The sequence below is a fragment of the Pseudomonas sp. UBA1879 genome (assembly GCF_002338065.1).
Taxonomy (GTDB): Bacteria; Pseudomonadota; Gammaproteobacteria; order Pseudomonadales; family Pseudomonadaceae; genus Aquipseudomonas.
The window spans coordinates 1-56137 of the sequence record NZ_DDHJ01000004.1; the positions used below are offsets into that span (position 1 = coordinate 1).

General features: G+C 58.4%; 54 protein-coding genes, 3 pseudogenes and 1 riboswitch (1 of these 58 cut by a window edge). Of the genes and pseudogenes, 28 read left to right on the top strand and 29 right to left on the bottom strand.

The features are described 5' to 3' along the window. Positions 1-86: 86 nt before the first annotated feature. Together B3N48_RS26790 and B3N48_RS26795 are read right to left on the bottom strand one after the other, a co-directional pair. Positions 87-929, bottom strand: coding sequence for a methyl-accepting chemotaxis protein (locus tag B3N48_RS26790; RefSeq protein ID WP_414704201.1), 843 nt, complete (start codon positions 927-929; stop codon positions 87-89). Positions 930-944: 15 nt separating this feature from the next. Then, a pseudogene (locus B3N48_RS26795) lies at positions 945-2228 on the bottom strand (HAMP domain-containing protein); the annotation flags it as partial. Positions 2229-2532: 304 nt separating this feature from the next. On the opposite strand from B3N48_RS26795, the gene B3N48_RS03220 reads away from it, so the two are divergent. Continuing rightward, positions 2533-3351, top strand: coding sequence for a M48 family metallopeptidase (locus B3N48_RS03220; protein WP_296179320.1), 819 nt, complete (start codon positions 2533-2535; stop codon positions 3349-3351). Between the two features lie 194 nt (positions 3352-3545). Here B3N48_RS03220 and B3N48_RS03225 read toward each other — a convergent pair whose 3' ends face one another. From B3N48_RS03225 to B3N48_RS03235, 3 genes are all read right to left on the bottom strand, one after another. Further along, positions 3546-4130, bottom strand: a complete 585-nt coding sequence (locus B3N48_RS03225; RefSeq protein WP_296179321.1) for a TMEM165/GDT1 family protein — start codon at positions 4128-4130, stop codon at positions 3546-3548. Positions 4131-4150: 20 nt separating this feature from the next. Beyond that, a riboswitch (yybP-ykoY riboswitch) is annotated at positions 4151-4341 on the bottom strand. Between the two features lie 38 nt (positions 4342-4379). Beyond that, the gene (locus B3N48_RS03230) at positions 4380-5378 is read right to left on the bottom strand and encodes a class I SAM-dependent methyltransferase (RefSeq protein WP_296179322.1); all 999 of its coding nucleotides are present in this window, start codon (positions 5376-5378) and stop codon (positions 4380-4382) included. Positions 5379-5555: 177 nt separating this feature from the next. Continuing rightward, positions 5556-6521: a 2-hydroxyacid dehydrogenase gene (locus B3N48_RS03235; protein WP_296179323.1), complete on the bottom strand. Its 966-nt coding sequence runs from the start codon at positions 6519-6521 to the stop codon at positions 5556-5558. A 91-nt stretch (positions 6522-6612) separates the two neighbouring features. Between B3N48_RS03235 and B3N48_RS03240 the strand changes: the two genes are divergently transcribed. The 7 genes from B3N48_RS03240 (at position 6613) to B3N48_RS03270 (ending at position 17752) form a co-directional block, all read left to right on the top strand. Further along, the gene (locus B3N48_RS03240; protein ID WP_296179326.1) at positions 6613-7242 is read left to right on the top strand and encodes a LysE family translocator; all 630 of its coding nucleotides are present in this window, start codon (positions 6613-6615) and stop codon (positions 7240-7242) included. 345 nt (positions 7243-7587) lie between these two features. Continuing rightward, complete coding sequence (locus tag B3N48_RS03245) at positions 7588-9264, top strand: fatty acid--CoA ligase (RefSeq protein ID WP_296179329.1); 1677 nt, start codon at positions 7588-7590, stop codon at positions 9262-9264. Between the two features lie 366 nt (positions 9265-9630). Next, a complete protein-coding gene (locus B3N48_RS03250; RefSeq protein ID WP_296179333.1) occupies positions 9631-11553 on the top strand; it encodes a DUF1302 domain-containing protein in 1923 nt (640 codons plus the stop codon). A 15-nt stretch (positions 11554-11568) separates the two neighbouring features. Then, positions 11569-12933, top strand: coding sequence for a DUF1329 domain-containing protein (locus B3N48_RS03255; protein WP_296181556.1), 1365 nt, complete (start codon positions 11569-11571; stop codon positions 12931-12933). Positions 12934-13292: 359 nt separating this feature from the next. After that, complete coding sequence (locus B3N48_RS03260; RefSeq protein ID WP_296179336.1) at positions 13293-16061, top strand: LuxR C-terminal-related transcriptional regulator; 2769 nt, start codon at positions 13293-13295, stop codon at positions 16059-16061. A 99-nt stretch (positions 16062-16160) separates the two neighbouring features. Further along, complete coding sequence (locus tag B3N48_RS03265; protein WP_296179337.1) at positions 16161-17483, top strand: type II toxin-antitoxin system HipA family toxin; 1323 nt, start codon at positions 16161-16163, stop codon at positions 17481-17483. Then, complete coding sequence (locus tag B3N48_RS03270) at positions 17480-17752, top strand: helix-turn-helix domain-containing protein (RefSeq protein ID WP_296179340.1); 273 nt, start codon at positions 17480-17482, stop codon at positions 17750-17752. Before B3N48_RS03265 ends, B3N48_RS03270 begins: the two co-directional genes overlap by 4 nt. 26 nt (positions 17753-17778) lie before the next feature. Here the strand turns inward: B3N48_RS03270 and B3N48_RS03275 are convergent, their stop codons facing one another. Next, complete coding sequence (locus B3N48_RS03275) at positions 17779-18978, bottom strand: HD-GYP domain-containing protein (RefSeq protein ID WP_296179343.1); 1200 nt, start codon at positions 18976-18978, stop codon at positions 17779-17781. Between the two features lie 364 nt (positions 18979-19342). Beyond that, complete coding sequence (locus B3N48_RS03280; protein ID WP_296179346.1) at positions 19343-20107, bottom strand: AraC family transcriptional regulator; 765 nt, start codon at positions 20105-20107, stop codon at positions 19343-19345. A gap of 111 nt (positions 20108-20218) precedes the next feature. Here B3N48_RS03280 and B3N48_RS03285 point away from each other — a divergent pair, with 111 nt between their 5' ends. Further along, positions 20219-21031: a sulfite exporter TauE/SafE family protein gene (locus B3N48_RS03285; RefSeq protein ID WP_296179348.1), complete on the top strand. Its 813-nt coding sequence runs from the start codon at positions 20219-20221 to the stop codon at positions 21029-21031. Positions 21032-21051: 20 nt separating this feature from the next. Here B3N48_RS03285 and B3N48_RS26720 read toward each other — a convergent pair whose 3' ends face one another. From B3N48_RS26720 to B3N48_RS03295, 3 genes are read right to left on the bottom strand one after another with little or no spacing between them, the layout of a single operon-like run. Continuing rightward, complete coding sequence (locus B3N48_RS26720; protein ID WP_414704190.1) at positions 21052-21393, bottom strand: hypothetical protein; 342 nt, start codon at positions 21391-21393, stop codon at positions 21052-21054. A 53-nt stretch (positions 21394-21446) separates the two neighbouring features. Beyond that, positions 21447-21797 carry a hypothetical protein gene (locus B3N48_RS26725; protein ID WP_349677018.1) on the bottom strand — a complete coding sequence of 117 codons (351 nt, stop codon included), beginning with the start codon at positions 21795-21797 and terminating at the stop codon, positions 21447-21449. After that, a complete protein-coding gene (locus tag B3N48_RS03295; protein ID WP_296179349.1) occupies positions 21784-22047 on the bottom strand; it encodes a hypothetical protein in 264 nt (87 codons plus the stop codon). Before B3N48_RS03295 ends, B3N48_RS26725 begins: the two co-directional genes overlap by 14 nt. Before the next feature lie 150 nt (positions 22048-22197). Between B3N48_RS03295 and B3N48_RS03300 the strand changes: the two genes are divergently transcribed. Together B3N48_RS03300 and B3N48_RS03305 are read left to right on the top strand one after the other, a co-directional pair. Continuing rightward, positions 22198-22842, top strand: a complete 645-nt coding sequence (locus B3N48_RS03300; protein ID WP_296179352.1) for an MBL fold metallo-hydrolase — start codon at positions 22198-22200, stop codon at positions 22840-22842. Positions 22843-22949: 107 nt separating this feature from the next. Then, positions 22950-23651, top strand: coding sequence for an OmpA family protein (locus B3N48_RS03305; RefSeq protein WP_296179356.1), 702 nt, complete (start codon positions 22950-22952; stop codon positions 23649-23651). A gap of 177 nt (positions 23652-23828) precedes the next feature. On the opposite strand, the gene B3N48_RS03310 is transcribed toward B3N48_RS03305, so the two are convergent. The 3 genes and pseudogenes from B3N48_RS03310 to B3N48_RS03320 form a co-directional block, all read right to left on the bottom strand. Beyond that, complete coding sequence (locus tag B3N48_RS03310; RefSeq protein ID WP_296179361.1) at positions 23829-24743, bottom strand: acyltransferase; 915 nt, start codon at positions 24741-24743, stop codon at positions 23829-23831. A gap of 85 nt (positions 24744-24828) precedes the next feature. Beyond that, positions 24829-26919 (bottom strand): phosphate acetyltransferase, encoded by a 2091-nt coding sequence (pta, locus tag B3N48_RS03315; protein ID WP_296179363.1) that lies wholly within the window; start codon positions 26917-26919, stop codon positions 24829-24831. Between the two features lie 92 nt (positions 26920-27011). Continuing rightward, a pseudogene (locus B3N48_RS03320) lies at positions 27012-27375 on the bottom strand (DUF3565 domain-containing protein). On the opposite strand from B3N48_RS03320, the gene B3N48_RS03325 reads away from it, so the two are divergent. The 3 genes from B3N48_RS03325 (at position 27344) to B3N48_RS03335 (ending at position 29797) form a co-directional block, all read left to right on the top strand. Then, positions 27344-27829: an FKBP-type peptidyl-prolyl cis-trans isomerase gene (locus B3N48_RS03325; RefSeq protein WP_296179366.1), complete on the top strand. Its 486-nt coding sequence runs from the start codon at positions 27344-27346 to the stop codon at positions 27827-27829. The pseudogene B3N48_RS03320 and the gene B3N48_RS03325 overlap by 32 nt on opposite strands. A gap of 132 nt (positions 27830-27961) precedes the next feature. Continuing rightward, positions 27962-28444 (top strand): glutathione peroxidase, encoded by a 483-nt coding sequence (locus B3N48_RS03330; RefSeq protein ID WP_296179369.1) that lies wholly within the window; start codon positions 27962-27964, stop codon positions 28442-28444. A gap of 243 nt (positions 28445-28687) precedes the next feature. After that, positions 28688-29797 (top strand): NADH:flavin oxidoreductase, encoded by a 1110-nt coding sequence (locus B3N48_RS03335; RefSeq protein WP_296179372.1) that lies wholly within the window; start codon positions 28688-28690, stop codon positions 29795-29797. Positions 29798-29940: 143 nt separating this feature from the next. Here B3N48_RS03335 and B3N48_RS03340 read toward each other — a convergent pair whose 3' ends face one another. Both B3N48_RS03340 and B3N48_RS03345 read right to left on the bottom strand, forming a co-directional pair. After that, a complete protein-coding gene (locus B3N48_RS03340) occupies positions 29941-31107 on the bottom strand; it encodes a glycosyltransferase family 4 protein (RefSeq protein WP_296179375.1) in 1167 nt (388 codons plus the stop codon). Between the two features lie 64 nt (positions 31108-31171). Then, entirely contained in the window at positions 31172-31471 is a 300-nt protein-coding gene (locus B3N48_RS03345; RefSeq protein WP_296179378.1) for a hypothetical protein, read from the bottom strand. Between the two features lie 174 nt (positions 31472-31645). On the opposite strand from B3N48_RS03345, the gene B3N48_RS03350 reads away from it, so the two are divergent. Next, positions 31646-32260 carry a hypothetical protein gene (locus tag B3N48_RS03350; protein WP_296179380.1) on the top strand — a complete coding sequence of 205 codons (615 nt, stop codon included), beginning with the start codon at positions 31646-31648 and terminating at the stop codon, positions 32258-32260. Between the two features lie 39 nt (positions 32261-32299). On the opposite strand, the gene cysZ is transcribed toward B3N48_RS03350, so the two are convergent. Further along, entirely contained in the window at positions 32300-33055 is a 756-nt protein-coding gene (cysZ, locus tag B3N48_RS03355) for a sulfate transporter CysZ (protein WP_296179383.1), read from the bottom strand. Between the two features lie 260 nt (positions 33056-33315). Between cysZ and B3N48_RS03360 the strand changes: the two genes are divergently transcribed. Together B3N48_RS03360 and trxB are read left to right on the top strand one after the other, a co-directional pair. Beyond that, positions 33316-33915, top strand: coding sequence for a peroxiredoxin (locus B3N48_RS03360; protein ID WP_296179385.1), 600 nt, complete (start codon positions 33316-33318; stop codon positions 33913-33915). A 156-nt stretch (positions 33916-34071) separates the two neighbouring features. Further along, positions 34072-35034, top strand: a complete 963-nt coding sequence (trxB, locus tag B3N48_RS03365) for a thioredoxin-disulfide reductase (protein WP_296179387.1) — start codon at positions 34072-34074, stop codon at positions 35032-35034. Between the two features lie 163 nt (positions 35035-35197). On the opposite strand, the gene B3N48_RS03370 is transcribed toward trxB, so the two are convergent. The 6 genes from B3N48_RS03370 to B3N48_RS03395 form a co-directional block, all read right to left on the bottom strand. Beyond that, the gene (locus tag B3N48_RS03370; RefSeq protein WP_296179390.1) at positions 35198-35539 is read right to left on the bottom strand and encodes a HopJ type III effector protein; all 342 of its coding nucleotides are present in this window, start codon (positions 35537-35539) and stop codon (positions 35198-35200) included. Continuing rightward, positions 35532-35828 (bottom strand): DUF1244 domain-containing protein, encoded by a 297-nt coding sequence (locus B3N48_RS03375; protein WP_296179394.1) that lies wholly within the window; start codon positions 35826-35828, stop codon positions 35532-35534. Before B3N48_RS03375 ends, B3N48_RS03370 begins: the two co-directional genes overlap by 8 nt. A 223-nt stretch (positions 35829-36051) precedes the next feature. After that, on the bottom strand, positions 36052-36423 hold the full coding sequence (gene folX, locus B3N48_RS03380) for a dihydroneopterin triphosphate 2'-epimerase (RefSeq protein WP_296179396.1): 372 nt from the start codon (positions 36421-36423) through the stop codon (positions 36052-36054). 3 nt (positions 36424-36426) lie between these two features. Further along, a complete protein-coding gene (folE, locus tag B3N48_RS03385; RefSeq protein ID WP_296179398.1) occupies positions 36427-36987 on the bottom strand; it encodes a GTP cyclohydrolase I FolE in 561 nt (186 codons plus the stop codon). Positions 36988-37007: 20 nt separating this feature from the next. Continuing rightward, entirely contained in the window at positions 37008-37718 is a 711-nt protein-coding gene (gene folM / locus B3N48_RS03390; protein ID WP_296179401.1) for a dihydromonapterin reductase, read from the bottom strand. Between the two features lie 228 nt (positions 37719-37946). Continuing rightward, positions 37947-38516, bottom strand: a complete 570-nt coding sequence (locus B3N48_RS03395; protein WP_296179403.1) for an antibiotic biosynthesis monooxygenase — start codon at positions 38514-38516, stop codon at positions 37947-37949. A 216-nt stretch (positions 38517-38732) separates the two neighbouring features. Here B3N48_RS03395 and B3N48_RS03400 point away from each other — a divergent pair, with 216 nt between their 5' ends. After that, positions 38733-39671: a MerR family transcriptional regulator gene (locus tag B3N48_RS03400; protein WP_296179405.1), complete on the top strand. Its 939-nt coding sequence runs from the start codon at positions 38733-38735 to the stop codon at positions 39669-39671. Positions 39672-39747: 76 nt separating this feature from the next. On the opposite strand, the gene B3N48_RS03405 is transcribed toward B3N48_RS03400, so the two are convergent. Both B3N48_RS03405 and B3N48_RS03410 read right to left on the bottom strand, forming a co-directional pair. Beyond that, positions 39748-40365, bottom strand: a complete 618-nt coding sequence (locus tag B3N48_RS03405; protein ID WP_296179408.1) for a hypothetical protein — start codon at positions 40363-40365, stop codon at positions 39748-39750. Positions 40366-40447: 82 nt separating this feature from the next. After that, entirely contained in the window at positions 40448-40894 is a 447-nt protein-coding gene (locus B3N48_RS03410) for a PAS domain S-box protein (protein WP_296179410.1), read from the bottom strand. A gap of 97 nt (positions 40895-40991) precedes the next feature. On the opposite strand from B3N48_RS03410, the gene B3N48_RS03415 reads away from it, so the two are divergent. The 5 genes from B3N48_RS03415 to B3N48_RS03435 all read left to right on the top strand — a co-directional run bounded on the left by B3N48_RS03415 (position 40992) and on the right by B3N48_RS03435 (position 45159). Then, positions 40992-41447, top strand: a complete 456-nt coding sequence (locus tag B3N48_RS03415) for a flavodoxin (RefSeq protein ID WP_296179412.1) — start codon at positions 40992-40994, stop codon at positions 41445-41447. A 199-nt stretch (positions 41448-41646) separates the two neighbouring features. Next, positions 41647-42447, top strand: a complete 801-nt coding sequence (locus B3N48_RS03420) for a class II aldolase/adducin family protein (protein WP_296179416.1) — start codon at positions 41647-41649, stop codon at positions 42445-42447. After that, on the top strand, positions 42447-43421 hold the full coding sequence (locus tag B3N48_RS03425) for an alpha/beta fold hydrolase (protein WP_296179418.1): 975 nt from the start codon (positions 42447-42449) through the stop codon (positions 43419-43421). Before B3N48_RS03420 ends, B3N48_RS03425 begins: the two co-directional genes overlap by 1 nt. A gap of 121 nt (positions 43422-43542) precedes the next feature. Beyond that, positions 43543-44454: an SDR family oxidoreductase gene (locus B3N48_RS03430; RefSeq protein ID WP_296179421.1), complete on the top strand. Its 912-nt coding sequence runs from the start codon at positions 43543-43545 to the stop codon at positions 44452-44454. Between the two features lie 180 nt (positions 44455-44634). After that, entirely contained in the window at positions 44635-45159 is a 525-nt protein-coding gene (locus tag B3N48_RS03435) for a hypothetical protein (protein WP_296179424.1), read from the top strand. 48 nt (positions 45160-45207) lie between these two features. Here the strand turns inward: B3N48_RS03435 and B3N48_RS03440 are convergent, their stop codons facing one another. Then, the gene (locus B3N48_RS03440) at positions 45208-45606 is read right to left on the bottom strand and encodes a hypothetical protein (RefSeq protein WP_296179427.1); all 399 of its coding nucleotides are present in this window, start codon (positions 45604-45606) and stop codon (positions 45208-45210) included. A gap of 618 nt (positions 45607-46224) precedes the next feature. Here B3N48_RS03440 and B3N48_RS03445 point away from each other — a divergent pair. Beyond that, positions 46225-49743, top strand: a complete 3519-nt coding sequence (locus B3N48_RS03445; protein WP_296179430.1) for a dermonecrotic toxin domain-containing protein — start codon at positions 46225-46227, stop codon at positions 49741-49743. Here the strand turns inward: B3N48_RS03445 and B3N48_RS03450 are convergent. Continuing rightward, on the bottom strand, positions 49691-50494 hold the full coding sequence (locus tag B3N48_RS03450; protein ID WP_296179434.1) for a SirB1 family protein: 804 nt from the start codon (positions 50492-50494) through the stop codon (positions 49691-49693). The genes B3N48_RS03445 and B3N48_RS03450 overlap by 53 nt on opposite strands. Positions 50495-50689: 195 nt before the next feature. On the opposite strand from B3N48_RS03450, the gene B3N48_RS03455 reads away from it, so the two are divergent. Further along, positions 50690-51712 (top strand): Glu/Leu/Phe/Val dehydrogenase family protein, encoded by a 1023-nt coding sequence (locus B3N48_RS03455; protein ID WP_296179437.1) that lies wholly within the window; start codon positions 50690-50692, stop codon positions 51710-51712. A 162-nt stretch (positions 51713-51874) separates the two neighbouring features. Here the strand turns inward: B3N48_RS03455 and B3N48_RS03460 are convergent, their stop codons facing one another. Together B3N48_RS03460 and B3N48_RS03465 are read right to left on the bottom strand one after the other, a co-directional pair. Next, the gene (locus tag B3N48_RS03460) at positions 51875-52609 is read right to left on the bottom strand and encodes a dienelactone hydrolase family protein (protein ID WP_296179440.1); all 735 of its coding nucleotides are present in this window, start codon (positions 52607-52609) and stop codon (positions 51875-51877) included. Between the two features lie 62 nt (positions 52610-52671). After that, complete coding sequence (locus tag B3N48_RS03465; RefSeq protein WP_296179443.1) at positions 52672-52938, bottom strand: YebG family protein; 267 nt, start codon at positions 52936-52938, stop codon at positions 52672-52674. 317 nt (positions 52939-53255) lie between these two features. Here B3N48_RS03465 and B3N48_RS03470 point away from each other — a divergent pair. The 3 genes and pseudogenes from B3N48_RS03470 to B3N48_RS03480 all read left to right on the top strand — a co-directional run. After that, positions 53256-53498: pseudogene (locus tag B3N48_RS03470) on the top strand (phosphate-starvation-inducible PsiE family protein); the annotation flags it as partial. Positions 53499-53642: 144 nt separating this feature from the next. Continuing rightward, positions 53643-54092, top strand: a complete 450-nt coding sequence (locus B3N48_RS03475; RefSeq protein WP_296181559.1) for a phosphate-starvation-inducible protein PsiE — start codon at positions 53643-53645, stop codon at positions 54090-54092. Positions 54093-54252: 160 nt separating this feature from the next. Further along, positions 54253-54534, top strand: a complete 282-nt coding sequence (locus B3N48_RS03480) for a hypothetical protein (RefSeq protein ID WP_296179445.1) — start codon at positions 54253-54255, stop codon at positions 54532-54534. Here the strand turns inward: B3N48_RS03480 and B3N48_RS03485 are convergent. Further along, a protein-coding gene (locus tag B3N48_RS03485; RefSeq protein WP_296179447.1) for a hypothetical protein crosses the window boundary here: on the bottom strand, positions 54521-56137 show its 3' portion. Its footprint extends 27 nt past the window's final position; 1617 of the gene's 1644 nt are visible here — the last part of the coding sequence; the start codon falls outside the window, past its right edge — the gene reads right to left on this strand; it ends in the stop codon at positions 54521-54523. The genes B3N48_RS03480 and B3N48_RS03485 overlap by 14 nt on opposite strands.

The window sequence follows — 56137 nt, forward strand, 5'->3', positions numbered from 1 at the left end:
GGATCAGCCACAGATGTGTTGCTGACACTCAGCATTCGCCAGCAAGCCGGCTCCTACAGAAAACGGCAACGCTTCGCGTGCGTCCGTTACACCCTGAACTGATTGATCAACCGACGCTGTTGCTCTGCCAGTTTGGTCAACTCCGCACTCGCCTGGCTCGACTCATCCGCGCCGCCCGCCACTTCGTTGGCCACCTGACCAATGTTGATCACGTTGCGGTTGATGTCGTCGGCCACGGCGCTTTGTTCTTCGGCGGCGCTGGCGATCTGGGTGTTCATGTCGTTGATCACCGACACGGCCTTGGTGATACTTTCCAGCGCCTGCGCCGCTTCGGCCGCATGGCCCACGCTCTCGTCGGTCTTGGTCTGACTGTCTTCCATGACCTTCACGACCTGCCGGGTGCCGCTTTGCAGCGCCTGAATCATGTTCTGGATTTCTTCGGTCGCCTGTTGCGTCTTCTGCGCCAGGTTGCGCACTTCATCGGCCACAACCGCGAAGCCGCGGCCTTGTTCGCCCGCCCGCGCCGCTTCGATGGCCGCGTTCAGCGCCAGCAGGTTGGTCTGCTCGGCGATGCCGCGGATAGCGGTCAGGATCGCATTGATGTTCTCGCTGTCTTTGGCCAGCGTCTGCACGACGCCGACCGCACGCCCGATTTCCACGGCCAGCTCGCTGATGGAGTTCGAGGTGTTGTGCACGATGCGCATGCCCTGGTGCGCGGCATCGTCCGCATGGTTCGCGGCTTGTGCGGCTTGGGTCGCGTTACGCGCCACGTCCTGAGCCGTCGCCGTCATTTCGTGCACGGCCGTCGCCACCAGATCGATCTCGGCCATCTGCTTGTGCACGCCGTTGTTCGTGCGGATGGCGATATCGGCGGTGTGTTCGGACGAATCGCTGACCTTCTGCACCGAGGTCACCACTTGGCTGATCATGACCTGCAGCTTGCCGAGGAAGGTGTTGAAGCCCGTGGCGATCGCCCCAAGTTCGTCGGCACGATCGCTGGTGAGGCGCCGCGTCAGATCACCTTCGCCTTTGGCAATGTCGTCGAGCATCACCACCATCTGCTTCAGTGGCCGGGCGATCCCGCGCCCTACGAACCAGACGATCAGCAGACCCAGTGCGGCGATCAGCAGGCCGACCATGGTCATGCCGAAAATGTCGGTTTCACGCTGATGGGCCAGGTCTTTTTGCAGCGCTTGCAAGTCGGCCATCACCGCGTTGACCGGCACCCGGATCATCAACGTCCAGCGCGCATCCGTTTCACCAATGCCGAACGGCAGGTACAGCTCGATATGCCCATGTTCCTGGTCGATGTCGTAGCTCACTTCGCCCTTGACGATCTTGCTCAGGTTCGCGACTTCGTTGGCGTCGAGGATGTCACTGGCCTTCTCGCCGAGCTTGCCGGTGTCCTTGGTGTAGGCGACCAGGCGGCCGTTGGTGGCGATCAGCGCCATATCACCCGCACCGTCGTAGAGTTTTTTGTCGGCGCTTTCGAGCATGTCCTGAATGAAGTTCACCGACAGGTCCGCGCCGACGATGCCCTGAAACTTGCCGTCGAGCATGATCGGCTCGATGAACGACGACAGCATGACCATCTTGTCGCCGACCTTATACGGCGCCGGGTCGATCACGCAGGGTTTGCGGGTTTCACGCGAGCACAGGTAGTACTCGCTGGAGCGAATGCCGGTGGAGAGGATTTTGGTGTCTTCGAGGCTGGCGAGTTTTTCCAGCTTGAATGTGCCGTCCGGTTTGCGATACCACCAGGCCATGAGGCGGCCGTCCTTAGGGTCGACGCCGGTGATCGGCGTTTCAGCGTAGGCAGCGTCGTTGTGATCCAGCGCGTCTTTTTCCCAGCCGATGTAGGCACCGAGAATTTTCGGATTTTGCACCACGGTTTCGTGCAACACGTTGAGCAGATGCTCGCGGCTGACTTTCAACAGCGGCTCGCCCTTGCTGTCCTTCATGCCCAACGCGGCGTTCACCGTGGCGAGGCCGGCCGCGGTGTGCAGCGGCGCTTCCAGTTCGCGCTGGATTTCACTGGCCTGGGTGCGCGCAATGGCGGTCAGGCGTTGCTGGATCGCCTGTTCGAACTGAGCGGTTGTGCGTTTATCCACGAGCGCCTGTGTGCGCGCACCGGAAAACAGCGAATACAGAACGAGGGCCGCCACTACGCTGAGCACAATAGCGCCTGCCAATGCGGCAACTGAGGACTGGATCGATTTGAACTTCATGGTAGCTCCGGACAGGGCATTGCGCCTGAAGGAGATATCGCCTTATCGCGAACTTTAATGAGCGCATTCCGACGAAGTGGCCGCTTTTGAACGGGACGGGTCGTAATTGGGCATGTCGCTCGCAGCCCAACAATTCCAAGGGGTTCAATCGTTCGTCAGCGGCACTGCAGGAACTAAGGGAAATGTTTTGTCTCTGTTACATGCGTGCCATTTTTATCGGCTGTTCACATGGCAAACGGCTTCTATCTGGCACTTGTCGGGCGTACCGCCTAGCATGAACGCCTTGTTTTTACGGAGATACAAAATGCGCAAGACCTTTGCTCTTTGTGCCTTGAGCGCAGCGCTGCTGGTGGCAGGCTGTCAGGCCGTGAACACCACCAGCGGAGACGCGGTGGGCGTCGAACGCAAGCAGTACATGTTCAGCATGCTGTCGACCGATCAGGTTAACCAGATGTATGCGCAGTCCTATCAGCAGACGGTCAGCGAGGCGTCGTCCAAAGGCGTGCTGGACAAAGACAGCGAAGAGGCCAAGCGCGTGCAGGCCGTCGCCAAGCGTCTGATCGCACAAGCGCCGAAGCTGCGTCCGGATGCCGCGCAGTGGCAGTGGGACGTGAACCTGATCAAGAGTGACGAGCTCAACGCCAACTGCGGACCCGGCGGAAAAATCATTGTCTACAGCGGTCTGATCGACACCCTCAAACTCAGCGACGACGAGCTGGCGGCTGTGATGGGGCATGAAATTGCCCACGCATTGCGTGAGCACGGTCGTGAAGCGATGTCCAAGGCCTACGGCATTCAGATGGCCAAGACCGGCGCCGGTTCGCTGCTCGGTCTGGGGCAGGACAGCCTGGCGCTGGCTGACACCGTGGTCAATTACAGCCTGACCTTGCCCAACAGCCGCGCCAATGAAAACGAAGCGGATCTGATCGGACTGGAGCTGTCGGCTCGCGCCGGTTATAACCCCAATGCCGCTATCACCCTGTGGCAGAAGATGCAGGCACAGGCGGGGGCATCGCAGCCGGAATTCATGAGCACTCACCCGGCGTCATCCAACCGGATCGCTTCGTTGCAGGCCGCGATCCCGAAGGTGATGCCGCTCTATGAGCAAGCGCCGAAGGGGTGATTGGCTGAAGTGCGCCGCTTGATCTGTGGGAGACGCCGGAGGTAAGACGGCAGCGACTGCGATGTGTCAGTGTCGATGCGTTGTCTGGCACACCGCCTTCGCTGCCGTCGTACCTCCGGCGTCTCTCACAGGGAGGGTGCCGTGCCTGAGATCTCCAGCAAACGCTGAATCTCAGGCAGGAGTCGGGAGGGGACTTACACCCAGCCGCTCACTTGCATCGCCTTGTACACCGCCACGATGGCGAGGATGAAGAACGCCCCCGCTGCCAGGCGGCGGATCAAGGTGAGGGGCAGCTTTTCCGCCGCGAAGTTACCCGCCAGCACCACCGGCACATTGGCCAGCAGCATGCCCAGCGTTGTGCCCAGAATCACCAGCCACAAGTACGAATACTGCGCCGCCAGCATGACCGTCGCGATCTGCGTCTTGTCGCCGATTTCGGCGAGGAAGAACGCGATCAGCGTGGTCATGAACGGGCCGAATTTGCGGCCGGTGTTCGCTTCGTCGTCGTCCATTTTGTCTGGAACCAGCGTCCACAATGCAGTGGCGGTGAAGCTCGCGGCTAGGATCCAGTGCAGCACGGCGTCGGACAGGAAGCTGCTGAACCAGGCGCCGACGGCACCGGCGGCTGCGTGGTTGGCGAGCGTGGCTGCGACTATGCCAGCAATGATCGGCCAGGGCTTGCGAAAGCGGGCTGCGAGAATGAGCGCGAGGAGTTGGGTCTTGTCACCGATTTCGGCCAGTGCGACGACTGCGGTGGGGACCAACAGGGATTCCAGCATCAGGGTTTCCTAAGGGGCGGGACAACACGGCTATGACACGTACAACCTCCCCGCCCCGGGTCAGGATGTTCGTGTCATAGGTCTTGTCAAACCGCTGATCCGTCTAATGCGGATTCTGGGTCGCACGCACCATGGTCTGGAGACCAAGTATGTTGATGCGCGCCGGACGAGCGTGGCGCTCGTGGGAGACTACTCCCCTAGGACGGAGCGGATTCTGCCTACCGAAATTTGGTTCGGCAAGCGTTAATTTCACGCGCGTTTGGCGCGATAAATCCGGAAGCCATTCCCTTCGGCCATGACGGCACATACGCCAAGATGCTGCTCGATGATCGGCTGGTAGCGCAGGAAGCTGTTCGCGACCAAGCGCAGTTCGCCGCTTTTTTTCAGATGTTGGCGTGCTTTTCTCAGCAGGTTTTCAGTGGCGGCGTAATCCGTGTGTACCCCGGTGTGAAAGGGCGGATTGGTCAGAATGACGTCCAGGTATTCGGGCGCGGCGTCGATGCCGTCGCCGGTAATGACCTCAGCTTCCATACCATTGGCTGCCAACGTCAAACGGCTGCTCGCCGTGGCGAAGGCGTCAACGTCAAGCAACGTCACCTTCATGTCGGGGTTGCGCCGTTTGACCGCAGCACCCAGAACGCCCGCGCCGCAGCCGAAGTCGAGCAAATGGCCAGTGGGCAGGCGATCAAGGTTGTCCAACAGCAGAGCAGACCCACGATCCAGGCGGCCATGGCTGAACACGCCGGGGAGGCTGACGACTTTCAATGGGCCGCCTGGCATTTCGATCTCGAAATGTTTGGCAAGACTGTTCAGCTCAACGGGGTGGGGAGCTTTTTCCACGGTGACCTGCCACAGCTGGCAATGCCGGGCGCTGTCGAGTTTGCGCGCGCGACCGAAGGGGCTGAGCTGGCGGGCCGCCGCTTCGATGCCTGCGCGTTTTTCCCCCACCAGGAATAATTCGCGACCCGCCAGCCGTGACGCCAGGGCATTGAGCAGGTAGTCGGTGAGGTCTTTGGCTTTAGGCAGGAACAGCACCGCAGCCTCTAAGGGCTCAGTAGGGGCGTCGGTGCCGAAATGGATACGACCGCCGAAGCGGGTGTCCAGCGCGGCAAAATCCCCCCCATGCCAGCTCCACCCACGCGCGTTGGGCAGCGTGCCCAGTAAGTCATCGGCGGGAAGGTTGGCGAGCAGCAACGAACCCTGAAAAAGCTCGGCCTGACGGAGTAACACTTCACTGCGCGGGTCCATCATCGGCTCCTGAAAAAAGAGCGGAGTTTAGCAGGAGATGCAGCCGGTACACCTACTGTAGGAGCGCGCTTGCCCGCGATGGCGGTGTTCCTGAAGCGTGACACCCCGCCATCGCGGGCAAGCGCGCTCCTACGGCTTTCCGCCAGAATCAAGAGCCGATCTGGATTGCGCAACGGATCAGCCAATCACCCGAATCGGCGCCCCGGCGTAGAACGCGAGAGCGTTTTCGTTGATTTGGCCGACGATGCGCTGGCGGGCTTCTCGGCTGCCCCATGCGCTGTGCGGGGTGACGATCAGGCGGGGAATGTCGCCGGACAGCAGCGGGTTTCCATTCACGGGCGGCTCTACCGTCAGCACATCGGTGGCCGCGCCTCCCAGATGGCCGTTGCGCAGGGCATCGGCCAAGGCCTGTTCATTGATCAGGCCGCCACGGGCCGTGTTGACGATGAACGCATTAGGTTTCATCAGGCCCAGTTCGTGAGCGCCGAGCATGTCGCGGGTGTGTTCGTTGAGCGGGCAGTGCAGCGTCAGCGCATCCACTTGCGGCAGCAATTCATGCAGCGGCACGCGGTCCGGACGGGCAGGACGCCCCGGAATCTGCCCCAGCACCACACGCATGCCAAAGGCTTCGGCCAGCTTCGCCACCGCGCCGCCCAGTTCACCATGCCCCAACAGGCCGAGCGTTTTGCCTTCCAGCTCGACAATAGGGAAATCCAGCAGGCAGAACTGTTTGGATGTCTGCCACTGGCCCTGTTGAATCGCCCGCTGATAATCCGGCAGGCGCGTGGCCATTGCCAACAGCAACATCAGCGCGTGCTGCGCCACTGAGGGCGTCCCGTAACCCTGGCAGTTGCTGACCACGACGCCATGTCGGCGCGCCGCTTCGAGGTCGACGTTGTTGACACCTGTGGCCGTGACCAGCACCAGCTTGAGGTCCGGGCATGCGGCGAACGTGGCAGCATCGATCATGATCTTGTTGGAAATCACTGCATCTGCGCCTTGCAGACGCTCGATCACCTGGTCCGCGGTGGTGCTCGAATGCAAGACCAGTTCACCGAAGGTTTCACGCCAGGGGGTCAGGTCCAGATCGCCAAGATCCAGAGACGTGTGATCCAGGAAAACGGCTCTGCGTTGATTCGACATCAGCTGTACCTTTTGCAGGGTGATTTGGGAGCGTAAGGTAGCCAACGTAACAGCACATGTCATTGGCATAAAGAGCCCTGGAGACCCCTCGATGTACTGGACGGAATTTTTCACTGTCGCCCTCATTCACCTGCTCGCCGTGGCCAGTCCTGGGCCGGACTTTGCGGTAGTCGTGCGCGAGAGCGTGACCCACGGTCGCAAGGCGGGTACCTATACCGCCATGGGTGTGGGAACCGCGATTCTCTTGCATGTCGGCTATTCACTGCTGGGTATCGGGCTGATCGTGTCGCAGTCCATCGTGCTGTTTAACGCGTTGAAATGGGCGGCTGCGGCGTACCTGCTGTACATCGGCTTCAAGGCCCTGCGCGCCAAGCCGGCCAATGCCTCGGACGCGCCGGTCAATATCGCCAAGGGCGAGCGCAGCGCTCGGGGCGCTTACACCGCAGGTTTCGTCACCAATGGCTTGAACCCAAAAGCGACGCTGTTTTTCCTGTCGCTGTTCACCGTGGTCATCAACCCGCACACCCCGATGTGGGTTCAGGCCGGCTATGGCGTTTATCTGGCCATCGCAACCGGTCTGTGGTTCTGCCTCGTCGCACGTCTGTTCAGCCAAGAACGCGTCCGCGCCGGTTTTGCCCGCATGGGGCACTGGTTTGATCGGGCGATGGGCGGGGTGTTGGTTGCGCTGGGGCTGAAGCTGGCGTTGACCGAGATACATTGAGTTCACGATCCCGTTAAGCCTGTAGGAGTGAGCGTGCTCGCGATGGTGTCGAGTCAGTCAGGACAACTGGCTCAGGCCCACTGCTGTCGCGAGCAAGCTCACTCCTAAAGCGAATTTCTTCCGTTTCAACTGATTTAACCGCCGCAATGCCTCGGATACTCCCGAGGACTTTCTCCCAAGAGCGGTGCGATCCCGTTCGCGACAAGCCGTTTCACCCTGACAGATGGCGCAACGGCTGCAGGGTCACTCGTCAAACGAATCATCCCTTTGGCTGATTTGGCTGGCGAGTGAAGGCCCTAGAGTGCATATTTTCAGCACCGCACATGCCTCTTGAAAGGGATTCTTATGCTGCAGACCCGCGTGATTCCACCAGCCGATGGCGCGTATCAATACCCTCTTTTAATCAAAAGCCTGCTGCTGTCCGGCAGTCGGTATGAGAAATCGCGGGAAATCGTCTACCGGGACCAATCACGCTATTCGTATCTGACCCTCAACGAGCGCATCTGCAGACTGGCCAATGTGCTGACCGAGGCGGGGGTGAAAGCAGGTGATACCGTGGCGGTCATGGATTGGGACAGCCACCGGTATCTGGAATGCATGTTTGCCATTCCCATGATTGGCGCGGTGATTCACACCATCAACGTGCGCCTGTCGCCGGATCAGATCCTGTTCACCATGAACCACGCTGAAGACCGGTTCGTGCTGGTCAACAGTGAATTCGTTCCGCTCTACAACAGCTTCGCCAGCAGGCTGACCACCGTCAGGAACACTCTGTTACTGACCGACACGGCCGACAAGACTGCCGACCTGCCCAATCTCGTGGGCGAATACGAGACCCTGCTGGCGGCGGCGAGTCCGCATTACCGTTTCGAAGATTTCGACGAGAACTCGGTGGCGACGACCTTTTACACCACGGGCACCACCGGCAACCCCAAAGGCGTGTACTTCACCCATCGTCAGTTGGTCCTGCACACCCTGGCCGTTGCCACCATCATGGGCAGCGTCGAGGGGCAGTTGCGCACCGACAAGGTGTACATGCCGATCACCCCGATGTTTCACGTTCACGCCTGGGGTGTGCCGTACGCGGCGACCATGCTGGGTGTGAAACAGGTCTATCCCGGGCGCTATGACCCGGAACTGCTGGTCGAGCTGTGGCGTAAGGAGAGGGTCACCTTCTCCCACTGCGTGCCTACCATCCTGCAAATGGTGCTCAACGCCAAGGCTGCCAAGGACGTGGACTTCACGGGCTGGAACATCATCATCGGTGGCAGCTCTCTCAACCGTTCGCTGTACGAAGCAGCCAAGGCCAAGGGCATTCAGTTGAGTGGCGCCTACGGCATGTCCGAAACCGGTCCGCTGGTCTCGGTGGCGCACCTGAATGACGAATTGCTGGCGGGCAGCGAAGACGAGCGCATCACCTATCGAATCAAGGCCGGTACGCCCGGTGTGCTGGTGGAAGCAGCGATTGTCGACAGCGAAGGCCACTTCTTGCCGTCCGATGGCGAGACCCAAGGCGAGTTGGTGTTGCGAGCGCCGTGGCTGACCGGAAGCTACTACAACGAGCCGCAAAAGGGCGCCGAGCTGTGGGCCGGCGGCTGGCTGCACACGGGGGACGTAGCGACGCTCGACAGCATGGGCGGCATCGACATTCGCGACCGCATCAAAGACGTGATCAAAACCGGCGGGGAGTGGGTGTCTTCGCTGGAGCTGGAAGATTTGTGCAGCCGCCATCCGGGTGTGCGCGAAGTGGCGGTGGTCGGGATCGCCGATCCGCAGTGGGGCGAGCGCCCATTTGCGTTACTCGTGGTGCGCGAAGGTCACGAGGTCGACGCCAAGGCCTTGAAAGAACACCTGAAACCGTTCGTGGAACAGGGGCACATTAACAAGTGGGCAATCCCGAGCCAGATCGCCCTTGTTACTGAAATTCCCAAGACCAGTGTCGGCAAGCTCGACAAGAAAAAAATACGCCTCGACATCCTCGAATGGCAGAGCACAAACAGCGCTTTCCTCTCGACCCTCTGAGTCATCCTCACCCCGCCCATCGCCCTGATTTCAGTCGGGGCGATGGGCTGCAATGCCGCGTTTTAGACGTCTCCCTTGCCAAATTTATAAATTCAGCCATCCTCCCTGTGCCGCGCCGCTCACGCCGTTGAAATCGGCGGGTCAGAGGGGTGGACGCTGCAAATCACACTTTAGAGGGATCAAGCCGTTTGACCTGCTGGCTATAGTCGGCAGTAGGTAGGCACCGGAGAAAAACGCTGACTCGTTTCGCAGCTTCGCATGGGCTGCCCGACACGCGTTGACACCCAGGCATCGCGGATCTGTCCGCCTGAGTCGTTTCCGGAAGCACCCACTGCCATAAAAATAAAAGCACATGGAGTAGCGTCGATGACATCAGCAAACCCGTTCTGGCGCCGGGCAAGATTGCCCTTGGCCGTCAGCCTCGCTTCCACGCTCGCCGGTCCTGCATTCGGCGTCAGTTTCAACATCGGTGAAATCGAAGGTAATTTCGACTCGTCGCTCTCCGTTGGCGCCAGTTGGTCTACCCAAAACGCCAACAAGAACCTGATCGGTTCCAACAACGGCGGACATGGGCTTTCGCAAACCTCTGACGATGGCCACCTGAACTTCAAAAGTGGGGAGACTTTTTCGAAGATCTTCAAGGGCATTCACGATCTGGAACTGAAATACGGCGACACCGGCGTCTTCCTGCGAGGCAAGTACTGGTACGACTTCGAGCTCAAAGACGAAGGCCGCGAGTTCAAGGACATCAGCGACTCGGGCCGCAAGGAGGGGGCGAAGTCCTCAGGCTTCGAGCTGCTCGATGCGTTTGTCTATCACAACTACTCCATCGCCGATGAGCCGGGTTCCGTGCGTTTCGGCAAGCAGGTCGTCAGCTGGGGTGAAAGCACCTTCATCGGTGGCGGCATCAACAGCATCAACCCCATCGACGTGTCCGCATTCCGCCGTCCTGGCTCGGAAATCAAGGAAGGTCTGATTCCGGTCAACATGTTTTACCTGTCGCAAAGCATCACCGAAAACCTCTCGGCTGAAGGCTTCTATCAGCTGGAATGGGACCAGACGGTCGTTGACAACTGCGGCACATTCTTCTCGCAACCTGATGTGATCGCCGATGGTTGCCGCAATAACCTGGCAGTCCTGCGCACGCGCAATAGCCTGAACGCCGCGTTGCCTGCGGCCTTGCGCGCACCGGTACAAGCGACGCTGGCAGCGCGCGGCGTGAATTTCGGCAGCCCGGACGAAGGTGCGGTCGTGGCCCGGGGTCCTGATCGCGATGCCCGGGACAGTGGCCAATACGGCCTGGCCATGCACTACAACTTCGAGCCGCTGGACACCGAGTTCGGCGCTTATTACATGAACTATCACAGCCGTTCGCCGATTTTCAGCGGCAAGGGCGGGCCGGCCAGTGCCTACAGTGCGGCGGGACTGGTCGGCGGTCTGGTTGGCCGGGGCGTACCGCTCGGGGTAGCGACCAGCCTGGCACCGACCCTGCTGCCGGTGGTGGTCGCAGGCAACTCCAGCTATTACGTCGAATACCCGGAAGATATCCATTTGTTCGGCCTTAGCTTCTCCACCACATTGCCCACCGGCACGGCGTGGAGCGGCGAGTTGAGCTACCGTCCGAACGCGCCGGTGCAGCTGAACACCACTGACATCCTGTATTCCGGCCTGACGCCGTTGAACCCGAGCGTCGCATTGCTGCAAGGCACGCCAGGTCAGGATCAGAAAGGCTACCGGCGCAAGGAAGTGAGTCAGGCGCAAACCACGTTCACTCACTTCTTCGATCAGGTGATGGGGGCCGAGCGTCTGACCATGGTTGGCGAGGTGGGCTGGACCCACGTCGGTGGTCTGGAAAGCACTTCCAAGCTGCGTTATGGCCGCGACCCGAGCTACGGCCCAGGGCCTCTGCCGAATGGGCAATGCGCTGCACTCAACGCCAGCACCCTGGCCGGCGCGCCACTGAACAACCTCACCCGCTACTGCGAAAACGACGGCTTCACGACCACCGATTCGTGGGGTTATCGCGCCCGCGCCATTTGGGACTACAACAACGTGTTCGCCGGTGTGAACCTCAAGCCGAGCGTGGCGTGGTCCCACGACGTCAAAGGTTATTCGCCAGGTCCTGGCGGCAACTTCGAAGAAGGGCGCAAGGCGGTCAGCCTGGGCGTTGAGGCGGAATATCAGAACACCTACACCGCCAACCTTTCCTACACCAACTTCTTCGACGGCAAGTACACCACAGTGGATGACCGCGACTTCGTGGCCCTCAGCTTCGGTATGAACTTCTAAGGAATGACCATGAATATAAAAATCACGAAGGGGCTGCTGCACATCGGCGTACTGGGTCTGTCATTACTGGCGACCGGGGTGATGGCGGCGGTTTCCGATTCCGAAGCCGCCAAGCTGGGCACGACGCTGACACCGATGGGCGCCGAAAAAGCAGGCAATGCCGCCGGCACCATTCCGGCGTGGACCCCGATGGCGACCAACGCTGGCGCTGTCGACGACAAAGGCTTCCTCGCCAACCCTTACGCCAACGAAAAACCGCTGTTCACCATCACGGCGCAGAACGTCGACCAGTACAAAGACAAGCTGGCACCGGGTCAATACGCGATGTTCAAGCGTTATCCGGATACCTTCAAAATGCCGGTTTACCCATCGCACCGTGGCGCTGCCGTGCCCGCTGACGTCTTCGCAGCCATCAAGAAAAACGCCACCAACACTAAACTGGTGGCAGGTGGTAACGGCCTGGAGAACTTCGAGACGGCGGTGCCGTTCCCGATTCCCAAAGACGGGCTTGAGGTGATCTGGAACCACATCACCCGTTACCGCGGCGGTAGCGTGTCACGTCTGGTGACCCAGGCCACGCCGCAAACGAATGGCTCGTTCAATCCGGTGTACTTCCATGACGAGTTCGTTTTCCGCGACAAGATGAAGGACTTCGATCCGAAAAACCCGGGCAACATCCTGTTCTACTTCAAGCAGGAAGTGACCGCGCCGGCACGTCTGGCGGGGACCGTGCTGCTGGTACACGAAACGCTCGACCAGGTGAAAGAGCCACGCGCGGCGTGGGTCTATAACGCTGGTCAACGCCGTGTACGTCGTGCACCGCAAGTGTCCTATGACGGCCCGGGTACCGCTGCCGACGGCCTGCGCACCTCTGACAACCTCGACATGTACAACGGCGCGCCGGATCGCTATGACTGGAAGTTGATCGGCAAACAAGAGCTGTACATCGCCTCCGACAGCTACAAGCTCGACGATCCGAAACTCAAATACACGGACATCATCAAGGCAGGCCACATCAACCAGGACCTCGCACGCTACGAGCTCCGCCGCGTCTGGCACGTGACCGCTACCTTGAAAGAGGGCCAGCGCCACATCTACGCCAAACGTGATTTCTTCATCGACGAAGACACTTGGCAAGCTGCCGTTATCGATCACTACGACGGTCGCGGCCAACTCTGGCGCGTGGCAGAAGCTCACGCCGAGAACTACTACGACAAACAAGTGCCGTGGTACGCACTCGAGGCCCTGTACGACCTGCAATCGGGCCGCTACCTGGCCTTGGGCATGAAGAACGAAGAGAAAAAAGCCTACGACTTTGGCTTCACCGCCACGGTCAGCGACTTCCAGCCTAACGCTCTGCGTCAGGAAGGCGTGCGCTGATCCGTAAACCCCTTTGGCGCAGAGCCGTGCATTGTTGATCACAGCTGCAGAGCACGGGCCGTCCTGCGCCGCTTTACCCGATGACTGAAGCCCATCGTTGCAAAAAAACACCCCGATCATCCGGGGTGTTTTTTAGTCACTCCCCACGCCTGTGCAAACCGGCTTGCTGCGAGCCGCCTTCCACAGCGTGAACACGCGTAATGCCTCCCCTCCCCAAACATATAAAGCAACATTCGCCCTGTTGATGGGATACGTTTTCTTACAGTCTTTCGTCGAACATTCTTCAAAACAGTGGGCTTAGCCGCTAGTCTCCCGACATCTGAACGCCGAATAACAAGCACCTCTAACAAGAGCCGGCCATGACTGATCTGTCGCGTTTGCAAGGAATGGCAAATCACGCAGTCACTGCGTTGGAAGGACGTTTCTTCCGCCCACCCCTGCCTGAGGGCTATGTGCCCAGGCCCAGGTTGTGCGAGCGGCTGAGTGCGGGGTTGTCCGGGCGGCTGTTGTTGGTCAGCGCGCCCGCGGGGTTTGGCAAGAGCTCGCTGGCCGTGGAGTTCTGCGAGAGCCTGCCGGGTCAATGGCAAAACCTCTGGCTTGGCCTGGGCCAGCGCGACAGTGATCCGGGCCGTTTCCTCGAACGCCTCTTATCCGGGCTTCAGCAATTCTTTCCTCAGTTGGGCGGTCAGGCGCTTGGCCTGCTGAAAATGCGTCAACGGCATCAGCCCTTTGCCTTTGAAGAGTGGCTCGACGGGCTGCTCGACGAGCTGGCGATGCACCTCATGCTCAGCAAGCCGCTGCTGCTGGTGCTCGACGATTACCACCTCGTGCAAGGCCCGGTTCTCGACCGTTGCCTGCAATTTCTGCTCAATCATCTGCCTGCGGGCCTCATCGTGATGGTCACCAGCCGACAGCGTCCGGACTGGCATCTGGCGCGGCTGCGACTGTCCCGGCAACTGCTCGAGCTCTCTGAACACGACCTGCGCCTGACCGATGACGAGTCCATGGCCGTGCTCGACCACCACAGCAATTCACTGACCGAGGAAGCGCTGCACAGCCTGCTGCAACGCAGCGAAGGGTGGGTCGCCGGTCTGCGTTTTTGGCTGCTCGCGGCTAACGAGGCCGGGAGCAACACGCTGACCCAAGGGCTTAACGGTGGCGAAGGGCTGATTCGTGATTACTTGCTCGAAGAGGTCATCGACTGCCTGCCTGCCGATGTACAGGCCTTTTTGTACGAAACCGCTTGTCTCGAACGCTTTAGCAGCGCGCTGTGCGACGCCGCGCGTGACAGTCATGACAGCGCCGAAATGCTTGCCTTCCTACAGGCGCATCAGGTGTTTCTGGTGCCCCTGGACGAAAACGGCCGCTGGTTCCGTTATCACCATCTGTTCTCCGATCTGCTGCGAGCCCGAGCAGGCAGTAACGTCGCACCGCAGCAGAGACGCCTGCACCTGAACGCCTGTCGCTGGTTCAGCGAACAGGGCCTGCTGGACGAGGCCATCGAACAGGCGCTGCGTGCGGGTCATCACGATGTCGCGGCCAACCTGGTGCAGAACCTGTCCGAAGAACAGCTGTTGGCCGAGCAGAATGTCGGCATGCTGCTGCGCTGGAAAATGGACCTGCCCGACAGCCTGCTGATCAGCACGCCGCGCTTGATCGTGCTGTATGCGTGGGCATTGGGCCTGGCCTGTCAGCTGGATGCCGCCGAAGAACTGGGCAGTCACCTCAGCCGCTTTTTACCCGCGCCCTCGGCCACCGCGCAGAAATCCATGCTGGCCCAGTGGCTGGCGCTCAGCGGCATCATTGCCCGTGGCCGAGGCGACAGTGAAACCGCGCACCGTTATTGCAGTGAGGCACTGGCGAGCCTGCCACAGAAGCGCTATGGCCAGCGGCTGTTATGCCTGTCGACGCTGGCCAATCTGGCCATCGCCGAGGGGGACCTGTGGAAAGCGCGAGCGTTGAATCGCGACGCGCTGGAAGTGGCGCAACGGGTCGCGAATCCGCTGTTCGAAGCGCTGGCGCATTACGACCGGGCGCGTACGTTGCAGGCTCGGGGTGAGGCATTGCGTGCGCTGGAGGAAGTGCGTCAGGGTTTGCGCCGCTTGAACGGGCTGTCAGCACAGCGGCTTTACGCCGTTCGCGCGCGGCTGACCCTCTACGAAGGCTACTTGCTCGTCCAGTGCCTGCAGTTCGAGGCTGGGCGCAAGCGGCTGAATGCCGGTGTGATCGAAGCACGGGCGTGCCGCGACATCAGTGTGTTGATCGGCCACTGTGTGATCGCCGGGATGGAAGGTCGGGAAGGGCGCTTCGCCGAGGCCTTCGCTGAATTGGCCGAGGCCGAGCGGCTCATGCACATCTGGGACGTGCCGCCCGTGTATTACCTGGCGATGATCACGCTGGCCAAATGCGAACTGTGGCTGGCGCAGGGGCGTATCGACCTGGCCGACGCCTGGCTGTTACGCCTGGGGCAAACCTACGGCGGCGATCACCCCGCTGCAGCGCCGGAATGCATGCCCCTCCTGCCGCAACACATTGAATTGCTGCGCGCGATGCTCGACAAGATTCAGGGCCGCACCGAGTCTGCCATCGATCGCCTCACAAGGCTTGAAGCCGCTGCGCAAATCATGGGGGCCGGGATACTCAGCCTCAACGTTTCGAGCCAGCTGCTCCTGATGGCCCTCGATACGGCGGACAAGGCCCAGGCGCAAACGCTGCTTGGCCGGAGCCTGCAGAACGCTACGGGGGGCTCGGTCTTGCCCTTGCTCGGTGTCATTCGTCTGCACCCGGACTGGCTCAGCGAGCAACTGCTCAAACGTCCACGTTGCCGACTCGTCGACTATCTGCTCAATCATCTCTCGCCCCACGTCAACAAAGAGCTTCCGTGCGCACGGGGCATCAGCGAGAGCGCCCCCTGTCCCGGCGCCGACGCACTCAGCGCCCGCGAACTCGGCGTGCTTCAGCTGATCGCCCAAGGCTGCTCGAATCAGGAAATCAGCGAGCGGCTGTTCATCTCGCTCCACACCGTCAAAACCCACGCCAGCCACATCAACAGCAAGCTGGGTGTGGAGCGCAGAACCCAAGCCGTGGCGCGCGCGCAAGAACTCGGGCTGCTATCGGATCGGCATTAAAATGCTGATAAGGATTGTCGGCGCCGATTTTTCGGCAGTAAATTGCCTTTTCATGCAGCTACGCTTAGGATTTAGGCATTATATTGCCGAGTCGAATCCATGCGCCTGACCTTGCAGCTTTACACCTTGGGGTATTGGCAGGACGCCATGAACCTGGAGTTCGAACAGCGCGAACTGGGACAGGGCAGCCCCTGCAATTTTGCCTATGACCACCACTATTTGATCAACCATCTCGACGCACTGGGCGCGACGACTGCGCAGTCTGTCAGCGCCCGGCTCCCCGTCGCATGGGATCTCCACCGTACGCCTACCATGCCGGCCTTCTTGCTGGATGTCCTGCCAGCGGGCGCTGCGCGTCGGTTTCTCTTGGCGCGGCTCGCACTCCCTGAAGGCAACGACGCCGCCGCAGACCTGGTCTTATTGCAGCGCTGCACGCCCGCACCGGTCGGTCATCTCAGGATCAAAACATCGGTTGACGTACTCGCTCAAGGCCGCAGCGTCGGATTTGATCGCAACGAAGTCATCACATGGGACAGCCGCTTTCTCGAATACGCCTACGAACAGGGTGCCGCAGTGGGCGGGGCCACCGGGGCGGGGGGCGAAGCGCCGAAACTGCTGTTGGCGGAAGACGCTGAAGGGCTCATGCACCCTGACGCCGCGCTTGATGACGGGGATGTACGCCAGCATTGGTTCGTCAAGTTCTCCCGCAACAAAGGCAACGACACCGACCGTACGATCCTCAGAAGTGAGTTCTGCTATTACCAGGCGTTGGCACGGATTGGGATTAATGTCGTGCCATGTGACGGCATGCGTCTGGAGGAAGCCCGAAAGCCCAGCTTGTGGATGAAGCGCTTCGATCGCCGGGTGGACCAGCATGGCGTGACGCGACTGGCCGTCGAGTCGGTGTATTCATTGGCCGATGTCACACGCCCTGGAAGTTATATGTCTCACGTACAGGCGGTGGAAGCGCTTGCCGATGCCTGGTCAAACAATGGTCAAGACAGTGAAATTCCTGCGTTGGTCGCGGAGTATCTGCGCCGCGATCTGATCAATCAGGTCCTGGGCAACAGCGACAATCATGGTCGCAACACCGCCATTCTGCGTGACCGGCAGCGGCTGACGCTGGCGCCTATCTACGATCTGGCGCCGATGGTCATGGATGAGGAGGGAGTGACGCGCACAACCAAATGGCCCGAACCGATCGAACGCGCGGGGGAGGTCGACTGGCTTGGCGCCTGTCGTACGCTGGCGCAGTGGGACGATCCCGATCGGTTGTTCGACGGCCTTCGGCGCGATGCCCAGACGTTGCTCGCGCTGCCTGATCTGCTAAACGACGCTGGCCTGCCCCAGCAGACGTTCAAGCATCCCCGGATTGCCGTGTCTCGGCTCGAGCGCACCTTCGCGACATGGGGGCTGGTATGAGTGACGAGATGCGCCAGCGCGGCGTGATTCTGGAGGAGCTGCGAGACCAATTGGGCGCCGGCACTATCAGCATCGGGGGCGCAGTCAAACGCCTGCGCAATGAGGTGACAGGGCTGCGCCAGGAGCAATTCGCTGCCATGTGCAAAATCTCGCTGCGAACGCTGCGCCAGATTGAGCAAGATGAGGGCAATCCGACATTCCAAACGCTTAATGCGGTGTTCAAGCCGTTTGGCATGCAGGTGGGCATCGTGCCTCTGCGGCGGGGGTGACGCCTCGAACGGATCGTTCAAATGCGTTACGGCGCCGCATCCCCTGCCCACAGGGCGTCGATATCCTCTAAGCCCCAACTCTCCGCCAGTTCGTATTTGAGGATGGCGTCCTGCTCGTCGGGGGCGCCCAGATCGACAAGTTCGGGCTCGAAAGCGATTCGGGTCCGGGTCGACAGGAACGCTTTTACTTTCGGGTGCAACAACGACTTTTCACCCTGCTCGACGACCACCGCCAGTCGCTCGCTTTTCAGGCGGACCAATGCGCCGACCGGGTAAATACCGACGGTCTTGACGAAGTGTTGAAAGATTTTTTCGTCGAAATGGCCCTTCCAGGACGCCATCTCGCGAATGGATTGCGCGGCGTCCCAGCCCCTCTTGTAGGGTCGGTCGGACGTCACGGCGTCGTAGACATCACAGATCGCACCCATTTTGGCGAAAAGGCTGATTTCATCGCCTTTCAGACCGTGGGGGTAGCCGCTGCCGTCGACCTTTTCGTGATGGTGCAGGCAGACGTCCCGCACGGCATTGGTTACCTGCTGACAGTCTTGGAGAATCTTGAGCCCGGCCTGCGGGTGGTGTTTCATCGCTTCGTATTCGTCGTACGTCAGGCGGTCGGGTTTGTTGAGGATGGTGGGCGAAATCATCATTTTGCCCACGTCGTGCATCAAGCCCGCGACCCCGGCATCACGCACTTGTTCTTCACTGAGATTCATTTGCCGAGCGAGGGCCACCATCAGTGCGCAAACCGCAACCGAATGCATGTAGGTGTATTCGTCGGACGTCTTCAAACGCGACAGACTGATCAACGCATGAGGGTGACGCATGATGGACGTCGAGATTTCTTCGACCAGTAGATCGACGTCTTTGGCGTTCATCGCGCGGCCCATGCGCGCGTCAGTGAACATGGTCATCACGGCATCTTTGGCCCGCCCGCAAATCATCTTGGCGCGAGCCAGTTCTTCCTTGATGCAGGTCGCTGTGGTGTCAGACGCAGGAACGTGAGTCGAGGCAACAGCCAGAATCGGCGTGTGCTCATCGGGCGTTTTTCCGAGGCGGGTATCGATCCATACCTCGCGGGTGGATGCTTGAATGCGCTGCAAAACAGCCTCATCGCTCAGCTCGCGCTCTACGTGAAGCGTCCAGAATGGATCGTGCGCCCGAGGGCGGCAAAACTCATGAATGTACATGCCCAGCGTCAGGTCGGAGACCGCGATTTTTCTTAGCATAGTGACTGCTCGTTTCGCGTTGGGTCTGTGCTGCCGTGCGGGTCATCGAGTCGACGTCTTATCATCTCGAACACAACGCATTCCGATGGTTGCGCAATGCCAGTATATGAGGGGTTTTTTGAAAAATATATGAATTGAATAAGCCCCTGAAAAACAGGGAATGTTGGCCTTTGTCCATACGAAACAGACAGTTAGCGTGAATTGCTCATGTCCCCTGAAAGTTAAGCAGCAAAAATAAATCCATGCGCTGTTGTGTGCGTTTCCTGAAACACACTCAGGTGAGTGTAGAGGCTGAGCGAAACACCCTCGGCGTCCTATGAGTAAAACCTGCGCTAGTTCAACTTTCCCCGCGCTTAGAGTCTCTTTAGTTGCGAACGTAGTGGCTGGGCGGACGGCCCGTCAGCCGACGAAACATAGTTGAAAACGCAGCCGGGCTTTCATAGCCGAGATCCAGCGCAATGCGGGTGATGGGCTCTCCGCTTGACAGCCGCGACAGCGCCAGCATCACGCACGCCTGTTGCCGCCATTGGCCGAAACTCATCTGTGTCTGTTCCCGAAACAGACGACTGAACGAGCGCTCGCTGACGAACAACGCCTGCGCCCAGTCCTGGGGCGACTGATGAATGTCCGGGTGCTGCAAGAAGGCCTGACAACGGGCAGGCAGGCGAGGATCGTCGGGCAAGGCGAGGTGCAGTGGCAGTTTTTTAGCCTGCCCGATTTCGAGCAGCGCCAGCGTCATCAGCACGCCGTCGCGGCCATCGAATGCGTACGTCAACGGCATCTCCACCGCCTCGATCAGCAGCTGGCGCAACAGTGGCGAAATCCCGATGACTTCGCAGGCCGCTCGGGAAACGGGCACCGTAGACGGTTCGATATAAAGGCTGCGGGTGCTGACCCCGAGCATCAGGACTTCATGCTCCATCTGCGGTGGAATCCACACGGCCTGTTGCGGTGGCACTACCCAATCGCCCTCAGCGGTCGAGACCTTCATCACTCCGGTTGAGCCATACAGCAGCTGAGCGCGGCGATGGTGGTGGCGACGCAGCAGATAGCCGTCGGCGTAATCATTGCCAATCGCCACGACCGGGCGGGCCGTGTTGTCGAGGACTTCGATAGAGACGTTGCGCATGCGTGTTCTTCCCAGAGTCTGGCCGAAACACAAACATGAATGGCCCGAATCCTCAAGTTCGACGTGCGCGGCTTTCTTATCGTGCGCACTTCTTTTTCAAGGTTCGAGACGATGACGTATCTCTTGCTGGTGCTGTTTGGCGGTCTTTCTGGTGTGACGACTGTACTGTTCGGGTTTGGAGGGGGCTTCGTGGTCGTGCCGGTGCTGTATGGCGTCTTGCACAGCGGGGAAGTCGGAGGGTTGAGCGCGCCCGTTGCGATGCATGTGGCCGTGGCGACTTCGACTTGCGTGATGATCGTCAACGCGTCATTGAGCACCCGCCGCTCCGCCCGCGCGGGCGTGCTGCTGAAGGATTGGCTGTGGCCGTTGGCGGGCTTCATTGGGATCGGTTCGCTGATCTGCGCTGTCGCGGCTGGCTTCGTCAACGGCTCAGTATTGCGCGTGGCGTTTATGGCTTATCTGGCAATCACCATCGCCGATTGCCTGCTCAGACACGGCTTCGTCTTACACGCCGCTGAATGTGAACCGCGACGTCTGAGCGCAATGACTCGAGGCCCCGGCGGCATTCTCATCGGCGCTATTGCGACATTCCTAGGCGTGGGCGGCAGCGTCATGACCGTCCCGCTTCTGCGGCGCTGCGGCCTGAGCATGACCCAGGCCACCGCCATGGCCAACCCGCTGAGCCTGCCGGTCGCCCTCGTGGGCACGGCCACTTACATGCTCACCGGCGCGCTGGCCAACACGCACTTGGGCGCTGGCTACATCGGCTACGTCAACCTCATCGCCTTCGCCCTCCTGACCCTCGGCGCCTGGTTCGGCATGCGTCTGGCGGCACGTTGGGTGGGGCGCATCCCGGATCGGCTGCACGCGTGGGCGTATGTAGGGCTGTTGGGAGTGGTGTTGGTGAGTATGGGGTGGGCATGATGCGACTTACGGACTGACGCTCACTCGTCGCTGTCTGGGTCCGTAACTTTATCGACATAAGCGTTGACCAACCACTCCGGGATTTCTTCGCAGTGATATTGCAGATCGGTGCCGTCAGTGACCTCGGCCAGCAGGACGGATTTGTCAGCCGAGTTATCGAAGATGTACGATCGGTTGGAGGCGGCTACGGCGGAAGGCAATAAATCAAGCGACCCACGATAGCGCTTTATGATTTTTTCCTCAGCGACGGGATGACCACCGTCATCGACTCGGTTTGCAACCCGGTTGATGTTGATCGTCACTGAATCGGTCGCAACGAAATACAGATAAGTGCGATAGCCCTGATCCTGTGCCCGCTTCATGAATTTGACTTTATCGTCTGACGACATCACCGTTTCGAAGGTGAAGCTCCTGTTCAGGTCGAGAAGTTTGTGGCGAATGAAATCCGAGATGACGGAGGAGTAGTAGGAGTCATCTCGATACCACGAAAGTCGATGCGTCGATCTTCCAGTCCAATCAAATGAGCTTGCTCGTGCAGTCGAGCTTTGTGGATCATGGCATGGGGGATGATGAACGTGCGAAGTTCAGCCAGGGTGGTCTGTATGTTGAAGGGGCCTAAATCGAGAAAGCCGCTTTGCTTGACCTCTTTCTCGATCTCATCCGCGTTGACATAGGTGGCAATGAGGCCGGGAGAAATCTGGTCCTTGATCGTGCTTTTTCCTGAGCCATTGGGTCCGGCGAAGACCCGTAGCCTAGGCACCGGCATTGAGCCTGCGCACCTTGATGACTTTGCCTACGGTAACCTTGCGCCGAGGGCGTATGGCGGCGACGATCCGGACGCTGCCGTCGGCCTGCGCCTCAACCACATTCGATCCTTGCACTTGCAAGACAGTGTGGCCCGCGGCCAACGCTCGGAAATAGGCTGCTGATGTTGCACCTGCAGCCATCTCCGGAATATGGCTTTCCAGATTTGAAATGGCTTCTTCGGAAAGCTCTGGAATTCTGGCGTCTGTCATGGCGATCTCCAACGTTTACTGTCAGGCAGTTAACAGCGTTTCCGGCATTTTAGCCATGATGGATATGTTTCTGAACACCAGGGTCATATTGATCGCCTGATGCTACGATCGCGCTGCCACACGTAGACCATCGAATCGTACGGATCAAGCATGCCAACCCCAGCACCCACCCTTATCCGCGAAACCTTCCCTGTCGGCCCGTTGCAGTGCAACTGCACGATCATTGGCGATCCTCTGACGAAACAGGCCATCGTGGTCGATCCCGGTGGCAATCACGAGTTGATCCTGGCGAAGCTCGAGGGCCATGGCCTGAAATGCGTGAGCATCATTCACACCCACGCGCATCTGGATCATTTCCTGGCGTCCGGTCAATTGAAGGAGAAGACCGGAGCGACGTTGCATTTGCATAAAGAGGATCAGTTCCTGTGGGACAACCTCGAAACCCAATGTCAGGTGTTTCGCGTGCCCTACGTGCCGGTGCCATCGCCGGATCGCTGGCTCGACCATGAGGAAACGCTGGCATGCGGTTGCGGCGTGGCGTTGCACACGCCGGGGCATACGCCGGGGTCGATGAGTTTCTGGTTCGAGGACGCGAAGCTGTTGATTGCAGGCGATACCTTGTTCAAGCGCGGGGTAGGGCGCACCGATTTATGGGGTGGCGACCAGGCGACGATCGTGCGCTCGATCAAGGAGCGGCTGTATACGCTTGACGAGGCGGCGACGGTGGTCACGGGGCATGGGCCGGACACGCGTCTGGGCGATGAAATGCGTGAGAATCCCTTTGTCAGGGCGTGAATCGTTCAGGCCGCGTTAAGGAATTTTTAATGGTCTCCATGCTCTAATCGCGCAAGTCGTCGGCCTTTGTGGTTGGCCGTAGAAGTGCAAAACAGGAGCTCTCCTTGATGTTGACCTTTCGCCGTTTGATCATTGCCGCCACCGCGCTTACTGTCCTTTCGGGCTGTGCCACGCAGAACAATCCTTATGACAATCAGGGGCAGGCGCAAAACTCCGGCGGCGTGAGCAAAACCGCCAAATACGGTGGCTTAGGTGCGCTGGCTGGTGCCGTGGCCGGTGCCGCCATCGACCATAACCATCGTGGCAAAGGCGCACTGATTGGTGCAGCCGTGGTGGGCGCCGGCGCTGCCGGTTACGGGTACTACGCTGACAAGCAGGAAGCCGCCTTGCGGGCGAGCATGGCCAACACGGGTGTTGAAGTGCAACGCGAAGGCGACAACATCAAGCTGGTCATGCCGGGCAATATCACGTTCGCCACCGACTCCTCAGCGATTGCCAGCAGCTTCTATGCGCCGCTGAACAACCTCGCCGGGTCGTTGAAACAGTACAACCAGAACATGATTGAAATTGTGGGTTACACCGACAGCACCGGCAGCCGTCAGCACAACATGGACCTGTCGCAACAGCGCGCGCAAAGCGTGGCAACGTACCTGACGTCACAAGGAGTGGATGCGTCTCACTTGTCGGTGCGCGGCGCCGGTCCTGATTCGCCGATTGCCAGCAACGCGGACGTTAACGGTCGAGCCCAAAACCGTCGTGTAGAGGTCAATCTCAAACCCATTCCGGGCCAGCAATATCAGCAGCAGTAAGTTGACTGCTTAATACCTGAACCCCGGCCTAAGTGCCGGGGTTTTTGATTTTTGGTTGGCAGACTTTCTTCAGAGTGAATGGATTCGCAGTGCGGGGATACAGCCGCCGACCGCTATTGGTTGTACGAGCCAGTTGTCGGCATGCCGCCAACACCCATTCGCTAGCACGAGGGTGACTCAAAGGCGATGCCCTTTGCGAGCGTATTGCTCATGCATCTGCCCCAACAGCGCGTCCTTTTCTTCCCACAAACGATTGATCCAGCGCTGAAATTCGGCGCGGTAGGCTTCGTCCTGATCGTAGCTCTTGCCGATGAATTGTTGCGGAATCTGCACTTCCTCGAAATGCGCCACCACCTCACGGACGTTGCCACAGAGTAAATCCCAATACCCCGGTTGGCCCGCCGGGTAATGAATGGTCACGTTGATCAGGGATTCCAACTGCTCGCCCATCGCATCCAGCACGAAGGCGATGCCGCCAGCTTTTGGCTTCAGCAGGTAACGAAATGGCGACTGCTGCTGCGCGTGCTTACCGGGGGTGAAGCGGGTGCCTTCAGCGAAGTTGAAAATGCCCACTGGGTTGTCGCGAAACTTCGCACAGGTGCGACGAGTGGTTTCCAGATCCTTGCCTTTTTTCTCCGGGTGTTTGGCCAGATACGCCTTGCTGTAGCGTTTCATGAACGGGAAACCCAGCGCCCACCACGCCAGGCCGATGACCGGCACCCAGATCAGTTCTTGCTTGAGAAAAAACTTCAACGGACGAATGCGACGATTGAGCACGTATTGCAGCACCATGATGTCGACCCAGCTCTGATGATTGCTGGTCACCAGATACGAGTGCTGATAATCCAGCCCTTCGAGCCCGCTCAGGTGCCAGCGAGTGTGGCCGAGCAGGTTGATCCACGCGTTGTTGTTGCTGATCCAGGCCTCATGAATGTGGCTCATCAGCCAGTCGGTGACCTTTTGCGCTGCGGGGAAGGGCAGGCACAGCTTGAAGACCGCGACGATGAACAGCGGCGTGCAGCAGACAATCGTGTTCAGCGCCAACAGCAGCGAGGCGAGGACGCCGCGCAAAGGGGCGGGCAAGAAATCCATGGGGGATCGAACTCCGAGGTAAGACAGCCGCCGGTGAGTGCCCGGCGGCGTTATTGTGAGTGACTGACGTTGCAGACCGGCGTTGTTAAGGCAGGTTCGCCGCTTGAATCGCCGTGAGGGCGATGGTGTAGACGATGTCATCGACCTGAGCGCCGCGCGGCAGGTCGTTGACCGGCTTGCGCAGGCCTTGCAGCATCGGGCCGAGGCTGACGCAGTCCGCACTGCGTTGCACCGCTTTGTAGGTGGTGTTGCCAGTGTTGAGGTCGGGGAACACGAAAACATTGGCGCGTCCCGCGACCGGGCTGTCCGGCGCCAGTTGTCGGGCCACGTTCTCGTTGGCAGCGGCGTCGTATTGCAACGGGCCGTCGATCAACAGGCCGCGCCGGGTTTCCTGCGCCAGCTGCGTGGCCTCGCGCACCTTTTCCACTTCTTCGCCGCTGGCCGAATTGCCACTGGAATAGCTGATCATCGCCACGCGCGGCGACAGGCCGAACGCCACGGCCGAGTCGGCGCTCTGCACAGCGATTTCTGCCAATTCCTGCGCGGTCGGGTGCGGGTTCATGATGCAGTCGCCATAGACCAGCACCTGCTCGGGAAACAGCATGAAGAACACCGACGACACCAGCGTGCAGCCTGGCGCGGTCTTGATCAGCTGCAGGGCAGGACGGATGGTGTTGGCCGTCGAGTGAATGACCCCCGACACCAGCCCGTCGACTTCATCCAGCGCCAGCATCATGGTGCCAATCACCACAGGGTCTTCAAGCTGTTGCTCGGCCATGGGCGCGTTGAGACTTTTGTTCTTGCGCAGATCCACCATTGGCCCAACGTAGCGCTCGCGAATGTCGTCCGGGTCAAGGATTTCCAGCCCCGCGGGCAGCTCGATGCCTTGTGCGCGGGCCACGGCCTGCACGTCGTCGGGCTTGGCGAGCAGCACGCAGCGGGCGATTCCGCGGGCCTGACAGATCGCGGCGGCCTGAACGGTCAGTGGCTCGGCCCCTTCCGGCAGAACAATACGTTTGTTGGCGGCCTGAGCCCGTTGAATCAACTGATAGCGGAACACGGCAGGCGACAGGCGCATCTCCCGAGGCGTGCCACAGCGTTGATGCAGCCAGTTGGCGTCCAGATGACTCGCGACGAAATCGGTGATGATTTCCGCGCGTTCGCGGTCGTCGATCGGGATTTCCTTGTTCAATTGATTCAGTTGGTTGGCGGTTTCATACGAACCGGTGCTGACCGACAACACCGGCAGTCCGGCCTGCAACGCCCCGGCGCACAGCTCCATGAGGCGCGGATCGGGGCGGGTGTCGCTGGTCAGCAGCAGACCGGCCAGTGGCACGCCGTTCATCGTCGCCATGCTCACGGCCAGGATGATGTCGTCGCGATCCCCCGGCGTCACCACCAACACCCCTGGTTTGAGCAGCTGCAAGGTGTTGAGCACGGTGCGCGCGCAAATGATGATTTTCGACATGCGCCGCTGTTCGTAATCGCCGGCGTTGATCACCTGCGCGCCCAGCAATTCGGCGACGTCACGGGTACGCGGTGCGTTGAGGTCGGCTTGAAACGGGATACAGCCCAGCAGCTTGAAGTCGCCGCTGCGGAGTAAGGGCGAATGTTCCTTGAGCCGCGCCGAGAACGCCTCCATGCTTTCGTCGGTGCGCACTTTGTTGAGGATCACGCCCAGGACTTTCGGGTCTTTCGGGCCGCCGAACATCTGCGCCTGCAACTCGACGCGGCCGGACAGCTCGGTCAGCACTTCGTTTTCCGGCGCCGAGACCAGGATCACGTCGGCGTCCAGCGCCTTGGCCATGTGCAGGTTGACCCGTGCGGCATAGCTCGCGCTGCGGGTCGGCACCATGCCTTCGACGATCAGCACGTCGCGACCCACGCAGGCTTCCTGATAGAGATTGATGATTTCTTCCAGCAGCTCATCCAGCTGACCTTCGCCGAGCATGCGTTCGACATGGCCTAGAGCGAGGGGCTTGGGCGGCTTGAGGCCGTGGGTGCGGGCGATCAGTTCGGTCGAGCGTTCAGGGCCAAGGTCGCCGGGGTGAGGCTGGGCGATGGGTTTGAAAAAGCCGACTTTGAGTCCGGCGCGCTCCAGCGTGCGCACCAGCCCGAGGCTGATGGACGTCAAACCCACTCCAAAGTCTGTGGGCGCGATAAAAAAAGTCTGCATGCGGGCTTCTCGAAGGTGAGCGTGCAAGGGCCGGTTCGCCAGGGGCGTTGTCAGGGGCCGGGTCAAACAGGACGCTGTTCAATCGCAGCGTCTCAACGGGGCACAAGGTTATCGTCATCTGCCCCCTGCGCGCACCAGCCGCAGCGAAAGGATTGGCCAATTTTTTTCTGTCGCTCGTGCGCATCGAGCACCCAGGCGCGGGACTGCCAGGGCGGTTGATGCCGCAGATGCTGAGTGTGACCACAGGCGAGCTCGGCCACCCAATGACCGTCCTGGTCCTGATGAAAGCCCGTGATCGTGGTGTCGTTCTGAGGTATCGCAGGGTCGTGCAATCGGGGCCGTCCGTCTGAGTTGCGTTCGCTTTCGCGCGAGGGCTTGGTTAGACTTGCTCGCTCTTATCTCTATTTGCAAAAGGTCTTGCCCCATGCCGATCGCCGCCAACAAGGCTGTCTCCATTGACTATACCCTGACCAATGACGCTGGTGAGGTCATCGACAGTTCTGCCGGCGGCGCGCCGCTGGTTTACCTGCAAGGCGCAGGTAACATCATTCCGGGTCTGGAAAAGGCACTGGACGGCAAGGACATCGGCGACGAGCTGAAAGTGTCCATCGAGCCCGAAGACGCCTATGGCGAATATTCGGCCGAGCTGGTCAGCACGCTGAGCCGCAGCATGTTCGAAGGTGTGGACGAACTGGAAGTGGGCATGCAATTCCACGCTTCTGCGCCGGACGGCCAAATGCAGATCGTCACCATCCGTGATCTGGACGGCGACGATGTCACCGTTGACGGCAACCACCCGCTGGCGGGCCAGCGCCTGAATTTCCAGGTCAAGATCGTCGCCATCCGCGATGCCAGCCAGGAAGAACTCGCCCACGGTCACGTACATGGCGAAGGCGGCCATCACCACTGATTTGTCCTGCTAAGCTCAGATAGCTGGCCAGGCGTCCTCGCGGGCTTCGCGAAAACCGATTCGGTTTCGCGGCCTGAGTGGGCGCCTTTTTCGGTGAACGATGTTTTGTATGGTGCGCAGGGGAGTTTCGTCATGAGTGTATTTCACGACCTGAAATTGAAAGCTCTGGATGGCCAGGAACTGCCTCTCGCGCCGTTGAAGGGCAAAGTGGTCCTGGTGGTCAACGTGGCTTCTAAATGTGGGCTGACACCGCAATACGCTGCCCTCGAAAACCTCTATCAAAAGTACAAGGACCGGGGTTTCAGCATTCTTGGGCTGCCGTGCAACCAGTTCGCAGGCCAGGAGCCGGGTACTCAGGAGGAGATTCAAGCGTTCTGCTCGCTGAACTACGGCGTGACGTTCCCGTTAGGGGACAAGCTGGACGTGAACGGCCCGCATCGTCATCGGCTGTATCAGATGCTGGCGGGGGAGGGCGCGGAGTTCCCGGGCGACATCAGCTGGAATTTCGAAAAGTTTCTGGTCGGGCAGGACGGTCGCGTGCTGGCACGCTTCTCGCCTCGTACCACGCCAGATGATCCCGCCGTGATTCAGGCGATCGAGAAGGCGCTGCATTGATAAACGCCGGGTGTCATCGCCTCTTCCTTTCATAAAACAAACACCATCACTGCAGGCATGAGGTTGCTCGCGACGGCTTATCTTCGGCGACATGGGTGCCTGGACTTATGCATCGCGAGCATGCTCACGCCTACTGCTTCCGCGGTTTCTTCTAGCGCTTAATCACCCAAATCAATAGTGCTTTGCATCTCGTTTCGGCCAGCGCATTCTTTATGACCTTCATAATATTTCCCAGCCGAGGACGTGCGCATGCCAGTCAACGCCTTGTTCAAACCTTTTCACATGGGCAGCCTGGAATTGCCGACACGGGTGGTAATGGCGCCCATGACCCGCTCGTTCTCGCCGGGTGGCGTGCCGAACTCCAAAGTCATCGAGTATTACCGTCGCCGTGCGGCGGCGGGCGTGGGCCTGATCATTACTGAAGGCACCACCGTCGGACACAAGGCGTCCAATGGCTATCCGAACGTTCCGCAATTTTTCGGCGAGGCCGCACTGGCCGGTTGGAAAAAAGTGGTGGACGCCGTTCACGCGGAAGGCGGCAAGATTGTCCCGCAGTTGTGGCACGTAGGCGCGGTGCGTCGACTGGGTACCGAACCTGACGGCACCGTGCCCGCTTACGGTCCGACCGAAAAGCTCAAAGACGGCAATGTGGTCGTCCATGGCATGAGCAAACAGGACATCGCTGACGTCATCGCTGCCTTCGCACAAGCCGCGAAAGACGCGCAGGCCATCGGCATGGATGGCGTGGAAATCCATGGCGCCCATGGCTACATCGTCGATCAGTTTTTCTGGGAAGGTACCAACCAGCGCAGCGATGAGTATGGGGGCGATCTGGCCCATCGCTCGCGGTTCGCCATCGAGTTGATTCAAGCCGTGCGCGCCGCTGTGGGCCCTGATTTCCCGATCATCTTCCGTTATTCCCAATGGAAACAGCAGGACTACGCCGCACGTCTGGTGCAAACCCCAGAAGAACTGGGCGCCTTTCTCAAGCCGCTGTCTGACGCTGGCGTGGACATTTTCCACTGCTCGACGCGACGCTTTTGGGAGCCGGAATTCGAAGGTTCCCACCTTAATCTGGCGGGCTGGACCCGCAAACTGACCGGCAAACCCACGATCACCGTCGGCAGCGTCGGATTGGACGGCGAGTTTCTGCAGTTCATGGTCAACACCGATAAGGTCGCGCAACCGGCGAGCCTGGAGAACCTGCTCAAGCGTCTCGGCGACGAAGAGTTCGATCTGGTGGCCGTCGGCCGCGCGCTGCTGGTCGACCCGGATTGGGCGTTGAAAGTGCGGGAAGGGCGTGAGAACGACATCCTGCCGTTCAGTCGGGATGCGCTGGGTAAGTTGGAATAATCACCGGGGAGGCTAGCCCTTCCCTTCTCTGCACGGTGAACCCCAGCGGGAGAGGATTGACTCACAGGGACCGATTTCCAGGCGCGGCCTCTGATGTGGCTGGAGGAGCCCCTTCGTGAGCACGCTCACTTTCACGGATGGAATTACACCCCCAGCGCGACGCCATCCCGCTGTTCACTGGCCATCCGTAAATACTGCTCGAACGCCTCGATGACACCGGCCCAACCCTGACGGCTAGCGTGTTGTCGGGCGTTCAGGCGAACCCTTCGCAGGGTTTCAACGTCTTCCAGCATCCAGCGTGCGGCATCAATGAAGCCCTCTTCATCCCCAGGCATGGCGACCGCGCCATTGTGGCCATGGCGGATGTGTTGGGCTGCCGCAGCCTCGTCGTAGGCCACCACTCCCAGCCCCGATGCCAAGGCTTCAAGCACCACATTGCCGAAGGTTTCGGTCATGCTCGGAAACAGGAACAGATCCCCCGAGGCGTAATGAGTGGCCAGCGCCTCACCTCGTTGCGTGCCGCAGAAGATCGCGTCCGGCAACTGCGGTTGCAGCACCTGTCGCATCGGTCCGTCGCCGACGATCACCAGCCTGAGCGTTTTGTCGGGGTAGGCAGCGACCAGGCTATCGAACGTGGTCTTCAGCACGCCCAGGTTTTTCTCCAGGGCGAGTCTTCCTACATGCAGAACGGCTGTGTCCTCAGCGCTCAGCCCCCATGTCTCACGCAGCGCGCTGGAGCGTCGAGACGGATGAAACAGCTGACAATCCACTCCTCGCGACAGCAACTCCAGCCGCTCGAAGCCGCGTCGCTCCAATTCCGTCTTCTGACTGAGGCTGGGCACCAGCGTGGCGTCCGAACGGTTGTGGAACCAACGCAGATACGACGTCAGCAACCGGGTGATGAAGCCCAGCCCGTACTGCCGTGTGTACTGCTGAAAATTGGTGTGAAAGCCGCTGACAATCGCAATTCGCAGGCGCCGCGCCGCCCGTAACGCCGATAGGCCCAACGGCCCCTCGGTCGCGATGTACAGCACATCGGGTCGATCTCGCTGCCAACGGCGCAGCAGCTTGTGCATCGACGACTGTCCCCACTGCAACCCCGGATACCCCGGAATCGGCCAACCGCGACACAGCATCAAATCATCACCTGTTGCACGTCTTTCATCCTCATTCTGCCGAGGACGAATCACCTCCACACGATGTCCGCGCAGCCGCAGACCGTCGCACAACCGGCTCAGCGTATTGGCGACGCCATTGATTTCGGGTGCGTACGTTTCAGTGATCAAGGTGATATGCAAGGACTTACTCATGACAGCCAGTTTCAGCGTCAGGCGTTGCGCTTGTGTGGCGGTTGGGTGATGGATTTGTGACCACTTATCTCAGCCCCCCAACCGTAAATGGCACGATTCGCGATGACCCGACCTTTTCCAGCGCGGCGGCTTCGGGCGTGTAATGGGTCTGAATGGGGTTGAGGCTGATCAGATTCAGGTGGGAACGCGGTCTCACCGGGGGCGCGAGCGTGGCGGGTTCGGCCGGTGAAGTTTTCGAGGTGACTGTTTTCACGGCATCGGTCAACGCCTGCATGAACGCGGGCGCGTTGAGGTCACGTTTGGGTTTTTGCGGCAATAGTGACGGTTTGGTGTGATTCGCGGGGTTTAAATGACGGGTTTCCATGCGCTTGGACTCCCATTGATGAACGGGCTCGACGTGGGCGTGATCATGATTGAACACATTCGGCGTGGGACGTATGGAAGACGTTTGTAGGATCTGTCCTGATTTTCTACGGTGTGATTCAAGGATCGGTTTTCGGCATTAGGATGCGCGTCTTTAATTTATCGAGGGACCGAAATGTCTGACGTTTTCTATACGCCGCCGACGGCTGATTTGACCGCCGCATCGAAAAGCGGCCAACCCTTTTTCACCGTGTCGCTGGACAAATTGACAGTGATGTTGGTCGTCACATCAGGGCTGTATGGCCTCTATTGGTACTTCAAGAACTGGTCGCTTTATAAGGTGCATTCGGGGCGTTCGCTGTGGCCTGTGCCTAGAACAGTGTTCGGCATGCTCTACTTGCCTTCGTTGTTTTACAAAGTAGATGCTGTACTGAAAGAGCAGAAAAAAGGCGGGATGCCTTACTGGGCATTGGCTGCCGCTGCAATGATTCTTTTGGCACTAGTCCCTCATACCGTGGGGTTCATCATCGGCCTCGTCACGAGTTTGAGCGGTCAGCCGGTTACAAGTGCGGGCTTTATTCCCATGGTTGCCGCCTCGACTATTCCGATGCTGCTCCAGTGCCTGATTTTGCGTCGGGCTCAGTCGTTCATGAACTTGGCCAATGGTGATGCCAAGGGGAGTCAAAACAAGGATTTCACCCCATGGAACTGCGTGTGGATGGTCATTGGCGTCATCTACTGGGGCATTAATATGGTGGTGGTGGCCTCGATGAATGGAGTCTCCTTCTGACGCAATAAACAAAGGCCTCGTGTGAGGCCTTTCATTCGATCAGCGAATCCGCTCCGCCAGCGTCTCCGCCCCGCGTTCTCTGACCCAAAACAACGTCGCCCCTGCCACCGCAGCGGGCATCATCAGGATGTTGACCACCGGAATCAGCAGCACCAGGTACACGATCCCGCCAAAACTCATGCTCTGCCAGCGTTTGGCGCGCAGCCAGGCGAGCATGTCTTGCCAGCTCATCTTGTGGTTGTCGGCGGGGTAGTCGATGTATTGGATCGCCATCATCCACACGCCAAAAAGCAGCCAGAGCGGCGCGGCGATGATGTTGACCACTGGAATCCACGACAGGATGAACAGCCCGACCGCGCGGGGCAGGAAGTAGCCCAGTTTGCGCATTTCACGGCTGAGGGTCCGGGGAATCATTTCGATCAGTTCGCCCCAGCTGAAGGCGGGGAAGTCGTCGGTACCGCGCAGGACCACCTCTACCTTTTCAGACAGAAAGCCGTTGAAGGGCGCGGCGATGACATTGGCAATCATGGTGAACGTGAAGAACACCATTAATACGACCAGCACCACGAAGAGCGGCCAGAGGATGTAATTCAGGAAGCTCAGCCAACTGGGGAGGGTCGGCATGAACGAATCGACCCACAGGCCGAATTCATGACCGGCGAAGTAAATCATGGCGCTGAACAGCACCAGATTGATGGTCAGTGGCAGCAGGACAAACAGGCGCAGGCCAGGGCTGAGGACCAGTTTCAGGCCTTCGCGCAGGTATTGCGGGCCGGACAGGGCGGGTGCAGGCATGTGGGCCTCCATACGTTGAAAACGCGCCGACCTTACCGACTTTCCATCAGGGGCGGAAGCAGGATCGGCATGGCGACATTCGCAGAAACAATCAGGCGCGGATAGAGTCTATGGACGACAGCCAAGCAACGACGTCGTGGAATAGGTGCGGGCTATGAGCTGGATTGTGAAACGATATTTCCTTAATCTCTGCCGCCCCGATAAGCTTGCGGGCATCTTTTAGACCTATTCGATTCACGTTGAACCTCTCAGGAGTCTTAATGAGCGTTCTGGTTAACAAACAAGCACCTGATTTCACAGCCGCCGCTGTTCTGGGCGACGGTTCGATCGTCGAAGACTTCAAACTGTCTTCGCTGCGCGGCAAATACGTCGTGCTGTTCTTCTGGCCGCTGGACTTCACGTTCGTGTGCCCATCGGAAATCATCGCTCACGACAACCGTGTCGCTAAATTCCGCGACTTGGGCGTTGAAGTGGTCGGTGTTTCCGTCGATTCGCATTTCACCCACGCTGCATGGCGCAACACACCCGTTGAAAAGGGCGGCATCGGCCAGGTCCAATTCACCATGGTTGCCGACATCAAGCACGAGATCACTCGCGCTTACGGCATTGAACACGACGACGGCGTTGCGCTGCGTGGTTCGTTCCTGATCGACCAGAATGGCGTGGTTCAGCACCAAGTGGTCAATAACCTGCCATTGGGCCGTGATGTCGACGAAATGGTCCGTTTGGTGGAAGCGCTGCAATTCACCGAACAGCACGGCGAAGTTTGCCCGGCTGGCTGGCGTCCAGGCCAGAAAGGCATGAAGGCCGACGCCTCGGGCGTGGCCGATTACTTGGCTGAGAACGCCAAGAGCTTGTAATAACGTCGCTGCGGCTTCGGTCGCAGCGTCACGATTTCAGGATGGGTGGGCGAATCTTCTCCAAGCTGCTCACCGATCCGTTTTATTCAGCCGGTCCGCCGGTTTAGACCACAGTAACTCCGACCACACGTAATGGCCGGTCAATAGGAGTGTGTCATGTCTGATGTACGTCATTCCCGAGTGATTATTCTCGGCTCCGGCCCCGCCGGCTACAGCGCTGCGGTCTACGCGGCCCGTGCCAACCTCAAGCCTCTGTTGATCACCGGTATGCAAGCGGGCGGTCAATTGACCACGACCACCGAAGTCGACAACTGGCCGGGCGACCCCCATGGCCTGACCGGTCCGGTGCTGATGGAACGGATGCGCGAGCACGCCGAGCGTTTCGAGACCGAAATCATTTTCGATCACATCAACGCGGTCGATCTCGCGGGCAAGCCTTTCAGCCTGAAAGGCGACAGCGGCACCTACACCTGCGATGCACTAATCATCGCCACGGGTGCCAGCGCCCGTTATCTGGGCCTGCCGTCCGAAGAAGCGTTCATGGGCAAAGGCGTTTCAGCCTGCGCGACCTGTGACGGGTTCTTCTACCGCAACAAGCCTGTCGCTGTGATCGGCGGCGGCAATACGGCTGTTGAAGAGGCGCTGTACCTGGCCAACATCGCCAGCAAGGTCACGCTGGTTCATCGTCGCGATACCTTCCGTGCCGAGAAGATCCTGATCGACAAGCTGCACGCACGTGTCGCTGAGGGCAAGATCGAGCTGAAACTCAACTCGACGCTGGATGAAGTGTTGGGCGACAACATGGGCGTAACCGGTGCGCGTTTGAAGAACAACGACGGCAGCACATCGGAGCTGAAAGTCGACGGCGTATTCATCGCCATCGGCCACACCCCGAACACCTCGTTGTTCGAAGGCCAACTGGCTTTGAAAGACGGTTATATGGTCGTCCACGGCGGTCGCGAGGGGAATGCGACGGCCACCAGCGTCGACGGCGTGTTCGCAGCTGGCGACGTGGCGGACCACGTGTATCGTCAAGCGATTACCTCGGCGGGTGCGGGCTGCATGGCAGCACTGGACGTCGAGCGTTATCTGGACGGGCTGGCGAACGCCTCGTTCTGATCGGCCGCTGCAAAACAAAAAGCCGGCTCATTTGGGCCGGTTTTTTTGTGTCCGTTAAACGCTGACGTGCAGGCGCGCTTACCCGCGATGACGGTGTGTCTGACCCGCAGGTGACTGCCCGGCAGCCATCGCGGGCAAGCGCGCTCCTACAGACGGATGCGGCTCAGGCCTTGCGCGTCAACGGTTGTGCGCTGAACTTCACGCCCGCCAGGCCGTGGGCGATCAGCGCGCGAATGTTGCCATGGTCGTTGCCGTCAGGCGTCGCCGCCACGGCGCGGTAGTGTTCGCCAAAGGCCAGCAGGGCTTCTTCATGACTGAAACCTTCCAGCAGCGCAAGGCCCAGGGTCTTGCACGAGCCTTCGTTCTGGCCAGCGGCGTTTTCTACCGGGCCGTTACTGAACGCTTGCGGCTGATACTCGTAACGTTCGGCGACAAACGCCAAAGTATCGGCAAACACATGCTCACCGGATTTCAGGCTGGCGCGCAGGGTATTCAGGTCAGTCATGTTTCTGTTCCTTGGCGAAGGCGGCTTGCTGATCGGCGCTGGCTTCTTTCTGGTAGAGGGACTTCCACTCGCCGTATGGCATGCCGTATACCACTTCGCGGGCGTCATCGAGGCTGATGTCGATCTGCTTTTCGTCGGCGGCGGCCTTGTACCACTTGGACAGGCAGTTGCGGCAGAACCCGGAGAGGTTCATCAGGTCGATGTTTTGCACATCCTTGCGGCTGTCCAGATGCGCGACCAGACGACGGAAGGCGGCGGCTTCGAGTTCGAGGCGTTGTTGCTCGGTCATGATGGGCTCTGTGGGAGTTGAGGATGGGGCGGATGATAAGAGTGTGGGGCAGGGCGGGCAATGGTATTTGTCGACCGGACGGATGACCTGTAGGAGCCGCCTCGCTGGCGAATGCGATGTATCCGTCACTATGGATTCAACCGAACCGCCGCTTTCGCCAGCAAGCCGGCTCCCACAGAGGGTTACCATTTGGCAATCAGAGCAGCGGTGCTGGCAACGATTCTTAACGTTCAGCGGCCAGCGTAATCGACACCGATTCGGCGAAGCGCAGCGCGTGGGGTTTGTCGACTTCGACTTCGGCGTATTGCACGGCCTCGTAGCTCATCACCAGATCCAGCACTTCCTGGGTCAACCGCTCCAGCAGCGCGAAACGGTTGCTTTCGACGTGCTGAATAATGGCTTTGGTGATAGTCCTGTAATTGAGCGCGTGATCGATGTCGTTGTCACGCACCGCTTCCTGGGCCGCGTACAGGATCGTCAGATTGATGAGCACGTCCTGCTTGTTGACGATTTCATCTTCGTTGATACCAATGTAGGTGCGCAGGCACAGGTCCTTGACCCGGATGCGTGCGGTGCCTGGTTCGAGTCTTGCCATGGACTACTTACTCCGTCCGATCAGTTGCAGGAATTCCATCCGTGTCGTGTTGGAATCGCGAAAGGCGCCGAGCATCACCGACGTGTTCATCGTTGAATTCTGCTTTTCTACACCGCGCATCATCATGCACATGTGCTGGGCTTCGATGACCACCCCGACCCCCGCCGCGTTCGTCACGTCGAGAATGGCGTCGGCGATCTGGCGTGTCAGGTTTTCCTGAATCTGCAGACGGCGGGCGAACATGTCGACAATGCGCGCGATCTTCGACAGGCCGAGGACTTTTCCGGTGGGAATGTAAGCCACGTGAGCTTTGCCAATGAAAGGCAGCAGGTGATGCTCGCACAGCGAATACAGTTCGATGTCTTTGACGATGACCATCTCATCGCTGTTCGAGGCGAAAAGCGCGCCGTTGACGATCGCGTCGAGGGTCTGGTCGTAACCATGACACAGGTATTGCATGGCCTTTGCTGCACGCTTCGGAGTGTCCAGTAAACCTTCGCGCTCCGGGTTTTCGCCCAGGCCGACGAGGATTTCGCGGTAGTGTTCTGACAGTGACAGGGTCATCAAAGGGTCCTCGGGGCGGCTTACTTGACGTGCCGTCCGCCGTTTACGGTCAATGTGGTGCCGGTAACGTACGGGGTGTCCAGCAAATAGCGCAGGCTCTGGTAGATCACCTCGGGGCCGGGTTCGATGCCCAACGCCGATTTGGCCAGCGCGCGGGCGCGGTACGCCGCGTCGTCGTCAGGTTGAAACATCAGCATCGCCGGTGCGATGCCGTTGACCTTTATCCCCGGAGCGTATCGAGCAGCGAATGACAGCGTCAGGTTGTCCATACCCGCTTTGCTTGCGCAGTATGCGATGTGTTTGCTGCTGCCCTTGCGCGTGACGTCGTCACCGATGTGGACGATGTCGGCCACCTCCGAGCGCTGCAACAGTTCGGCACAATGCAGGTTGATCAAGTAAGGCGCGAGCATGTGCACGTTGAACATCCGCATGAACACGTCGCCCTCGTCGCCCTCGGTTTCTGCCAGCCATTCGGAGGCGTTGTGAACAATGGCGCGCAAACGCGGGGTGTGCGTCTTCAACTGCGCGATGAAACTCATCACGCGCTCTTGCGAGGAAAAGTCGGCCTGGATTGCAACGGCCCCCAATCCCCTCAACCGCTCTACGCCTGGACGTTCGGTACGATAGCTGATGATCACCGGCTGTCCGTCGTCCAATAGCCGCTCAGCGCAATGCAAGCCGATTCGCTGGCTGGCGCCAGTGATCAGGACAGGGGCAAGGGAGGAGGGCATGGCAGCTCGCGCGTTATCAAGGAAGAGGAAAATCGGGAGGTCGCTGGCGTACCGAGTCGAGCGGCGGAGCCATTGGTTTCATTGCGCCATCAGCGATCGAACGTGTTGGGCAAAGTTAACCCAATGGTCAGTGCTGTACAACTGTGGGTTGGATGCAAGCAGGATCCTGGTGGGAGCCAGCAAGCCGGCTCCCGCAGGGTGGGCATTGAAGTCTGGAACGCGTTGCAGTCAGTGCGTAGACGCCGACTTAGCCTGTGCCACGGGCGGCTGACTGTTGCTCTGCAACCACCCTGATAACAGGTGGGTCGACAGCGGGATGAACCAGAACACCATCAATGGCGTGAGAATCAGGGTGCTGATCATGATCCGCGGCAGCAGCGCCAATTCGCCCAGCAACGGGCCGAGTGCGTAGTTGAAGATCAGCGACACGGGAAAGAAGGCAAGCCAGATGGCGATGGCCTGCTTCCAGCGCGGCGGACGCTGACCCGCAGCGCCAAACCAGCCGTCGATGCCGCGCACCCGGTGTACGGAGTTTTTGGCGAACAACCCACTGCCACGCACCAACCAGGAGCGCCGGGATGCAGAATGCTCCCAAGCGTGCATCGTGGCTTCATCGGCGAACCGGAAAATGATCTGGAATTCATCATCGCCGGGCGGCGGCGCGAGGACGCCCGAACCCAGATAACCGGGGAAGTCGGTGGCAAGAGTTTCGCCTTCATGGAGCCAGGCAATGAGTTCCTCGTAGCGGCCATCGGCGACGCGACGGGCGACCATCAGGGTGACGGGGGACTCAGACATTGTGTATCTCCGATAGACACGTGACCTTCCCGGGTAGGGACATCACAAAGCGGCGCGCCGGGATGGTGGCGAGCCGTCATATTCACTTCAGAATGCAAGCAAGGATTATTCCTGATTCTGTGGGCAAAGCTACAAGTCTTTGCCGATCAACTGACCGCCGCGGGTCCGCAGCGGATGTACACTCCTGTTTCTAATCACTTCAAGATGGACACCTCGATGACTCAGCCGCGCAGTCTGCCATCTGTAGACGATGAAGAACTGTTGCCCATCCGCGAAGTGTCGCGCCTGACGGGGGTGAACTCGGTCACGCTTCGAGCCTGGGAACGGCGACATGGCTTGATCACCCCGACCCGGACCGACGGTGGCCATCGGCTGTACACCCTGGCCAATGTGGAGACCATTCGCAGCATTCTCATGTGGACCGAACGGGGTGTCGCCATCAGCAAGGTGGGGAAGATTCTTTCAGATACCCGTGATCTGGCTGCGAAAGCCCGCAGGCCGCTTACCGTGGTCGACGGCGAAGGGATAGGGGCGTGGCAAGGGCGGCTGCGCCAGGCAGTCGAGAGCTTTGACGAGCAAGGGCTGGACCAGCTGTACGATCAGCTACTTTTCGCTTACCCGCTGTCGGTGGTCTACGAAGAAGCGCTGATGCCCGTCTGGAGTGAGTTTGTCGCGCGTCACGACGCGTTCGGGCCCCTCAGCGAGTGGCTGTTTCTCGACCATTTCCTGCGGGGACGCACGCTTGAGCGGCTACGCTCGGCGCGGTCGGAAGGTGAGCACCGAGTGCTGGTCGCCGCCATGCCGGGTGCGGGGCGTGAGCTCGAACTGTGGGTCGCAGCCTTATTGATGGCGTCCGAGCGCATCGCCATCAGTGTGCTGGCGCCGGGTCAGCCCCTCGAGGAACTGCCGCTCGTCTGCGGCAAGGTCAAGGCGGATGCCATGGTGCTGTTTTCCAACTCACTGCCCTGCGCGAATTTCAAAAAACGACTTGAGCGGCTGAGCCTCGAACTCACTTGCCCGCTATTGCTGGCCGGCAAGACCGCCGACATGGCACAAGACAGTTTGCGAGGCTCAGTTATTGGGTGTCTGGGGAGCGATGGCGGGGTGATGCGGCGACGCCTGCAGCAGTTTCTGGCGGGGCATCTCGACTCGTAAATCCAGCACTGCACCGATAGCGGAAAGCGGCAAGTGGCCGCGACGCGGTCAGGTCTTGCTGCGTGCTGCTCGAAACTCAGCGCTGCTTCAACAGGTGCATGGAGGGGTGAATCTTGCGGTGTTCCTGCAGGATGTACTGACGCAGGCGCTCGATGTCTTCTTTGCTGTTCTGGTTCAAGCGATAGGCAGCGAGACCGTGTTCGGTCAGGCGTTCGAAGGTGCCGCGCAGGGCGATGGGCGGGAGGCCCAACGGGGTGAACCAGGCCGAGAAATACTTGGGCGGTTTGGTCTGCTTGCGGATTTCCAGCAGGACACCTTTGAAGGAAATCTCGTGCACCCACAGTGCAGTCAGCGCACCTTTTTCGGTTTCAAGGGCCACAGGTTCTGGCAGAATCAGACGCCATGGCCGGATCCGCGGGCCTTCTTCAAAAATGCTGGGAGCGCCCAGTTCCAGGTGCAGGGCGTGAAATTCGTCTTCGACCAGATGCAGCGGGAAGGTCATCTGCTGGTTGTCGAATTGGGCTTGAATCGTGACTTGTTCATGAGCGGCCAGACGCGTCAACAGATCTTGAATCTGCACACCGCCGTTGACCACCAGGCTACGGGACTTGTCGCGCAGGTTCAGCTTCGGGTTGTGCTGCATGTTCTGGATGAAGTCCAGCTCATCCTGCGTGAGAATGTTGTCGCGCTGCATGGCCAAGCTCGAGTTAACCGGTTATTGAAAAAGCAGACATTAAATTCGCTTTTTGGTTGCTGCCGTTCGTCAGTTGAGGGCGTTAGCCCTTTAGCGCCGCTATTTCCCTACGAGCTTGCGCCAGTTCTGCCTGCAATTCGACAACTTTCTGTTGGGTTTCGACGTGCTCGGTGACGTCCTTCTGTATGCCGATGTAATACATCAGGTTTTCCGCCTCGTTGTATACCGGGGTGATCGACAGCTCATTCCAGAACACGCTGCCGTCTTTACGGTAGTTGCGCATGATCTGACGGCAGGGCCTTCCTTTGCGCAGTGCCTCTCGGATGGCCCGCCGTGCAAATTGGTCCCGATCATCGCCCTGTAGCAGCCGGCAGTCCTGATAGAGCATTTCCTCGGCGCTGTATCCAGTCAGGCGCTCGAAAGCCTTGTTGGCGTAAATAAGGATGTTGTCGTCACCCTCATGCTCGGCGATCACAATGCCGTCGTTCGAGGCGTCGATCGCCAGTTGCATCAGCTTTGCGTTGATCATCAGCGGCCTCCCTGCGATTGCGAAGGCCGCATTCTAAGACATTGCGCCCGACTCGGGCATAATGCGGCACGATTTCAATCAGTCACAGGATCACACAATGAAAGTCGCCATTGTTTCGGGCTCGGTGTACGGCTCTGCCGAAGAAGTTGCCCGACACGCTCAACAGCTCATCAAGAATGCTGGCCATGACGTCTTGTTCAACCCCCGCGCGACACTGGCCGATCTGCAGGCCTTCGCGCCCGACGCTTTCCTGGCGGTGACGTCGACCACCGGTCTGGGCGAGCTTCCGGACAACATTCTGCCGCTGTACTCGCAAATCCGTGACGTGTTACCCGCGGCATGGCGAGGTTTGCCGGGCGGTGTTATTGGCTTGGGCGATGCCAGCTACGGCGATACCTTCTGCGGCGGTGGCGAACAATTGCGTGAGCTGTTCATGGAAGTGGGCATTCGCGAAGTGCAGGAGATGCTGCGTCTGGACGCCAGTGAAACCGTCACTCCGGAAAGCGATGCCGAGCCTTGGCTCGCAGCCTTCATCGAAAAACTCGGCGCCTGACTCGTTCTGGCGCGCGGTTCGTTGAAGCAATGCCCAGTGGCGCAATGCCTCGCCTCGCCATGAGCCCCACGCCAGAGCCTCTCCTGCAAAGGCTGACTCGCCGGGTCATTAAGGTGGCTGCCAAGGCAAGTAGCGGTTGTTTCCCGGCTGGCTAGACTGCTGATCCATCAGAGCCACTAGCCGACGAGGATTGCCCATCGTGAATGTCGCACAGGTAGCCACCGACGCCGTCAGCCCCCTTGATCCCAGCCTCAAAGAGAGAGTCAGCGCTGCCGAGTGGCAAGCCCGAGTAGACCTCGCTGCCTGCTATCGGCTGGTGGCGTTGCAGGGTTGGGATGACCTGATCTTCACCCACATCTCAGCCAAGGTTCCGGGCACTGAAGACTTTCTCATCAACCCCTACGGCATGATGTTTCACGAGATGACCGCGTCCAGCCTGGTCAAAGTCGATCAGTCGGGCAAGAAACTCATGGACAGCCCGTACGACATCAACCCGGCCGGTTACACCATTCACAGCGCCGTGCATGAAGTGCGTCACGACGTGATGTGCGTGATGCACACTCACACCGCAGCAGGCGTCGCAGTCTCCGCGCAGAAGCAAGGCGTGTTGCCGATCAGCCAGCAATCGCTATTTGTCTTGTCGAGTCTCGCGTACCACGGCTATGAGGGCGTCGCGCTGAATCACGAAGAAAAGGCGCGCCTGCAGGCAGACCTCGGCGATTGCCATTTCCTGATGCTCAACAACCACGGGCTGTTGACCTGCGCCTCCAGCATTGCGGACACCTTTCTGATGATGTTCACCTTTCAGCGCGCCTGCGAAATTCAGGTGCTTGCCCAAGGTGGCGGGGCTGAGCTGATCCCGATCGACGGAAAGATTCTGGCAGGCGCGAAAGCGATGGTGGCTGGTGTGACGCGCAGCGCCGAGGGCATGGGCGGAAAGCTGGCCTGGCCCGCGCTGCTGCGTAAACTCGATCAGCACTCCCCGGGATACGCGCAGTAATGGGACTGGCGGAAATTCCGCTGTGCGTCTGGCGCAGGCGCGGGCACGACTTCGTCTTTCGCGGCCATAGAATTCGCTACTGGGCGGCGGGGAAAGGCGAGCCCCTGCTATTGATCCACGGCTTTCCTACCGCCAGCTGGGATTGGCATTACCTTTGGCAACCTCTCGCCCGTCGATACCGGGTCATCGCGTGCGACATGCTGGGTTTCGGCGATTCAGCCAAACCCCGTGAGCATGCCTACAGCTTGTTGGAGCAAGCGGATCTTCAGCAGGCGCTGCTTGAACACCTGGACGTTAAGCGGCCAGTGCATGTGCTGGCGCATGACTATGGCGACAGCGTTGCCCAGGAACTCTTGGCCCGCCATGCCGAGGGTCGCTTCGAGATGGGCAGCTGCGCCTTTCTCAATGGCGTGCTATTTCCCGAGAGGCACCGCCCGTTGCGGGTTCAAACAATGCTGCTCGGTCGGTTGGGCTGGCTGGTAGGACGACTGTTCGATCGCAACAGTCTGGATCGGGATTTCAGCCGCACGTTCGGACCCGACACCCGCCCCAGCGAAAGCGAACTGGACGATTTCTGGAGCCTGATTTCTGCCGCTCGCGGGCATCATGTTCTGTACCGCTTGATCAAATACGTTCCCGAGCGAGCAGCGCTGCGTGAGCGTTGGGTACAGGCGATGCAGCGTAATAAGGTGCCAATGCGCTTCATCAACGGTGCTGCCGACCCGGTGTCAGGCGTGCAGATGGTAGAGCGCTACCGTGAGCTGATTCCTGACCCGGACACCGTGTTGTTGCCCAACGTGGGCCGTTACCCGCAAACCGAAGCCCCCGCGCGGGTCTTGAGTTGCTACGAGGCGTTTCGTGTCGCGGCTGCAACCTTCACCCCTGCGCCCGCCGTGCCGATGGCCCTCCAGAACAGCCCGCCGGCCAATCATCCCTTTGTGTTATCGAACACCATTCAGAGCGGTTCGTATTGATTGTGACCCGCCTGTGACTGGTTGACACTCCAGGACTGTTTCGCACGTGCTCGACCGCTCCGTCCCGTTGGAGGGGGCCCTTTGGGATGTCGAGCGCGTGCACTACCTTGGGGAGCGCAGCATGAGTGAGTCGATACGTTTTGACGACAAAGTGGTCATCGTCACAGGCGCAGGTGGTGGCTTGGGACGGGCACACGCCTTGCTGTTCGCCCGCCATGGCGCGCGGGTGGTGGTGAACGATCTGGGCGGGTCGGCCCACGGCGAAGGCGCCAATGCGTCAGCGGCAGACCGCGTCGTCGCGGAGATTCGAAAGGCGGGCGGTCAGGCAGTCGCCAATCATGATTCGGTCACCGAGGGCGACAAGATCGTCCAGAACGCGCTGGATGCCTTTGGCCGCGTCGACATCGTGGTCAACAACGCCGGCATTTTGCGCGACAAAAGCTTCGCAAAAATGGAGGACGCCGACTGGGAGCTGGTTTACCGGGTTCATGTCGAGGGCGCCTATAAAGTGACCCACGCGGCCTGGCCTCACCTTCGCGAGCAGAATTACGGTCGTGTGATTTTCACCTCCTCCACGTCAGGCATCTACGGCAACTTCGGCCAATCCAACTACGGCATGGCCAAACTCGGCCTCTATGGCTTGACCCGAACACTGGCGCTGGAAGGGCGCAAGAACAACATCCTGATCAATGCCATCGCGCCAACCGGCGGCACGCGAATGACCGAAGGGCTGATCCCTGCCAGCGTGTTCGAACTGCTCAAGCCTGAACTCGTCAGCCCGCTGGTGGTGTATTTGGCCAGTGAACAGTGCCAGGAGAGCGGCGGACTGTACGAAGTGGGCGGCGGCTGGATAGGTAAAGTCCGTTGGGAGCGTAGCCTTGGCGCCGGGTTCGACCCGCGCGCGGGCTTCTCGCCAGAAGACGTCGCCGCGCAATGGCACACCATCAACGACTTCGCCGACGCCGCTCACCCGACTGACAACGTCGAGGCATTAAGGGAAATGATGGCGAACCTGCACAAATTTCCCGGTTGAATCCGGGATCGGTCAAGCCAGTCAAACGCGCCCGGACTGGGTATTTTGTAGGCCGATTATTGGGCGCTTTGTAGGAATGGTCTCTTTATAAGGCAATGATTCCTTCTTCATGTCTTTGGCCTCAACTTCACCCCCAAGCGCCCGACAGGACTGAAGATCAACGTGATCTTCGGAGGACTCATGATCGGGAATCTGAGCAAGGTTCAGGAACGCTTGAAGGTGTATGTGCGAGCACCGGATAGCCGATTCAATGTCAAGTCAGGGCTGACCCCGGCGGAAGAGGGGGTGAAGGAAAAGGTCCGGCAGTATTGGGCGGATGGCAGCATCGCAAATGCCAAAAAACTTGAGGGTCTGAATATCGATTTATCGGGATTCGATCCCAGAAGAACCAGTAACAAACAGCTCCGGGAAATCGCAGTGATACTTGCCGATAAGGGCATCATCGATAGCGACCTGATGGGCACGTTTGCGGCCATCGACGTCCAGTTCGATGATTCGGGAAAGGAAATCAACATAGATGCGGAGGTTGATGCTTACGCGTTTTTTCAGAAAGAACTGACGGTAATCGGTGATGTTATCGCCGAAGGCAATGAACTTGCCAAGGGGGCCTTGGTAGAACTGAAAACTTCCATCTCGGTCATGCTTGCGCTTGAAGAGTACGCAAAAGCGCCACGAGAGAAATCCTTGGTCAACATTCGAGCATGATGTACGCGAAGCCTGGCGGCTGAGTCTCAGCCGCCCAGGCCATAGACGTCACATAGGCACAGTGTAGCTACCGGTATAACTCACCGGTGTATCCCCTTGCACGTTGTCCAGCACAAGCCGGAATGTTCCAGCTCCGAACGCCCCTGATGGGTCATAAGTGGGCGCGCTCACCGCAGACCAACTTCCCCCGCGAAGTTGTTGAACGATGACGGGAATTTGCCCTGAGGGGCCTCTAACGTTGAAGTGATGTTGAGTGGTGCCACATTTAACTGTGTACGGCTCATACACCACGTGTTGCTGGCGAGGAGCAACCACCCCCGCTGGTATTGCCCCGGACAGTTTAGTGCAGAAATTAAAGTTGATGGGATTGGGTCCTGCGCTGGCTACGGCAGTGAATGAGCTCACACTCAATGCCAGCATAAAAATTGCAATTTTCTTATTGTTCATGATGAAACCTCGTTTGTTTAAAAGTGTTCATCAGTACGCAGACATCGAGTCCGTTTGCACCGATATCTAACCTTTAAACATGAAGGATTGTAGGACTGCTGCTGAGAATGCTGTCAGGCATTTCCGATACAGTCGACATCGATGAAAACGGGCATCCGGTTCAGTCTTGGAAAGTCGCTCCCCTCAAACGCGCAGCCAAAAAAAAGCCGCTGCAATCGCAGCGGCTAAATATGACGTCAGATCCAGGAGCTTGAAAATCTACGTCGGGAAATCCCGTCAGAGGCCTGGTGTGCGGGCACGGTCAGACGAAAGAAGAGGGATTTCCGGTTCGCGACGAGGGCAGTCGCGAGGTGAGGCAATGATAGGAGGTTCTCGCTGACCCATACAGCGTCGTTTACGACATGCAGTTTTACCCTGACGGCAATAATGTGAAATTTCCTGCGCCCGCTCAGATCGTTCCCCATACGCTGTCATGGAGTGCAGCCACTGCATATAAATATGTACCGCTACCCAGAGCGAGTGACGTCGTTTCATAGGCGCTCACTTTCGTCGCTTACCTGTTTTCTCGTTCGGCTGGATGCCGGGTGGGGGTAAGCGACCTACCTTGGAGCTGTACCCATGAATGCTGTTCTTGAACCCAAAGTCGCGCCCGCGGCATCTCAAACCTTCGATCAGATCACTCAGCACCTGACTGCATTGTCCACCGCCAGTTCGGGCTGTCAGCAGGTGCTTGCGCAAAGCCAGACGCTGCGCGAATGGGTGTCTGAGCGACTGCGCGAGAGCCTCAACCGCGTCCGCCCCCAGACCGGTCTGGCGGTGTCCAATCCCGATGCGATTTTTTTCAACCGGCGCCTCGCAAGCGGCACGGTTGCCTCCATTGGCATGACTGATCTTCTTATCGATACCCTGCGCAATGGAGCGGCGATCCCGACTCTTACCGGAGCCGGTTTCTATACCCGTCATGACACGCTTGAACCGCGTCATGCGCTCAGCAGCTCGCAAAACCGCAGTCTGATCGGCGTCCTCAACGCGCTAATGCCGTCGGTTGTCTCAGGTTACGACAGTTACCTTCGCCATCTTTGGCAAAAAATGGTCCCTCATCCTGAGGATCCGCTGCGCATCGAACCCGCCGATCGGCTGCTGATCGGATTGCATCGCCAAGCGTTGAGCGACGAAGTTGCGTTGCGCATGCTGTGTCGCGTCATGTCGGTTGCGGAGCAAAACCGCCTGTTGAAGGTCGTTGGCGATGGCGTCATCGAAGGCGTGTATGAAGTGGCGGTGGAGCAGCACCGTCAACGCACTCCATTAACCTCCACGTACGTCGTCAGCCAATCCTCGCAACCTTCCGAAGATCCGTCGGGTGTGGTCTTTCTGGTCATGCCGTGCAAGGGTGTTGAGCGCTTCGAATCCATTGGCGTTCTCTGTCAAGCGCTGAGCCGCCGAATGTCTGGCGAGTTGCAGGACCCGCACTTGACTGCAGGCCTACCCCTAGCCGACCACGAACGCTTGACGGCGAACGATGCCATCCCCGAAGACGCTTGGCGGTTCGTGCCGGTCGATCGGCCAATGCTGGAGCATCACCTGCGCGCGCTTGAAAGCAAGCAAGCTCAGGATCTAGGCTTCCTGTGGGCGGAGAGGGAGTTGGCGTCCGATGCTTGGCATGAGCACGTTGAGCGCACGCAACTGAGCGCGCATGTGAACGATGCAATGGGGCATCGTTTCAATCTGCTGTCTGTCATAACGGATGCGTTCGTAGCCCCGGATTGGCGCAAGTTCGCCAAGCCGTCCGACAAAACGCATTTGTTTGCGCTGGAGCGCAAACATCGGGCCTTGAAGGGGCAGATCGCGAGTCGGCTTGCAGGCGTCGAATCGTTTACCGTGTTCGCTCACACCGAGCTGACCAATTACATTCGGCAGCATCTTGGGTGTTTGATCGACCCCAACAGCGTCGTCATCACGCTCGATGATGCCATCGCTCTCGGCCGTGGCGACACGCTGCACGCCAAATATGAGAAGACGCTGTTCGAGTTTGCCGTGTCCGGCCTGCCTGACACGGGCAAACCTTTGAGCTTCGCGCCAGCGCCCAATCATCTGCACGCAGAGTTTTCGGAAGCATTCGTCAGGACGATGCTCGCTGAACTCAATCTGCATCATCGTTATGGGTTGGCGCTTCGAAAGGCCTATGAAGACCCCGAAACCGTCCGTCAAATGGTCATTCATCGCGACAGTGCGCTGGCATTGAGCGCGTTCACCGCTGGCTTGCAGGGCCACCTGATTCAGGATCGCAGCCATGAGCTGTTGAACAGAGTTCGCGGCGACCAGCGCAAAGAGGGCTCCAAATACAGCATCGGCAGCTTGTACTTGCTCGAAACCCACACGCGCTTCAACGACCTGATCGTGTTCGAGGAAAGGACTCAAAACGACACCCATTACGTGCTCTACGCACCGGGCGCGCCAAACGGTCAGGATTTCTTCGAGTTCAGATCCTGGCAACAGCTGTGTTTCGGCGTGGGGGCCTGGCTTGCGACGGAAGCCGGACGCTCGTATGTCAATGCGCAACTGACAGGACCGACCGAGCAAGGGCACGCCGCGGTCATCAACAATGTTCACCTGAAGCCCTCGTTATGGGGTTTGAACAGTTGCCTGTTCGTGCGCTGCATGGGGGACACATTCCAGGCCAACATGGGCGACCTCGTCAGCCAGAAAGTAGCCCGGGCATTGCGCGCGGCGGAGCTGGCAGCACCGAACACAGACAGTCAGACCTCCTTCGCCAGCCCTTCCATTCAGGCACTGCTGGACGCCCGGATCGAAGCGCTGAACAGCGAGTTCAGGCGCATCAGTACGGGTCTGGTGGATTACAGAACCTACGTCCACGAATACACCACCACCGTGCTGAACGACTTCCTGCGTCGTAGCGGGTTCGACAGGCCTGTCGACCCAGACACGCTTTACTTCGGGCTTGGGCAACCTCGTCGTGAGACGCCAGACTTTGGCGAACACAGCGATTTGCGCCAATTGACCGAGCTCATGATGGAGGGCAGCGAGGAAATTCTGGGGCACCGGCCACAGATTCACCTGTATTCCTCGACTGGCCTGGACTACAGAGAGCTTCCGATCAAATTGATACATTTCATCGACAAACAGGTGCTCGGTTCGGACTTGGGCGCTCGATACATGGAGCATCTGGAAAAAACCTTCCTCGGTCGAAGCAGTCCGCAGTACGCACGGCGTAAACGCCTGATGGCCAAGCGTGTTCAATATCAAATGTCCCGTGACGCCTTGACGGAGTTCATGCGTGGCCAGCTCAGCGAAGGGCAGTACGGATGGCTTCGCCGAACCATTATCTCGCTTGATGTGCAAGCTCCTGTTCTCAATCAGACCAGCGCTGTTTCGGCGTTTCGCATAGCCAAACAGATTGTCGAAGGCGTTTACATCTTCCGGGATTTCGCCACAGACGACCCTGATTTCAATCTGCTTTATACCCCCAATTCTCCGGACGGCGTGTTGTTCCAGCGACTGACAGACTATGCGCAGTTACTCGAGTCGTCGCAGATGCAGAACTATTACTACAGCCGCGTGGCCTACATGGGCCAGCCTCAGGTGGGCTCGTTCTTCGAGCGCCTGCAACGAGGTGGCAAGTTCGATGAGAAATTCATTCGCATCGTGAACCGTATAGAGGCCCGAATTCCGGACGCCGAGCTGCTGTTCGGCAATATGATCGAGCGAATGATTGCCGACGTGGATGCTCAGACCGAGAGCCACGCCGAAGCAAGGTTCGCGACCGCCTGGACGGTTATTCAATGGCTGGGCAACGTATTGCTGGTCCCTTTCCCGGCCGTGAGCATCGCGTGGGGAATCTTTACCAGCGGGGTGAAGATTTATCAGGGGGTCGACGCGTATCTGTCCGGGGACAGGGCTGCTGCATTGCCTTTGCTGTTGGCGGGCGTGATGGGGCTTGTCAAAGGCGGGAACGCTGCGCGGAAATTGTTCAACGCGGCCGAACTGGCCGCCAAGGGGGTCGGCGTTCCTGTGGGCGTCTGGGTGTGGCACCACCTGGAATTCGAAGGGAAGCTGCAAAAGGCCGTCAATGAATACCTCCGCGGGACGGCAACGTCACTAATCTTTGAGCGAGCCTGATCCGCTGCACCGGATCTTCGCTCAACAATAACGCGTGCTCCAGGTCGTAACGCTCGGCCTGTGGGCACTCCAGCGTCTGGTACAGGCTGGCGCGGGCGAGGTAATCGCTGGTGTTGGCCTGCCCCAGTTCAAGCACGCGATTGGCGTCTTTCAGGGAAGCGATCAGATCCTCGTTGATGTGATGCAGATGCCGCAGGTTGCGCGACAGGCGCTGCAACATCGCCTGAGGTGTCGCAGTACGCAGGTGTTCGGCCTTCAGCGGCATGTCCGGACCGAACTGGCGCAGGAGCAGTTCGCGGCAATCCTTGGGATACAGCCGGCGGCCTCCGCAAGGGTCGAGGGAATGGTCGGCGCCGGGCACGCGCACCAAAAAATGCCCCGGAAAATTGACGCCCTCAAGGGGAATCTCCAGACGGCGCGCGAGTTCCAGCGCGATCATCGCCAGCCCCAGCGGCTGACCTCGACGTCGTTCGACGATTTTGTCCAGCAAGGCAGCCGCAGGTTTGGGCTGGGCCATGTCCTCCTGCTGAAATCCGAGGCTCGCCATATGTCGCAACAACGGCTGCGCCAGTTCACCGGCGGGCAGCGTTGGTAACGCCGCACTGGCCTGACGTTGAAGCTGATCAACCCGCTCAAGGATCTGCCGGGGATCGACCTGGGCATCGTGCTCGACAGCGATCCACAGTGCCGCTTCGAATGTCGCGGGTGGTGTTCTATGGAAACATTCGAGGCATTGTTGGCGTGGATTCATCGACTTCTCCGACCGGAAGGCGTCTGAGTGACTGATTCGAGAAGCTTTGTTGTAGCCCCCCGTGAGGGAGTTCGTCCAGTGCCGAATGCCGATTGATTGCTACACGTCGGGAGTCGGTCAAGATGTTGCCAACGCTGCCGCCGTTTTTTCGGCGAGCGCCTATACTCGCAATACAAAAAAACGGGAGCACCGCCGATGTTCGCTCTCATGCAGCATTCACGCGTTAACGCCTTGCACCTGGTCGTCGATCCGCAGACCTGTCTCAAAGCCGTGATCGCGATCCACAGCAGCCGCAAAGGCCCGGCACTGGGAGGCTGTCGCTACCTGGCCTATCCGAACGAAGAGAGCGCAATCGAAGACGCTATTCAACTGGCCAGGAACATGAGCTACAAGGCTGTCTTGGCGGGTCTGTCGCTGGGCGGTGGCTCGGCGGTCATTCTGCAACCCGCCCATGTGCCCGATCGCTCCACGTTATTCGAAGCTCTCGGACGTTTCATTCAGACGCTCGATGGCCGTTACATCACGGCCATCGACAGCGGCACATCCAAAGAAGACATGGACTGCATCGCGCGGTACACCCGCCACGTCACCACCACCACTGCGTCCGGCGACCCCACGGCTTACACCGCTATGGGCTTGTATGCGGGTATTCGGACAACAGCCATGGCGCGGCTGGGCAGCGACAACCTCGAAGGGCTGCGCGTGGCGATTCAAGGGTTGGGGCATGTCGGTTATGCCTTGGCCGAACAGCTGCACGCGGCGGGGGCGGAACTGCTGGTCGCCGACCTGGACAGCGGCAAAGTGCAGCTGGCGATGGAGCAAATGGGCGCCAAGCCGATTGCCATCGATGCACTGCTCAGCACGCCTTGCGACATCCTTGCTCCCTGTGGGTTGGGCGGGGTGCTCAACAGTCACAGCGTGACAAAACTGCGCTGCGCCGCTGTGGCCGGAGGCGCCAACAACCAGCTCAGCTGCGCCGCGATCGCCGATCAACTCGAAGCGCGCGGCATCCTTTATGCACCGGATTACGTGATCAATTCCGGTGGTCTCATTTATCTCGCTCTGCAACATCAGGGAGAAAGCCTAGACACCATCACCGCTCATCTTTCGCAGATTGGAACACGGCTGACTGAAGTATTTGCCCACGCCCAAGCCGAGAAGCGCTCACCTGCGCGGGTGGCCGATGCACTGGCCGAACGTCTTTTGAACCTTGAGTAAAGGCCATGTCGGCACCGCGTCTGCAAGGTATGCAGTCCGAAGCATGTGCTGCTCAGGCGGTCAGGCACGGTGTTTCTTTAGAGGCATCAAGGCAACTCAGGCAGCATTCAGCGATGAGATGAGCAGGGACGATAAAGGTAACCGGCGCGAGGGGGTTACTGGCTAGCTAAGCTTTTGGTGAAACAATCCAAGCATTTGCCGCCAGCCCTGCTCCGCAGCTTCTTCGTCATAGACAGGAAAATCCGGCTTCATCCAGCCATGGGCGGCGCTGTAGGTTTCCGACCGATAGTCCACCCTCGCGTCCTGCAGCGCCTGTTCAAATTGCACGGCCATTGAGGGTGGATAGCTAGGATCGTCCTCGGCAACGGCGAGGTACACGTCGGCTTTCACATCTTTCACGAAAGTGTGCGGGCTATCCGCAGCCTCGGTTGCCAAATTGCCACCGTGGAAGCTCGCGACTGCCGCGAAACGCTCGGGCCACTTGCCTGCCGCAGCGATGGCCATCCCGCCGCCCATGCAAAACCCAACGGCGCCTACCTTTTTGCCATGAACATCGGTACGACCATCCAGATAATCCAGGAATGCGCCGGTATCGATAGCGGCTTTCATGGGGCCTGTCGTTGCCATCAGGGGGCCAAGAATGGCACGTACATCACCTTGGAAAACCGCTCGCGGATCAAACGGCTCGTAAGGCCCATAACGATAGAAAAGGTCGGGCAAGAGCACCACAAAACCTGCATTGGCCAATCGCTGCGCCATCGCCAGCTCGGCAGAACGAATGCCGCCCGCGTCCATGTAAAAAACAATGGCCGGGCCGCCTGCGCCGTTTTCAGGGGTGAAAACGTGGGCCGGGCAGTCGCCCTCTTCCGTGGCGATCAATGTCTGCTCGTGTGGCATATGGACTCCTTGGATCTAGGTCTGCGCAACCGCCGGCCTGGACGAGCAGATGCCGAATGTCGTCAATCCGTCGTCTCGGACGGTTCGCTGAGATCGCTGAGCGCGCTCGCATTGTTTTTGAAAGCGGCGGCGAAGACCGTGCGGTTTTTCGCCATGTAAATGCTCGCATCTTCTGCATGCTTTTCAGAAAGTCCCGGCACGTTTTTCATCAAGACCTCGGTCAGCACTTCTGCCAGCTCCAGCATCTGATCATGCGCATCGGCGAGTTTACGGTCCACGAACGTAGTCTCCAAATCGCGGGTACTGCGGTAAAGGGTTTCAACAGCCATTTTGGCCTCGTCGTCTTGTCCAGAGTGTCGTTGGGAAAGCTGGGGCCTGAACCATCGTCCGGCAGCGAATCCATGCCTTCATGTGTATCAACGCTGAGTGAGTACTGTGTTTTTATACAGTGCGCAGCATAAGGGAATCGTCGCCGCTTGGGTAGTGGCAAATCATGGCCATTTTCGTTGAGTGCGACACGCCTTGCGACAAAGAGTCACGTTCTCAACCTTAGTCGATGGCCTCTTTAATGCTTGGCCTCAAGCGCGAGCAAAAGCGTCACGCGAGCGCGGCATCATCCGTTTCGGGTCACTCAAGGAAGCACATCGTGAAAATCAACTGGGCCGAATCCCTCCGTCAGCACGTACACGGTTGCGCCGAATCGCTGGGCAACCTGTTCGTCGAAACCTTCCATTACCTGGCACTCTTCGCCATCGGCGCCGTCACCGCGTGGGCTGCGGTCATGGCTTTCCTCGGCATGCTGGACAAAGGGCACATCACGGTCGATGACATTCTGCTGCTGTTCATCTACCTGGAGTTAGGCGCCATGGTCGGGATTTACTTCAAGACGAAGGTCTACGTTACTAACATTCCTCGTAGTGGATACCAGATGCTTAAAAGCCCTGATAACACTGGGACGTGGTGTGCATGACCTGCTTCTGATGCGCCGTGTAGTCGGCTTGATTCGCTCGATTTCTGAACAGTGGTGGTTATGATGACGCAAGAAGTGAAATGGGCTGAAAGCCTGCGCAAAAAGTTGCATGGTGGTGCTGATTCAATTGGTAATTTGTTCGTTGAAACTTTCCATTACTTAGCACTTTTCGCAATTGGCGTTATAACAGTTTATGCGGGTATTTTTACCTTTATAGGAATGCTTCAACAGCCGAAAATTACGGTTGATGATATTTTACTGCTATTTATCTATCTTGAACTTCTTGCAATGGCGGGGATTTATTTTAAAACAAATCACATGCCCTTGCGTTTTCTTTTATACATTGGCGTTACGGCGCTGATTCGATTATTGATAAGTGATGTTTCTCATCACAATGCGCCGGACACCGGGATTTTATATGTGTGTGGTGGTGTGCTTTTACTTGCTGTGTCGATTTTGGTGGTTAGGTATTCATCTGCGAAATACCCGTCGGTAAAAGAAAAGGCTGATTGATATAATTTCTGCGAAATTTGAAAAGGCTGTCAGATGCAGCTTTTTCAAGTGACTAATTTAGGGGGGGTGGGTCTTTTATAAACTTCATAGATCATGGGGTTCACATAGGTCGTTACCTAAATGTCATAGATCATAACTGGGTTTGATGGAGGATTGGAATATGGCAGAACTGCAGAATAGATGTCCAGCCGGGACCCACTCGCTCCCGGGGCTTTCTATAGACGATCGGTTTTCTGATTTAGAGTCTCTGACATTATTTTTGAACGGTCGAGGTATTGAAACTAAAAATACTCATATTGATTGCTACCAAAGATATCTGAAAATAGCTTCAGGTCAGGGGCTAGAGAACATTGACCCTAAGAATATATTTAAAAATGTCACAGATGGGCGCTTCCAGCATGGTCTCGATTGGTATGATAGCGCGCTCATTAGTTATTACTAATGGGCCTAATTCCATACCATGTGGAACTCCACTCTCCGCACGTAATGGGAAATTTTTCGATAGTAAAGTCTATGCCTTTTGTAGGTAAGTATTGTCTGCGGTTCAACCAATTTACCGTTGCACTTAAGTTATTGTGATTACGTATTTGTGTAGTTAAATGCCAGATTTTTATAACCGGTACATTTGAGTCCTGAGCGACGTGATGGCCTATCGAATTAACTGAGCCCACGATAGATAGAAAATCATATGTTTGGTTTATTGAAAGCAGGTTTAGTAATTTGCTATTTCCATTCCTGAAAGCCTCGGAGACTTTCTTTGCTTGACTGACGCCTTTAATTATTTCCTCTGAGCGTGATAATACCTCTCGGATTTCGGAGGGTTCTATGAACCATTTTATTTCTATGCAGAGGCAGGTTTTTTTATAATGGTCAATAATTGCCAAATCAATGTCCGTACTATCTATTTGTCCATGCGTGAACTCAAGATCAAGACCTTCCAGCGAATTTATTATTTCCTGTCGCACTCTATACTCCTTTTCTTGGACTAGCCGCGAATAGATATAACGCTCTTCTGGAATCTGATTTAAAAGCACACATAAATTACGCTCGCCGTTAGTATGCATAATTATGAATGGTGATATCGCATATTGACTTTCATTAAGTTCAATTAGGGGCTGGATCGCGATGTCTGGGTGCCGGATGCCTTTATTTCCATATGTTAAATAATCTAAAACTTTGCTTACCTTAGTCCTTGAGATTTCGATGTGGCTGGCAATAATATTTATTAGCATGCTTTTTTTTGGTGTCCAAAGTGCACTAGAAAAGGCTAGAGCAGGCACGCCTTCTTCAACAGCTATTACTCTAGCCATGAACCATGCAGAAGCCATGATTTGCAACGAGATAAAAACCTTTCGGAAGTCACTTATTGAAAATGTAAGAAAGTTCCATTGATTAGGTAGATTGTGACGATTGTTAAAATCCTCAAAATAAGCATCGGAAAGGGCAGTCATTAAACGTTTCGAGAAATTTACATTATAATAGTTTCCGCTTATGCTCATATGCCGTCGGAGTTCTTTAGCGGATATATGCGTAAGCGGGGAATTTTCTGTTGTGGGATCTCGTTTCGCTACTAGTCGATCATATGCCTCATAGGTTAAGTTATAACTAGACCAATCCGAAGGAACGATGTCGTTACCTGATACTGTTAGTTCAATCATCTTTGCATGATATAGAGGGAATATCGAGCAAAAATTTAGGTAGCTTTTTGCTAGATCAATCCATTCCTGTGTGTAGATATAACTGTTATCTCGAAATTCCCGATCTATCTTTTTTGAGTTTGAGTTTGAGTTTGAATTTGAGTTTGGTTTGTCTGAGTAGCACGCTCGAATCGGGTGTACTATAGCGTTAATAAGCCCATCAATATAGGCAGCAGCACGTTGCTCGGGCAATGGATTAATAATACTTATCTTGAAGTGATGGTCTTCGACAACGGATAACAAAGTCCATATCTGTTGTTGATAACTAAAATTGTTGAGAGGGTTTTTGGACATCTCTAAATCGATTTCATTCTCCACAGCCATCACACATGCTGCTCTCTGTGTGTG

Coding starts and splice junctions, on each gene's coding strand:
- B3N48_RS03265 (WP_296179337.1), top strand. CDS start 16,161: ATGCGCCTGACCTTGCAGCTTTACACCTTGGGGTATTGGCAGGACGCC.
- B3N48_RS03250 (WP_296179333.1), top strand. CDS start 9,631: ATGACATCAGCAAACCCGTTCTGGCGCCGGGCAAGATTGCCCTTGGCC.
- B3N48_RS26725 (WP_349677018.1), bottom strand. CDS start 21,797: ATGCCGGTGCCTAGGCTACGGGTCTTCGCCGGACCCAATGGCTCAGGA.
- B3N48_RS03440 (WP_296179427.1), bottom strand. CDS start 45,606: ATGAACAATAAGAAAATTGCAATTTTTATGCTGGCATTGAGTGTGAGC.
- B3N48_RS03325 (WP_296179366.1), top strand. CDS start 27,344: ATGCCGATCGCCGCCAACAAGGCTGTCTCCATTGACTATACCCTGACC.
- B3N48_RS03230 (WP_296179322.1), bottom strand. CDS start 5,378: ATGGACCCGCGCAGTGAAGTGTTACTCCGTCAGGCCGAGCTTTTTCAG.
- B3N48_RS03445 (WP_296179430.1), top strand. CDS start 46,225: ATGAATGCTGTTCTTGAACCCAAAGTCGCGCCCGCGGCATCTCAAACC.
- B3N48_RS03245 (WP_296179329.1), top strand. CDS start 7,588: ATGCTGCAGACCCGCGTGATTCCACCAGCCGATGGCGCGTATCAATAC.
- B3N48_RS03350 (WP_296179380.1), top strand. CDS start 31,646: ATGTCTGACGTTTTCTATACGCCGCCGACGGCTGATTTGACCGCCGCA.
- B3N48_RS03220 (WP_296179320.1), top strand. CDS start 2,533: ATGCGCAAGACCTTTGCTCTTTGTGCCTTGAGCGCAGCGCTGCTGGTG.
- B3N48_RS03280 (WP_296179346.1), bottom strand. CDS start 20,107: ATGCGCAACGTCTCTATCGAAGTCCTCGACAACACGGCCCGCCCGGTC.
- cysZ (WP_296179383.1), bottom strand. CDS start 33,055: ATGCCTGCACCCGCCCTGTCCGGCCCGCAATACCTGCGCGAAGGCCTG.
- B3N48_RS03415 (WP_296179412.1), top strand. CDS start 40,992: ATGAAAGTCGCCATTGTTTCGGGCTCGGTGTACGGCTCTGCCGAAGAA.
- B3N48_RS03300 (WP_296179352.1), top strand. CDS start 22,198: ATGCCAACCCCAGCACCCACCCTTATCCGCGAAACCTTCCCTGTCGGC.
- B3N48_RS03425 (WP_296179418.1), top strand. CDS start 42,447: ATGGGACTGGCGGAAATTCCGCTGTGCGTCTGGCGCAGGCGCGGGCAC.
- B3N48_RS03405 (WP_296179408.1), bottom strand. CDS start 40,365: ATGCAGCGCGACAACATTCTCACGCAGGATGAGCTGGACTTCATCCAG.
- B3N48_RS03270 (WP_296179340.1), top strand. CDS start 17,480: ATGAGTGACGAGATGCGCCAGCGCGGCGTGATTCTGGAGGAGCTGCGA.
- B3N48_RS03225 (WP_296179321.1), bottom strand. CDS start 4,130: ATGCTGGAATCCCTGTTGGTCCCCACCGCAGTCGTCGCACTGGCCGAA.
- B3N48_RS03260 (WP_296179336.1), top strand. CDS start 13,293: ATGACTGATCTGTCGCGTTTGCAAGGAATGGCAAATCACGCAGTCACT.
- B3N48_RS26790 (WP_414704201.1), bottom strand. CDS start 929: ATGATCAGCCAAGTGGTGACCTCGGTGCAGAAGGTCAGCGATTCGTCC.
- B3N48_RS03345 (WP_296179378.1), bottom strand. CDS start 31,471: ATGGAAACCCGTCATTTAAACCCCGCGAATCACACCAAACCGTCACTA.
- B3N48_RS03275 (WP_296179343.1), bottom strand. CDS start 18,978: ATGCTAAGAAAAATCGCGGTCTCCGACCTGACGCTGGGCATGTACATT.
- B3N48_RS03305 (WP_296179356.1), top strand. CDS start 22,950: ATGTTGACCTTTCGCCGTTTGATCATTGCCGCCACCGCGCTTACTGTC.
- B3N48_RS03460 (WP_296179440.1), bottom strand. CDS start 52,609: ATGCCACACGAGCAGACATTGATCGCCACGGAAGAGGGCGACTGCCCG.
- B3N48_RS03370 (WP_296179390.1), bottom strand. CDS start 35,539: ATGACTGACCTGAATACCCTGCGCGCCAGCCTGAAATCCGGTGAGCAT.
- B3N48_RS03400 (WP_296179405.1), top strand. CDS start 38,733: ATGACTCAGCCGCGCAGTCTGCCATCTGTAGACGATGAAGAACTGTTG.
- B3N48_RS03480 (WP_296179445.1), top strand. CDS start 54,253: ATGGCAGAACTGCAGAATAGATGTCCAGCCGGGACCCACTCGCTCCCG.
- B3N48_RS03295 (WP_296179349.1), bottom strand. CDS start 22,047: ATGACAGACGCCAGAATTCCAGAGCTTTCCGAAGAAGCCATTTCAAAT.
- B3N48_RS03455 (WP_296179437.1), top strand. CDS start 50,690: ATGTTCGCTCTCATGCAGCATTCACGCGTTAACGCCTTGCACCTGGTC.
- B3N48_RS03375 (WP_296179394.1), bottom strand. CDS start 35,828: ATGACCGAGCAACAACGCCTCGAACTCGAAGCCGCCGCCTTCCGTCGT.
- B3N48_RS03430 (WP_296179421.1), top strand. CDS start 43,543: ATGAGTGAGTCGATACGTTTTGACGACAAAGTGGTCATCGTCACAGGC.
- B3N48_RS03330 (WP_296179369.1), top strand. CDS start 27,962: ATGAGTGTATTTCACGACCTGAAATTGAAAGCTCTGGATGGCCAGGAA.
- B3N48_RS03435 (WP_296179424.1), top strand. CDS start 44,635: ATGATCGGGAATCTGAGCAAGGTTCAGGAACGCTTGAAGGTGTATGTG.
- B3N48_RS03465 (WP_296179443.1), bottom strand. CDS start 52,938: ATGGCTGTTGAAACCCTTTACCGCAGTACCCGCGATTTGGAGACTACG.
- B3N48_RS03285 (WP_296179348.1), top strand. CDS start 20,219: ATGACGTATCTCTTGCTGGTGCTGTTTGGCGGTCTTTCTGGTGTGACG.
- B3N48_RS03395 (WP_296179403.1), bottom strand. CDS start 38,516: ATGTCTGAGTCCCCCGTCACCCTGATGGTCGCCCGTCGCGTCGCCGAT.
- B3N48_RS03475 (WP_296181559.1), top strand. CDS start 53,643: ATGACGCAAGAAGTGAAATGGGCTGAAAGCCTGCGCAAAAAGTTGCAT.
- folE (WP_296179398.1), bottom strand. CDS start 36,987: ATGACCCTGTCACTGTCAGAACACTACCGCGAAATCCTCGTCGGCCTG.
- B3N48_RS03310 (WP_296179361.1), bottom strand. CDS start 24,743: ATGGATTTCTTGCCCGCCCCTTTGCGCGGCGTCCTCGCCTCGCTGCTG.
- pta (WP_296179363.1), bottom strand. CDS start 26,919: ATGCAGACTTTTTTTATCGCGCCCACAGACTTTGGAGTGGGTTTGACG.
- folX (WP_296179396.1), bottom strand. CDS start 36,423: ATGGCAAGACTCGAACCAGGCACCGCACGCATCCGGGTCAAGGACCTG.
- B3N48_RS03340 (WP_296179375.1), bottom strand. CDS start 31,107: ATGAGTAAGTCCTTGCATATCACCTTGATCACTGAAACGTACGCACCC.
- B3N48_RS26720 (WP_414704190.1), bottom strand. CDS start 21,393: ATGAAGCGGGCACAGGATCAGGGCTATCGCACTTATCTGTATTTCGTT.
- B3N48_RS03360 (WP_296179385.1), top strand. CDS start 33,316: ATGAGCGTTCTGGTTAACAAACAAGCACCTGATTTCACAGCCGCCGCT.
- B3N48_RS03450 (WP_296179434.1), bottom strand. CDS start 50,494: ATGAATCCACGCCAACAATGCCTCGAATGTTTCCATAGAACACCACCC.
- B3N48_RS03240 (WP_296179326.1), top strand. CDS start 6,613: ATGTACTGGACGGAATTTTTCACTGTCGCCCTCATTCACCTGCTCGCC.
- B3N48_RS03235 (WP_296179323.1), bottom strand. CDS start 6,521: ATGTCGAATCAACGCAGAGCCGTTTTCCTGGATCACACGTCTCTGGAT.
- B3N48_RS03410 (WP_296179410.1), bottom strand. CDS start 40,894: ATGATCAACGCAAAGCTGATGCAACTGGCGATCGACGCCTCGAACGAC.
- folM (WP_296179401.1), bottom strand. CDS start 37,718: ATGCCCTCCTCCCTTGCCCCTGTCCTGATCACTGGCGCCAGCCAGCGA.
- trxB (WP_296179387.1), top strand. CDS start 34,072: ATGTCTGATGTACGTCATTCCCGAGTGATTATTCTCGGCTCCGGCCCC.